Below are 57,671 nucleotides of genomic sequence, written 5' to 3'. Positions count from 1 at the left end.
AAATAGCCTAATCATTACCCTATCTCAAAATTCCAAATCTTATCCCCAATATAGTGAAGAGTCTTTACTGCCTTACCTTTATTATTTTTCACCATTTCTTCTCCTGATATCATGGCTATACCCATAGCCAAGGGTTTATGGTGATTTTCATCAACAATTATAACTGTGTCTCCCTCTGCTATATTTATGTCAGCTTTCACAACCCCTGGAGACATTACATCTGCTCCATTGGCCATGAATTTCACTGCACCCATGTCCACAACCACAACATGATCCTCCATAGGTCGTTTGAGGGCTCCTTTAAGTGTAGGAAATGGTTCACCATTGAGGATCATTAAAAGGGGTTCATCATCAATCAAGATCAAGTCAGGAAGTTCGGTTTCCAATATTTCAACTTTGGACTTGGGGGGGATTAAGAAACTATAATGTCCAAGATTAGCTTTGATTTCCTTTAATTTTCTTTTCTTGAGATAATATCTCTTTTTAATTTTCAATTAAAAATCACCCAATTCTAGTTTCCATTTTGTTTTTAATATTTATGATGGCGGTACATTTAAATATAAATCTTAACTACATTGATGGTATAGGAAAGGTGATAATAGTGAGTGTACAGAAGAATGTGAATACATCACGACCATTAGATGTATTAGGTAAAGCTCTTAACTCTCAAGTGCTAATTAAACTTAAAGGTGGCAGAGAATTCCGTGGAGTTCTTGAAAGCTTTGATATGCATATGAATTTAGTTCTAAATGATGCCGAAGAATTAGAAAGCGGTGAATCATCAAGAAGGTTAGGTGTAGTCCTCATACGCGGGGATAACATCGTCTACATATCACCAGGATAGACAAATACCAGTAAAATAGCTGGGATATTTTTTTAGGAGGATAAAAATTGAAAGGTACACCTTCATTTGGTAAACGTAACAAAAAAACCCATATCCGTTGCAGAAGATGTGGGAAAAACTCATACAATGCCAGGAAGCGCTACTGCGCTGCTTGTGGATTCGGAAGATCTAAAAGAATCCGAAGCTACAACTGGCAGAACAAGAAGCTTAACGGCTACAGGTTGAAGTAAATGGAAATGAGAAATCCCATCGATGTGCGTATCATTGTGGAAGGAGCATCTGATGTAGAAAATGTTTCCAGGGCTCTGCAGAACATTGCCCTTGGAGCTGAGTACCATATAACCATCTCCTCCATCATACCCACCACTAATACTGAAATCGCGAAAAAAGCAGTACGTGGTGCGGATATCATTTTGATCGCCACCGATGTGGATGCTCCTGGAAGAGAACTAGCGGACAAATTTCAGACGGTTTTAAAAAAAGAAGTAGGCCATATAGAAAGGATGAAACTCCCTTTCGGTCACGACGTGGAATACATCGACCCTGCTCTTATCCGAAAGGAAATTAAGAATGCGATTATTCGTTCTGGTTTGATATCTATAGGTAATATCGGACGCATCCAGGAACTCAGAGACCAACTAAAACAATCTGAAAATCAAATAACAGACTTGAAAGAAGATATTGACAATTTATCTTCAGAAAAGGAAAAAACAGCAAAAGAAAACAAAGAATTAACATCTTCCCTTGAAAGACTTGAATTTAAACAAAAATCACTCCAGGAAGATTTGAAAACCATTAAAAACAAGTATGCTGATATTAAAAATAAACACAGAATTATATTGAAGAAAAATCTGTATGAAACATTTCTTCTGAATGAACTGTGGAAAGAAAACTTTAATGAAACCTTAGAAGAAGAAGAACTTATTACTTTTATAACTAGCGAATTTAAACCTGATAACATTATTTTAGGACAGGGATTCATTGCTGCTCCTTCAAAAAAAGATGCTGTAGACTGGTTAAAAGTTATTCGCACGGTACTTATTTTTTACGATTCAAAAATAGAAGATCTTAAGGAAGAAATAGGTGATGAGAAATTCATTCCTAGTTTACTCAAAGAGTAATGTTAAAGGTCATGTTATGAATTATTTTTCATCTCTTTTTTTAGAAAGATCACCCTCAAATATAACTTTATGGAGAATTCCAAGTGCAGGATAAATGCGGTATCGTAGGTGCTTACTCTAAGAATAAGTCCCACAACATATCAAGAGAAATATATTATGGATTATACGCTTTGCAACATCGAGGACAAGAGTCCGCAGGCATATCTGCCCATAATGGTTCGGAAATGCGTACTTACAGAGGTATGGGGCTTGTGTGTGATGTTTTCAACAATGGGAACTTGATCGGATTAGATGGAAATGTTGGCATAGGCCATGTGCGTTACTCAACAACAGGCAAATCCCAAATTCAAAACTCCCAACCATTTATTGGAAAATTTGACTTGGGAACAATAGCTATAGCTCATAATGGAGATATTATTAATTCCATGGAGCTTCGTCAGAAACTGGAAAAAGAAGGAATAATATTTCAATCCTCAACTGACTCCGAAGTTATCTGCCATATGTTAACCCGAGAGTACTCCCAAACACAAAACATGGTCGAATCCATAAAAAAAGTTTCAAAAAAACTTATAGGCTCATATTCACTGGCTTTGTTAGTTAATGATGATTTAATGGTGGTAAGGGATCCCATTGGCATCAAACCTCTAGCTTTAGGCCAACGTGAAGGAACCACCATTGTAGCATCGGAAACTGTTGCTTTTGATGTGGTGGGAGCTGAATACGTTCGTGATGTGGAACCCGGGGAGATACTGGTTATCAACGATGAAATAAATAGTTTCAAAATACCACAAAACCCTGGCACATCAAAAGCTCATTGTATGTTTGAATATGTTTATTTTGCCCGTCCAGATAGTATCTTGGATGGGAGAATTGTCTATAATGTGCGACTTAATATTGGACATGCACTTTATAGAGAGCACCCTGTTGATGCGGATGTTGTGATGCCTGTGCCTGACTCAGCAATCACCGCAGCTATAGGCTATTCTCGCGCATCAGGGATTTCTTACGGTGAAGGGTTAATCAAAAATCGTTACATCGGCAGGACCTTTATTATGCCCACCCAAGAAGAGCGTGAAACATCAGTCAAGTTGAAGATGAATCCCATCAAGTCAGAACTTGAGGGTAAACGCATCGTACTTGTGGATGACAGCATTGTACGAGGAACCACATCTAAAGCATTGGTTAATGTGCTCCGTGATACGGGTGTAGAAGAAATTCACCTACGTATTGGATCACCACCCATTATTTCTCCATGTTATTATGGCATTGCCATGGCCACTCGTAAAGAGCTCATAGCTTCTGATAAAGAAGTGGAAAAAATCAGACAAACCATAGGGGTTGACTCACTAGGATATCTAAGTACAAAATCCCTAGTGGAATGTATTGGAATTAAGAAGAATGAATTATGTCTTGGATGCATCACCGGAGAGTATCCAACCCAACTTCCCAGTGATATTGATGAATATGAGTCTTGCAAGTGTTAATCAAATTTTTTTCCATTTCGAATTGTTTAAACTGATTAATTTTATAAAAAGTTTAATCATGCTATTTTCTAAGGATTAAAAGTGATTTCATGGTAGAATTACTAGCTCCAGCCCGAGATTTTACTGCACTAGAGGCAGCATTGAAGAATGGTGCTAATGCAGTATATATAGGGGTTGAAAATTACAATATGCGATCACACGCACCTAATTTCACCATGAAAAAACTCAAAGAAGCGTCTGATCGTTGTCACAGTCAAAATGCTCGTCTTTATGTGTGCACCAACACGGTGATGAATAATAGGGATATTGAACACCTCAATACTATTTTACCTGATATCGTATCTGCAGGAGCCGATGCTATAATTGCATCGGATCTGGGGGTTCTCAACATTGCACAGGATGAAGATATTGATGTTCATTTCAGTGTTCAGGGAAATATATCTAATTCTGAATCCGTGAAAGTTCTGGCAGATTTGGGTGTTAAACGAGTTATACTTTCCCGTGAATTATCCCTAGAGGAAATAAAAAGAATAATCAGGAAAAGTCCCTTGGAAGTAGAGGTTTTTGTGCACGGAGCCATGTGTCTGGCTATCTCCGGGAGATGTTTTTTAAGCTCATACCTCTACCAGAAGAATGCTAACTGTGGAGAATGTCTGCAACCTTGCAGAAAGGAGTGGAAACTGATTAGCAATGAGAATGATGATGATTTGCTTAGTTTAAAAGGAGATAATATTTTAAAAGGATGTGATGGGGGATTCAAAGGCCATATTCTAAGTCCCCGAGATCTTTGTATGATTGAACACATTCCCAAGCTTATTGAAGCAGGAATTTCTTCTTTTAAGATTGAAGGAAGGGCCAGACCAGCAGATTATGTTGCTACTGTTACTCGAGTTTACAGACAAGCAATTGACTCCTATAAAAGTGATAATTGGAAATTTAATGATGAATGGATGGATGAATTAAAAAAGGTTTATAATCGTGGATTTGACACTGGTTTTTATTTTAAACCCCCATTTGAAACTAGCAGCTACAACCAAGCTACTTTATCAAAAAAAGATGTTGGCGAAGTGGTTAATTATTATTCTAAAGTTAAAGCAGCAGAAATACGCCTATGGAATCACTTGACAGTTGGGGATGAAATTGTTGTAGAAGGACCCAGCACCGGATCTATAACCCAAACAATTGAATCAATCCAAATAGAACATGAAAATGTGTTTGAAGGTAGGAAAGGACAAAATATAGGTATTTCAATTAAAAATAAAGTCAGACCTGGGGATCTGGTTTATCGTCGTGTGAAAAGACGCTAAAAATGATAGAAATATTATACTTAGAAGTTTATTGTATTTTTCCTGATATTTTTTCAAATTCCATTTGAAGTGGTAAAGTTCCAACAAGCTATTTGATCATCCACAATAGACTAGAAGAAACTACAAACAATACCATCTTAAAACTATACATTCTCGTGTGACTGTGAAATCATAAAGCATTACTGATAGTATTAGCACCATGCTTGGTGATCACATACAAATAGCAATAGACCATACACATCGAAAGTTGGCGTATTTATCAAGCTACAGATTACTTGGATGGTAGTGAACATTCTGGAATTATCCAGACCACCCACAAAAAGTATGATATGATGTAAGTGATGGTCATTTCCACTATTTCCAGTTCAAATTGTCAATTAATCTCAAATTAATAACCGTATTTTGCTGAATTTCTTTAAATCGATTTAATTTGATGAACTATTTTTATAGCCTTAAAAATGTCTTCAAACTCCTTTGAACTTAGTAAAGTTAAATCTTCGAGATATTTTCTCCAACTATAACACGTGACTTTTTATGAACAAAAACCCACTATATAGCTAGTTTTTAGAATTATTATCCAGTCTTTTTCCAGTGAACGTTTTACCAATCCCTCTTCTACCCGCTTATCAAAGCTAAAAAAAGTATTTTTAAGTCTTAAACTTTATAAAATACCTTCAACAATAATTAAATAATGATTTATGGTACGTAAAACTCTCAAAATCTGATAATGGGCCGATGAAATTTGCCTACTGTGAAAAAATTTCAACAAACATTACTTTGATAAAAAATTAACATTGTAATTAAAAAAAATCACCTAACAATTTTTCAATGCTTTTTTTTGCCTATTAATTCATTAAATCAATTGTTCGTGAATTAAAAGTTTGATAGATTAGTATAATAGTTCATTAAGGTAAAATTTGTATTATAAACTATTTGTAAATGAATTTTAAACTATTAACTTGTCATTTTTAGTTCTACTTGACCATATAGAAAACTAAAATAATGGCTAACTTACCATTACAATAATAAAGGAAAACTCCTAAATTTGGATGTAATAAAAATATTTGAAAAATAGATATTGAATTTATATACGCCCTTAAAAAAGAGTAGGATATGAAAAATTTCAAAATACCCGATTTAAAAAATTAGTGAAAATTACTGAGGTAACTTTTACATGAAATTTTTAAATTAAATGATAAAAAGGCCATTGTTAGCGAATTAATAGTGGAGAGTTGATACAATGAAAATTCAGGACGCTATGGAAAAAGAAATAATTAAATTCAATGTAGATGACCGGATTATTGATGTTGCAGGAAGTTTGCGTGAAAACAAGATCAGTGGAGCGCCGGTGGTAGATAAAGAAGGAAAACTCGCAGGAATCATCAGTGAAGGTGATATCATGCGACTCATAGAAGTTCACTCCCCCCATATAAACCTGATCTTACCAGCCCCACTTGATTTAATTGAATTACCAGTACGAATGAAATACGAGATAGATGAAATTGCTGAAGACATGAACAAAGCCGCATCACTCCTAATTGGAGAAATAATGACTAAAAAAGTTGTCACCATCGACCCAGACTCCGATATATCTGATGCAGCGCAGTTAATGGATACTCATGATGTAAAACGACTGCCCGTAGTTGACAGTGCTGGGAAAATGGTGGGCATCATAACCAGAGGAGATATTATTGGAGCCATGGTGAGGGGATGAGTAAAACCAAACACATTGCCATTTATGGTAAGGGAGGTATTGGCAAATCCACCATTGTCTCCAACTTGGCTGCAGCCTACTCCAAAAATAAAGATGTGTTGGTAATTGGCTGTGACCCTAAAGCAGACACCACCCGTACCCTTGTAGGGCGCAGGATTCCCACTATCTTGGACATTTTAAAAGAAAAAAGAGATATAACTCAAGAAGATGTTCTATTCCCTGGGTATGGGAATGTGAAGTGTGTGGAAAGTGGTGGTCCTGAACCGGGTGTTGGATGTGCAGGCAGAGGAGTAATTGTTGCCATGAAACTACTGGAAAAGTTGGAAGTCTTCTCACAAGAACCGGAAGTTATAATTTATGATGTGCTGGGAGATGTGGTCTGCGGAGGTTTTGCAGTACCTTTAAGGGAAGATTTCGCTGATGAAGTTTACATCGTGACTTCCGGAGAATACATGGCACTATATGCTGCCAATAATATTTCTAAGGGTATAAAAAAGCTTAATGGTAATCTTGGCGGGATAATTTGTAACTGTAGAGGCATTCCTCGTGAAACAGAGATTGTTGGAGAATTTGCCCGGCGGATTGGAAGTCAAGTTATAGGAGTGATTCCCCGGAGTGAATTAGTTCAGGAAAGCGAAATTGATGCTAAAACCGTTGTAGAGAAATTCCCAGACTCTGAACAAGCCAAAAAATATTTTGAAATTTCGAAAACAATCACTAATAACCAGGAATTCGTGGTTCCAGAACCCATGGATGCGGAAAAATTTGAAGAGTTCTTCAGAACTTTTTAATTAACCTTCATTTTTCAAATGAGTCACTTAAATCTCCAAATTTTTAATTCTAATCCCATTTTTTTAAAAGCATTTAAGCATGCAGATTCAGCATCAACAATATTAGAAAAATAAACAAGATGAGAATTACATTTACAATCCGAACATCCGAAACCTTGAACTTCTTTTCCTGCACATGCAATATAGTTGGCCAGTTCACATTCATGTTTAACTCCATCGTCTGATAAATATACATCAAATACCGAGGATTTTTGGTTATCCAGAAGATAATCAACATGCCAGTGCAGTTTCTTATTATTCCTTAAATGTCTTCTGATCCTACCATCTAGGGAGTTCATGGCAGATCCAACATAAACATAGCATCCCTTATCAAAATTCATTTTTCCTTTTTTACCAATTTTAATTGGTAGATCAGCTTCGAGATTTATTAAAAGACAGTAAGTTCCCTTTCGAATGTTTTTAGAATTCATATAAATGATTATTCCCTATTTATTACCATTAATTAATCAAAATTTAAGAATATTTAAACCCCCCTCCAGTTCAGTTAATCATTCAAATCCCATAATTTCTGACCAGACTCCAGAGGGATGAATATATCGTTAAATTCTTTATTAAATATACATAATGCATCAAATCCAGTGCAGTGCCCTAAAGCTATAAGGCCAGGGTCTATTTTTTTAAATTCATCCACAGTCTTTTCTATTCGCTGCAAAGTTGCGCCAAATAAGTGTGACCCCCCAATAACTCCAAATATCTCGTCCTGAAAATATTCAATGGCAGAATATAATATGTTCACAATACCACGGTGAGCGCAACCAGACAAAACCAACAATCCCTTATCTGTTTTCAAAACCAAATTCAATTCATCAATGAAATTATCTTTTAAATATTTGCCATTTTTTTTAATAGATAGATATCCTGGAATCGTTTCAAAATCGCAATACTTATCTACGTGGTTGAAAATCCACAGATTACTTCCTATCTTGATGGTTTCAGTAATAAACTCCATTTTTATGCCTGATTTATTAGGATCAGCTGATTTTGGAAACCCAATGTAACGTGAGTTTTCATCCGATACAGCATATTTAGGGGTTAACGCATCAGGATGTAAGAAAAATTTGGTTCCAGTGTTAAAAAGAGCTGGAATCCCACCAGTGTGGTCATAGTGCCCGTGACTGAGCACAACCTTATCCACAGAACTTAAACCCATCAGATTAAGGTTATGTTTGAAAACTGTGGGAGTCTTTCCAGTGTCCATTAAAATTTTTTCATTCCCATCATCCAAAAATAAGGAAAGCCCATGCTCAGCATAAAAATCTGAAGCAAAAATGGCCCGATTATCTACAACACAACTTATATTCATGATAAAACTCCTGGAAGATATAGAATACTCTATCTATTTTAGTATCCTAACTATATTAATTACATTACACTAATTCATTATTTAATTAATCAATAAAATCATTGAGTTATAGATTTTTTTTTATCTGATTAATTCATCAAAACAGAGCTTGATTATTATGAAATTTAGCTTCGAAGCCAAAGGACATCCCAATGTGACATCTCAACATCGCAGCACATTTGAAGTGACCCAAGAGAAGGAAATAAGACTTGCAGCAGATTGCATTGTTGGAGTGGCCTCAAAAGTGTCATTAAATGACATGCCTTCTCAGATGAAGGAGGCTATTCGTGATGAAAAAACTCATATCAAAGTTATATTGGAAACAGAAAATTCAGAAGATGAGATCACAGGATATGGTCACCCTTCACTTACACTGGATCATCCCACCGACATGGTTTGTCGTAAAAGTAGTTATACATGCAACCGTACCCTAATGATAAATGCAAATAAGGCTGCAGTAGATTTAAACCAACAACTCGTGGATGATCTTAAATCAGGAAAAAAATTAACTGTTAAGATAATAGTTGATTAATTATGTTCGATTAAAAATGGAATTAATCGCATATATCAATGAAAAAGAGTGCAGGGGACGGGATTCGAACCCGCGAAGGGACTCACCCACTAGGCCCTCAACCTAGCGCCTTTGACCGCTCGACCACCCCTGCTGTGCTGATTCTCACACAAGAGAGTAAAGCATACCATCATCTCTCACTTTCACTATTTAAAGGTTACCTCTAATGACAAAAGGGATTTAAATAGTAAATAATATCATTAGTTGATGAAAAAACAGCTAATAGATTTTAAATCTCAGTATAGATTAAAATAAATCAAATAACAACTTAAACATACATTTAAATTAATGGTTGGGATGTTTTTAAAGTGCATGCGGTTCGGATCAGTCCTGATGGGATAACAGTGAAGATAGAAGTATCCCCTAAATCAGATAAATTCAAGATCACCGGTTATAATGAGTGGAGGCAAACTCTGGAAGTTAAAATCAAGTCAGTTCCTACTAAGGGAAAGGCAAATAAAGAACTGATAACTGAATTTTCAAAATTAACTAATCGACCAGTGGAGATCATATCCGGACAAAAAAGCCGGATAAAAACTATTAAAATTAGTTCAATTGATGATGAAAGTTTTTTAAAAATTCTAAAACAATTAAATGTGGATTTTGAGTGAATTTAAATATAAAAAAATGATAAAAAGGTTATTTAAACCTTGAAAAGTTCTTTTTATACCATTCTACAGTTTCCTGCATTGCATCCTCAAAAGTAGTTTCTGGTTTCCAGCCTAGCTTCATAATTTTAGCCGAATCAAGAGAATAACGCCTATCATGACCTAACCTGTCTTCAACAAAGGTTATCAGGCTTTCTGGTTTCCCAAGAAGTTCCAGTATTAGTTTTGTTATTTCCAGATTATTTCGTTCGTTACCCCCGCCGATGTTGTAAACTTCTCCCAGTTCACCTTTGAGTAAAGCTACTTCTATTCCTTTACAGTTATCCATAACATATATCCAGTCCCTGACATTCTTACCATCACCATAAACCGGCAACGGTTTGTCTTGCATGGCATTCATAATGAATAAGGGTATTAATTTTTCTGGATACTGGCGAGGCCCAAAATTGTTACTACTCCGGGTTGTAATAACAGGAGTATCGTAAGTCTTCCAGTAAGCACTTACCAAGAGGTCGCCACCCGCTTTACTAGCTGAATACGGGCTTGAAGGATCAAGATTGCTTTTTTCTGTGAATGAACCCGCTTCTATACTCCCATAAACTTCATCAGTAGATATTTGCAAGTAACGTTCAACATCGTGTTTGCGAACATTTTCTAAGAGGTTATAGGTGCCTATGACATCTGTTTTCACGAATACGCCCGGATCCTGTATGGATCTATCTACATGGGTTTCAGCAGCAAAATTTACCACCATGTCACAGTCTTTCATAGTACTGAAAACTATCTCATCATCAGCTATATCCCCTTTAACAAATTCAACTTTGTCACTGACTTCTTTGATGTTTTCCATGTCCCCGGCATAGGTTAACTTGTCCAGGATCACTAATTCATAATCATTATTCTCATACAAGTAGTGTACAAAGTTGGATCCAATAAATCCCGCCCCTCCAGTAATCATTATTCTCACAAAAATCACCAGTTATAAGTTCTATCCGTGTTTTTTACTTTTATCCAGTATCCAGTCATATGGAATTTCATCAGTATCTGGTTCAAGACGGAACTCATCAGGCTCATCATAGTTAAATGGTAATGTGGGTACACTTACAAAGTAGGCAGTTTCGTCACCAACTGCTTTAAAACCATGATAAACATATGGGGGGACACTGATTAACATTGGGTTTTTTTCTCCAATGAAAAACTCGTTGATTTCCCCATAAGTAGGAGAATCCTCCCTACTATCATATAAGGCTACCTTCATCAGACCACGGATGCATGTAAAATTATCAGTCTGCTTCTTATGCAGATGCCATGCTTTCACTACTCCCGGATACGCTGTGGTCATGTAAACTTGGCCAAATTTCTGAAATATATCATCGTCGCACCTTAAAATTTCCATTAACCATCCTCTCTCATCAGGGATGACTTTAAGTTTCTTTAGTTTCACGCCGTCTATCATAAATACACCGTTTAATTCGTCTTGGAAAGTTTTATATATCTCGCTCCTATTAACCATTACCATGGATTGAGTTTGATAGTAAAGACTTATCAAAATCATATTGTCAAAAAAAATTTTTATAGATTCATAAATAATTCACATATTTTGAATCATGTTAATCATATATTGGAGCGAAAAGAATGAAAGCTGTTATACCTGCTGCAGGCCTCGGAACCCGATTTTTACCTGCCACCAAAGCTCAGCCAAAAGAAATGTTACCGGTTTATAACAAACCAACCATTCAATACGTGGTTGAAGAGGCAGTTGCCTCAGGAATCGATGATATATTGATTATAACTGGTAAGGGAAAACGATCAATTGAAGATCATTTTGACCGTTCTTTTGAACTGGAGTATTCCCTCCGTAACTGTGGAAAAATGGATTACTTGGTAGAAGTAGAAGCTATATCTGAAATGGCAGATATTTATTACGTTAGACAGAAGCAACAGAAAGGACTGGGAGATGCTATACTCTGTGCCGAAAAACACGTCGACGGACAACCATTTGCCGTGCTTTTAGGAGATACAATTACTCAGTCTTCAACTCCTTGCACCAAACAACTCTTGGATGTTCATGAAAAATATGATGCATCCGCTATTGCAATAGAAAGGGTTCCACATGATAAAATTGAACGTTATGGAATTATTGAGGGGCAACAAGTTGAAGATGCTGTTTACAAAATTGAGGACATGGTGGAAAAACCCCGGCCAGAGGATGCACCATCTGATTTGGCCATTACCGGACGTTACGTTCTGGATTCTGAGATATTTGACCATCTTGAAAATATCCCTCCAGGTGTTGGTGGGGAAATACAACTCACCGATGCTATGCGGCGTTTAGGCAAGGTATACGGTTATGTATTCGACGGCAAAATGTATGACATAGGAAACAATGTAGAATGGCTTAAAAGCTCTCTTGAGATAGCTTTACAAGACCCTGAGGTTAATGACGAGCTAAAAGAGTATTTAAAGAATATTCTTAAATAAAATAAATAAATGTTTCCCTAAAAATTTCTTTTTTCTTTTAAAAATTATGCAAAATAACTGTCAAATGAAATAATTGTAAATATTTTCCCCTAAAAGGATTATACTAACTATAATCCTCAATGATGGTTTTTTCCATGATATTAATATTTTTAAATATTATAACCATATAATTATATCATGAAAAAAATATTATTTATTAATATGAGAGGAGGAGGGTAAAAATGATGAAAAAAATTGAAATAGGGCTAATAGTAGCAATTCTTTGTATTATTGTGGCTTTAGCAGGGTGTACTACAAATAATAACTCTAATACAAGCCCATCAGATGCAAATACAAGCACTTCTAACGCATCAGATTCAAATTCCAACAATCCAAATGATGTCATTCTTGAAATAGATTATCCTGGTAATTGGGGTGGTTCAGCAAGTGGTACGTTTGGGTATCGTGGATTATCCGGTCAAGGAAAACAAACAGTTAATTTAGGTAGTGTATCTGGTGTTTTATCTGTGAGTACTTGGAAAAATGATGCTAGCTCGGGGACTATGAGTCTTACTATAAAAAGAGATGGCAAAATTTTAGGATCACAATCTAACTCTTATGGATCAGCTTCTATAACTGTGACCCTTTAATCACCATAAAAAAAGGATATTATAAATCCTTTTTCCCTATTTTGTTATCTTTTTTATACCATTCCCATGCAGTTTTGATGATTTGAGTTAAGTCACCATATTTTGGCTGCCATTTCAGGATTTTATGTGCTTTTTCTGAACTTCCAACTAGGATGGGCGGATCACCAGGCCGTCTTTCTGTTTCAGTGGCTTTGATCGTTCTACCTGTGACTTTTCTGGCTTCTTCTATTACTTCTTTAACTGAAAATCCATTACCATTTCCTAAATTGAAAATTTCACTCATTTTGCCACTTTCCAGATATTTAAGGGATTTTATATGGGCGGCAGCAAGATCGGTCACATGTATATAATCTCTAATACAAGTGCCATCAGCAGTTGGGTAATCTGTTCCGAAAATTTTTATATCTTCTCTTTTCCCAGATGCAGCATCTAAAATGAGGGGTATCAAATGAGTTTCTGGGTTGTGTCTTTCTCCAACATCACCTTCGGGATCAGCCCCAGCAGCGTTGAAATAACGTAGAGAAACATATCGGAGACCATAAGCAGTGCTATAATCTTCTAAAATTTTTTCCACCATAAACTTCCCTTTACCATAGGGATTTATAGGGTTTTGAGGATGGGATTCGGTGATCGGGATTTTTTGTGGGTTTCCATAAGTAGCACATGTAGAAGAGAAGATCAACTTCTTTACTTCAAATTCATTCATGACTTGGAGAAGGTTAAGTGTGTTTCGCAAGTTGTTGAGGTAATATTTCTGGGGATCTTCCACTGATTCCCCTACGTAGGTGAATGCTGCAAAATGCATAACTGCATCTATCTCGTATTTTGAAAAAACGTTCCTTAATAATTTTAAATCACCTAAATCTACGTTTTCATATTCTCCCCATTTTAAGAAATCTTCGTGACCGTAGCTCATATTATCCAGTACCACGGTTTCATATTCCGCAAGGTTTAGTTCCTTATTGGCGTGGGAACCTATGTATCCTGCCCCTCCAGTTACCAGTATCATGTTTTTATCTGTTGTATTTTATTGCATTTAACCCCATCGTGTGTAGTGATTAAATACTTAAATTACAATTAATACATATAATTCAAAGGAAAATCTTTTATTAAACAAACCGAATGATTAACACAACAAAATCAAGATGATAAAAATGCGTTTCCCATATTTAGTTATAATAATTTTAATCTTAATCCTTGGGATTTCTGGTTGTGCCCAAAAAAAGTTAGATCAGTCTGATGACTCACTATACCCCTTAAACAATACCAACAATTCCCTTGAAGTTCCTGAAAACTCAACAACAAATAATGAAACTGTTAACAATAGCAAAGATAGTGATCGTTCCAATATTGAGGTTCGTGGCAAATGTTACAAAGTGGTGGATGGAGACACTATAGACGTGGAAGGGGTTGGAAGAGTGCGTTTTGTTGGCGTGAACACACCAGAAAGGGGAGAACCTGGATATAAATCTGCTAAAGACTTTGTAAAAAAGAGATGTCTGGGTAAAACCGTTGGTTTGGACATTGATGATTATAAAAATAGAGATAAATACCATCGAACCTTAGCTGTGGTTTATGTGGATGGTATCAACTTGAACCAAGAACTCCTGAAGAAGGGTTATGCTGAGGTGATGTATATCCCACCATCCGAGTTTAATCCTTACAGTTGGACCTAAACTTAGGGACTTAATAATTAATGCAGTTTTGTGGAATTTGAGGTAGTTATTTAGGGTGTGAACTTGTAGTACTCCCCATCAGAGAGTTGGATCTTCTTTAAAATTTGTTTATTCTCCAGTGAGGTTATTAGATTATACATTCTGATGCTGCTTAGCATCAACTCACCATAGAGGAGGTTACCTTCCAGTAAAGTACGGGAAAGATAACCCTCATCATCCACTAGTTTTCTGATTATTTCCAGGGACTGTTGTTCAGTGTCCGACAATTGATTTTTTACTTCCAAATCCCCATTATCACTTTTTTCTACCCTATCACCAACATTTACGTCCTCTTCAACTTTTTGATCTATTTCGTGTTCTTTTCTAATAAGAAGGATACCATCTTGTCGGGAAATGTAATCTTCTTTTTCCAAAAAAACTAAAACTGGATCAATATCTTCTTCAGGAAGGTCCAGATCAATTTTAAGGATGTTGTAGGGAACTCCATTAGGGTATTCTGTTTGAAAGAATTTAATGCCATTTAAAACCCTTTTTTGTAGATGTGTGAGATTTGTCATAGTTATACGTTTTAGCTTGGCCATATTAATAAATAAAGTTTTAAATTAAGATGATTAAAATATATTATTTAGTTAAGATTTCTAGTGCTTATTTATCCTGAAAACTTATTTAATAATATTTACATTAATTTTGGAGGATCACATGCTTGATTCACTTTATGAAAAGGCTTTAAAAAAGAGAAAACTTGTAAAACATAAATTAGACCAAATGGGATATTTCGAAGTAGACGCTTCCCATGATTGGGTTAAATATCACATAGGGGAAAGCTCTTTAAATACCAATATCGCTGCTGGTGATGGTAGTATAAATAAACGCAAGTTTTTGCCATTTATATTCTATGCCATAGGCGCAGAATGCATATTGAACACAGATAATGGCCTTAAACGGATTGAAAGTTCTGAAATTGATATTATAGCCCATCACAAATACGTGGAAGATCGTTTGAGAAGTTATATGGGTATATTTGAAATAAAAAATGCCCTGAGAATGTTTGATAAACACGAAGTTGACTTATTCCTATTCGATGGATCAATCTTAGGGAACCTTATACGACCGTTCCCCATTGAAAAAGAAGTTAAAGAACAAGTTAAAGAAAACATAAGAGGAAAATATTTAACCCTCCTTGAAGAAGAATTAAAGAATTCTAATGTGGAAATAACATCTACTAAATTTTATGAAAAAATTTCCAATGAATTTGAGGACAGCACTGAAGCAATGATATACTTGGAAAACTTAGAAAATATCTTGGTTATCAGCAAATTGATGAAAGAAAATAGGAAAATAGTGGCTATCTCCAAAACATCTTCCAGTACGGAATATTTTAATTCAAAAATACCAGACATGGCTATATTTGATATGTGCAGTAAAAAACAAGGATATTCCAAACCCCGATATTCTGATGTTTCAAAGGTTAAAAGAGATTTTCCTGTTAAAAATAACTTTCTTAAGAGTTTAGAATTTACTATTTTTTACGCTAGATTAGAAGATCATAAAAACATTTTGAAGTTTGAATTACCGTATCATGCAACAGAGGAAGATATAAAAAAACTGTTGAAACAGGTCAAGAAGATCAGTGCAGAAGGATATCCCTTACTATTAAAAAAGGCCCATAATGATGTTGTTATACGTAAAAATGATCTGGAAAACCTTTCTAATATAATTGGATTTCAAGAGAAGAGTGGGAGGGAAATGTTAAATGAGTAAAGTAATTGGAAGATGTGTTGGCGAAACATCCTTGGTTAGCGTCAGTTTCATCTCAAAAGAAATGCCTAGAGTTGGAGAATATGTTTCCCTGAAATATGATGGAAAAAATGTTTTGGGAATGATCGAATCTCTGGTAAGGGGTAGTGTTTCCATTAATGATCAAATATACGACCCACTTACAATTGAAAAAATCAAAGCAATTGAAGGTGATGACCATTACGTTAAAGGGACTGTTAAGATATTGGGTGATATCGACGACGAACTTCGTATTCCACGAACACCAGTGCCTCCAGGGACCGAGATAATGGTTGCTGATTCAAAGATATTGAAGAAAATATTCAATGTAGGCAAGTATGGTTTGAAGCTTGGGAATCTCATAACTCAAGAGGATGTTACTGTAGAAGTTGATATAAACAAAATGGTGTCAAGACACTTGGCAGTTCTGGCTATGACTGGTGCAGGTAAATCAAATACCGTTTCGGTTATTGTAGATGGCCTTTTAAATGTTAATGGTAGTGTTTTGATATTTGACATGCACTCGGAATATGTTAACACCGATTTCGGGAAAGATAGGGTCAAAGTTCTGAAACCACAAATCAACCCCCTTTACTTGTCATTTTCTGAAATCAAAAAATTATCAAACATCCCTTCCAATGCCTATGTTCAGGAAAGATATTTCCTAAAAGCATTTAAATTGGCACGTAAAAGTATTATTCAAGGTTCTACGATGGGTAAAAACTTTATTGCAGTGATACAGAGTAAATTAGAAGGTTGGTTAAAAGAAGCAGAAGATCCCGAATCTAAGTCCCCTTATTCTTCAGATAAAAAATCTATTGCAGATATTTTAAACAAGTTGGACCATATGCAGGATAAATACGGGAATATATTAAGTTTAGAAGCAAAAGATGCCATTGATAATCTTGAAGTTGGAAAAGCAAATATTCTAGATTTGGGTTCTGTGGATGAATTTGCATCTGATGTTGTTGTTAGTCACATTCTTCGGAATGTTTTACGCAGCAGAAAAGAGTTTTTGAGAAGTGGTGATGGGCTTGAATTTCCAATTTTTTTGGTACTAGAAGAAGCACATATTCTCGCACCCCAAAACAGGAAAACTGAGTCAAAAATATGGATTAGTAGAATAGCCCGAGAGGGACGGAAGTTTTCAGTAGGCTTATGTTTGGTTAGTCAAAGTCCCAAATCATTAGACTCTGATGCCCTTTCACAAGCAAACAATATGATAATTCTACGTCTAGTGGAGCCAACAGACCAAAATCATGTTCAACGTGCCAGTGAAAGCTTAAGTGATGATTTGATCACACAATTACCTTCTCTGAATATAGGTGAAGCCATTTTATTGGGTTTAATGACCAGAATACCCACCCTAGTTAGAATCAATGAATTTAAGGGCAAAATTTCTGGAGGAGACCTTAATATTGTTGATGAATGGTCAAAATCGCATGAAAACTATATCAAAACCTTAGACCAACAAAAAAAGGAGTATGAAGACCTTGGAGGAGATTATTAATGCAGTTTGCCCATTTAGCAGACACTCATATGGGTTATCGTCAGTATGGACTTGTTGAACGGGAAAATGATTTTTTTCAAGTATTTGAACAAGCCATTGATGAGATTATTAATGAAAGACCAGATTTTGTTATTCACTCCGGAGATCTATTTGAATACTCAAGACCGCCCACCCGAGCATTATTAACAGCACAAAAAGGTATTCTAAGATTAAAAGAGGCAAACATTCCGATTTATGCCATAGCCGGGAATCATGATGTTGTCATGCGTAAAAATGCTCTTCCCCCCCAAACTTTATATAAAAATTTTGGTTTGAAACTTATAAGTCCAAAAAAACCTTTTTACATAGAAAAAAATGTTTTTATAGGCGGAGCACCCTATGCATCTAAATATCATTCGAAACAATTAATTGAAAGACTTGAAAACATAACAAAATCATCACTGAACTATAAAAAAAGAATTTTAGTTCTTCATCAAGGTATTGACCGTTATATCCCTTATGAATATGAAATTAAAATTGGTGACGTTCCTCAAAGTTTTAATTACTGTGCTTTTGGCCATATTCATGAGAGAGTGATCGACGATTTTGGAGAGGGAAAACTAGCATACCCGGGTTCCACAGAAATTTGGCGTTCAAATGAACTTGAAGGATATAAAAAGAAAGGTAAAGGATTTTATTTAGTTGATCTTAGTACTGAAATGCCTGAAATTGAAAATATTGACCTTGAACTTCCCAGAAAATTCATAAAAGAAATAATACCTTACATTAAACTCCAAGAAGAGTTATTTCGAATTAATCAATATATTCATACCCTTGATAAGAAACCAATACTCATGGTAACAGTGGAAGGAGGAAATTTCAGTCGTTCTGAGGTTTATGAAACCTTAAATCGTTCTTTATCAGATTTGTGCCTTGCAATAAGATCTAATTACAAACCAACTACAATGAACGGTGAAGATCATATTTTTGAGAAATCAAATGAAGTATTGGATATTAAACGTGTGATTGAATACAATCTAAAGGATTTTGACAATACAAAAATTAATGAACTTGCAATAGGTCTTTTGAAAGAACTTTCCGATGGTGATCTTAAAACTGCCGAAAATAGGGCTCAAAACTTTTATGAGGAGTTATATGATCATTGAAAAAATCCATATGGAAAACTTCAAATCCCATAAGAATACTCAAATCGAATTTGGCACAGGAATTTCTCTAATAATAGGGGGAAATGGTGCGGGTAAGTCCAGCATCCTTGAAGCAGTGAGTTTCGCACTTTTTAAACAGCACACCAGTAAAAGAATTGACCAACTGATCACAATTGGTAAAAAAAGGATGTCAGTTGAAATCCAGTTTAATGCCAATGGCCGAACCTACCGAGTTTTAAGAGAGCGCACAAAAACGTCATCCAAAGCTATTATGAGTATTCAAGAACAAGGTAGATTTCAACCATTAGTTTCCGGTGATAAACAAGTTTCAACAGAGATTCAAAATATTTTAGAGATGGATGGAGATCTGTTCCTTAATGCAGTGTATGTGCGCCAAGGAGAAATAGCGGATCTCATAGAAAAAACATCTTCAGAAAAAAAACAAATGATTGGAAGATTATTAGGTATTGATTCTCTGGAAAAAGCTTGGAAAAATATGAAAATTTTATTAGATAAATATAATGAAAATAAATTAAGATTAGATGGTAAATTAGAATCTTTTAATGAATTAAAGGAAGAATTAAGCTCTAAAAAAGAACAAAAAACCAAATTTAACACCAAAATCAAGAAACTTAACCATGAAATAGAAGAAAAAATTATTGATTCCAATATGCTTAAAGAGAAGAAAGAAATCCTTGATAAAAGGTATTTCCAATATGAAAAAAGTACAACCCTTTTAAATTCCCAAAAACATTTCCTTTCACAACTTGAAAAAACAAAAAATGACTTAAATACACAATTAAACGAAATAGAAAATAAAGAAGAAGAAATTAATAAAATAAAACCAAAATTAAGTAAATTAAAAGTTTTACAGAGTTTACAAGAGAAGAATAAAGAATTAATCAATGTAAATAAAGAGAAAAACAAATTGATAAAAATTTTAGATGACATAGAAAAATTTAAAAAAATATTAAATGACAACGAACAATTTTACAATGATTATTCCCTTCTAAACAGTGCCATCCATGATTTACAGTATGCTAAGGAACAATTTGAGGGAAGCAGAGTACTCTTTCAACAATATTCAGCAAGAAAATCTGAAACCACAACAAAAATCAACCAATCCACTGAAAAGACAAAAAATATCCTCGAAAAATATAATTCAATATTAAATCAGAGTTTTAACTCCATTGAAGAATTTGAAACATATTTATCAAAGTTTAAACCCAAATTGGAGATAAAAATTCAAGAAACAACAGAGACTATCCAGAAAATGCAAAGAGAATTATCCAATATACAAGTAAAAAATCGAGAACTTAAAAAACCAATACTAGAGTTAAAAAAAGTAAAAAATCTTTGCCCCATCTGTAAATCAACTATAACTCCTGATAAAAGAAATGAATTAATAAATGATTATCAATCCGATATTGAAGTTAATCTTTTAAGATCAAACGAATTAAAGCAAAAATTAATAGAAATAAAAGCTGAAAAAGAAAACTTGGACGTGCAACATTCTAAAATTCAAAAAATAAATCTTGATGTTCTAAAAGAACACCAAAAATCTGTAGAAGAATATAATAAAGAGATGGAAAAAATTAATTCAAACCTTGAGGAACTTAAAGAAAATATAATTCTCCTAGAAGGTATTGAAAAAGACATTGAACATAAAAAATCCCAAATAGACTCAATAAAAGGAAATTACGAGATATATATAGGTGCAAAAGGCTCTATAGAATCTTTAGGAAATATTAAAAAACATTCATCAAATTTAGATGAACTAAACACATCTGTTAGAGACTTAAGAAAGGAAATAAGTGCCCTGATGGAACTTGCTGGAGATAGTGTGGAAAATCTCCCAGAAGAAATAGCATATCTTGAAGGAATGAATCAAAAATACCAGCGTTTGCTGGGGGAAGTCAGCCAGAAAGAGGCGTTACTTCAGAAAAATGATGAAAATCAAAATGACATCCAAAAAACCACCACAGAAATAAATAAATTGAACAAAAAAATTGAAGAGTTGAAATACAATAAAAAATCACATAAAAAGGTTGAAAATGAATGGAACTTGAAAAAAGAAGAATTAAATGATCTTAAAGGAAAAAAACAATCATTTTTAGGTCAGATAAAACAATTATCAGCTTCTGTGGAAGAGTTGGGAGGAAAGATTAGATCATATGAAAAATATGAAAAAGAGTTATTAAACCTTAAAGATTTTTTAAAGCTTTTAAGTCTGATTAGAGACATTTATGGCAAAGATGGTGCTCAGAAAGAATTGAGAAACATCTCCAGACCATTAATTGAAGAAAAAACTCGGGATTTATTTGAAAGATTTAATTTTGAATACAGTGACATAAAACTAGATGATGATTATGATGTAACTATTTACGGACCGACTGGTAAAAGCAGCCTAGATATGATAAGTGGTGGTGAAAAAATCGCAGTAGCACTTGCTTTAAGGTTAGGAATCACCCAAGTACTTTCTGGAGGGAGTTTGGAATTAATTATGTTGGATGAACCCACTATTCACCTTGATGCCTATCGTCGGCAGGAATTGATTGATTTACTCAAGAAAATGTCCATAATACCCCAAATGATAATTGTTACTCATGATACAGATCTGGAAGATGCTGCAGATAACATTCTAAGGATTGAAAAAGAAGAGGGTAATTCTTTTATAATTGAATCATGAGTTTTCATGGACTTTTTCAACAAATTTGATATTATTGTCTATTTTTTTCTGGCTAACCCTTATTATTTCCCCTGTACCATGATACAAAGACCCCTACAAAGCACAGTATGGTGAATACCACAAAGCAAAGCTGTATACTATTTAACAATTCAGGGTACTGGTTTGGAGTTATCTGCACCCTTCCAATGAATAATGCAAAGACAAGAGTGGCTATTCCAATGCTCATGGTCTGTCCTATGAGTCTCATGGTACTCACAGTGGCTGAAGCCACTCCATAGAATTTACGTTCCACTGAACCCATAATCACATTGGTGTTAGGTGAGGAAAAAAGTCCAAATCCGAATCCTAAAACCATCAATCCAATAATAATATCAGTGAGGGGTGTGTTTACATTTAAGAAGGTTAATGTAAACAGGGCAATGGTAACAGTGGCCATCCCAGCAGTGGCAATGATTCTAGCATCAAATCGATCTGACATCCTGCCAGCAACTGGGGCAGTTACAGCCATCAGTATGGGTTGGAAAACTAGTATTAATCCTGCAGTATGTGGTTCGAATCCTTTAATGTACTGAAGATAATAACTTAACAAAAGAGAAACTGCAAATGTAGCGCTGTAATTAATAAGAGCAGCCATACTTGAAAAAGTAAATGCGGTATTTTTAAATAGTCGGATATTGAAAACAGGATTTTTAATGCGGAGTTCCCATTTAATGAATGCTAAAAAGCCAATAACTCCCATTATTAACATAATCGAGCCATCAATTTTTGGCAGACTTGAAAATCCGTACATTACCAAAAAAAGCATGAGACTGTAAATTACAGAACCTATAAAGTCGAATTTTTCTCCTCTGGAAGCAGCCCATTCATCATGGAGCTTCCAAAATACAATGCCTACCACCAAGAACCCAAAAGGTAACATAAATAAGAATAAACTCCTCCAACCAAAATACTGGGTCATTAGTCCACTAATCACAGGCCCTAAAGAGAGTCCAACATAAACTGCTGCAACATTAATTCCTATGGCCTTTCCCCTGTGTTGTGGTGGATACACTGCGGTGATTATGGCCAATCCAGTGACAAAGATCATTGCTGACCCAATTCCCTGCATGACCCTGGAAGCTATAAGAATGAATGGTGAAGGTGCTAATGCACAAAAAAGTGATGCCACTGTGAATATAATAATTCCATAAGTGAAAATCTTTTTCATCCCATGTATATCCGCCAATCGGCCGAATGGAACTGCAAAGATGGCTGCTGCCAGAAGAAATCCATTGGTAATCCAATTCAAAACAATAGCATCTGCCCCAAAATCCAATCCTATGGTAGGCAGCGCAATATTAACTGATGTTCCCATAAATGGTGTGAAAAAAGAGGCTATGGTCGCCACTAAAAGTGCAGCTATTTTAACATCGTTATTAACTTTAAAAGAATTATCAGCGGAGTTCATTCATTCACCAATTAAAGATTTCAAAATAAATAAGAAAAAATAAAAAAGGGAGGAATAGGCCAATTTTGGCCATTAAACAATATTGTGTTTCTGTAATAGCATTAACTCTTCGGTAGAAACCTTTTTACCTTCTCTGAATTTTCGGTAAATCTCTTCTGCTTTTTCTTTTTCTTCAGAGTTTTTCTTACGCACAATTTCGTCTTCAATACTTCGTTCTTTGGCTTTAACCCGATCCATGCCCTTGTTAGCTTTTCTAATCTTACCAAATGTGGCTTTAACTTCTTCATGAACCTTATTGGCTTTTTCTTTAGTTTTGATATAGTTTTGGTGGGCTTCATCTGCCTGGCTACGGATATCATCGATCTTGCGGAAGTACTCTAACATTTTCTCATGAGTCTCCTGTGCCTGGTCAGACAACTCCACCACTTTAGCATGGTGAGTTTCAGAAACTTCTTTAAGTTTCAAGGCTTCACTCCTGCTTTCTTCATCTTCTTGCATACCTTGAAGTTTTTTACGAAGGTCTGTGACTTTTTTAACAAGTTCATTCTCTTTCCGAATATCTAATACTCTGGTTTCAATTGTTTTTTCCAGACGTTTTATCTCGTCTTCAACTTGAACAGCTTCCCTTCTTCCAGACGTCCATTCCATCTTCTTATATGCCTGATGTGCTTCATCACGAAGTTTTTTATATTTTTTAACTTCCTTGTTTACTTGGTCACGTTCGTCCCTATATTTGAGGGCATTGTCCAAGTTTCCCCTAATTTGAGCGTTGAAATCATCCCTTATCTGGCGTAATTTTTTGGCCTCATCATTTAACTGGTCTCTTTCAGCAGTTAGCGCTTTAAGGGTCTTTTCTAGGTTCTTTTTCTTAGACAAAAGATCGGTGAAGCTTTCTTCCTTTTCATGTTCTTTTTCCTTTGAAGAATTTGGATCATCGAATATTTCCAGTAACTCTTTTAAATCTTTCTTCTCAACGATTACATCTGCCATTTCTTTTAGTATGGGTTTGGCATTGAAAGCAATTCCTAAGTTTGCTTCTTCTAACATTGAAATATCATTGGCACCATCTCCAACCGCAGCACATTCTTCGGCTGAAATATTTTCTAATGCCATAATCTCGTTAAGAACATCTTTTTTGGATCCGCGTACAAGGGGCCCTGTGACTTTTCCGGTTAGAACACCATCTTTTTCTGAAAGTGAGTTAGAATATGTGTAGTCCAAATCCAGTTCATCCTTCATGCGCTGGGCAATAACATCAAAACTACCAGTTATGGTGGCTATTTTATATCCTCTCTTCTTTAACTGGCTAACACTTTCTTTTGCCCCTTTCATCAGAGGGATTTCCATCATTACCTTGTTGATTTCTTCAACTGATGCTCCTTTCAAGAGTGCAACCCTTTCTTTTAGGGCTGTTTCAAAATCTAGGTCTCCTTCCATGGCTTTGCTGGTTATTTTGGAAATTTCTTCCTCTACACCTGTTACTTTAGCCATTTCGTCTATGACTTCACCGTCAATTAAGACGTTATCAAGATCAAATGCGATAAGTTTAATCAAAAGATCACCAAATATATTTAAAAAGATAGAATTATAATAAATCTAATTCAGCTAATCTTTCTTTAGTTTTTTCAACACCAAGTTGAGCGTCTGCGATAGTTTTTGCACCAGTACATACTACTTTTCCAGATCCGAATAGCAATAGTACTACTTTTGGTTCACCCAATCGATAAACCAAACCAGGAAATTGTTCTGGTTCGTATTCAGTGTTTTCTAGATCCAATGCCACTGCCTCTAAGTTAAGAGTTTTTTCAAGATTGGCAGAAGCTACAATGTTCTGGACTTTCATTTCGTATTCGTGAGGTATCTCAGGGTCTAATGCGCGCATCTTATCCACAGCAATATGGATAGCCCTTTTAGAGTCTTCAATTGATTTTGCACCGGTGCACACAAGTTTACCCGATCCAAAGATAAGTGCAGCTGTTTTAGGTTCTTTAATTTTGTAAACTAATCCTGGAAATTGTTCAAGGTTATATTCTACACCTTCCAATGCTGGGGCTACTTGTGGAAGGTCTAAATCTTTCCCAATCGTTGCGGAAGTCACTATGTTCTCCACTTTGATTTCAGTTTTTGTCATCTAATATCCTCCCATGGTTTTCCAATTAACCATGTACTCTTTATATCTTTTATAAAAGGCTTTATATATACTATATAAACGACCGTGAATTGGACATAAAAATAGTGAGTTTTATACTACCAATTTTTTATAAAAAGACTAATTTATCTAACTTTTCCCTAACTTTGTTCTTTGCTATATATATTAGTTTCCTGATATTCATTCCATGATGGCGCCATGAAAAGATCGAATCTGAGGTGGAAAGTGCACCCCTTAACAAAATATGTAGGCAGTTAATGATTTGTTAATCTTCTAGATCAAATTGTAATTAAATTTATTTTTACTTAAAACAATTTAATAATACATCAATAATGCACAATTAATATTTAATAACCATGAGTTAATATGAATAAGACATAACAACAGGTGAAACCATGTTTGGTCCAAAAATTTACCAACAACAATTGGATGAACTGGAAATTGACGGGATGGAAATCGATGTTTCAAACATTCAAAAGGCAATGGAAACGATGAATGAGTTGGAAGAGTTGGAAAACGTTTTAAAAAAAATTAGACATAACATCCGAACCGATATTCGAAGTATTAGAAAAGAGTATATACAAATTTTAAATGAATTAAATCTCTCTCCAGAAGAAAGTCGTAAATTATCTGCTCGAAAAGTTCAAAAAAGAATCAAAAAAAAGAAAGAAATAATAAAAAAGCGAAATACTAAAATCAAATCATATGAACTCATTGAAAACATGGTTGATAATTATTTAACCCAAATATCTGATGCTCAAATTTACATAAAAAATTCAATAGAAAGACGAGTCGGGTAAAAAACCGTTTTATCTGTGTAACCCCCTCAAAAAATGATTTAGGAGTTTTTATGATAGAAGTTGAAGTGAAGGCTCATGCCACAAACCTTGATGATATTGAAGAAAAAGTAATTGAAATTGGTGCTTCAAGGGTGAAAGAAGAATATCAGGAGGATCTGTATTTTAATGCACCTCACAGAGATTTTGCGCAAACTGATGAAGCTCTCAGAATAAGAAAAACTAAAAGTGAAAATTCTGAAGAAACATACATCACATACAAAGGACCAAAAATGGATAAAATTAGTAAAACAAGGAAAGAAATTGAAGTTGCAGTAGAAGATCCGTCAAATATGGCAGAAATTCTTGAAAATCTCAGTTTCCGTGCAGTGGCAATGGTTCGTAAGAACCGAACTATTTACACTTTAGGTGAATTAATTATAACCCTTGATCAAGTTCATGGAGTAGGTGATTTTGTGGAGATCGAAAAAGAAACACTTGAAGGTGAAGACACCAAAAAAGCGCTTAAAGAGATATTTAGCACATATTCCAAAATAGGAATTGAAAGTGGCTTTGAAAGAAGTTCATACTTGGAATTGATGGGGATTCACCGAAAAAAATGAGAATTTTAAAAAAGAAAACTTTAATTATCCTATAACTTCTTCTATATCTTTATTGTCGCTATTTTTTCCAAAAATCCATTATTTGATTTAATATTTACAGTAAAAATGGTTTTTCACCGGCAACCGGAATTAGCCTACCGATAAATTGGAAATGTAAAACGAAAAATACATTTATATCTAAATAATATCCAAGATAGTTCAATAAACTATCATCTAAAATTAATAATTGTTTTCAAGGATTATCCTTTTAAAATCTTCATAAATCAAGTTTAATCAGCTTGAATGCATCAAAATTGTTAAATTTCAATTTTATCAAAAAAAAAACAGGTGGTAATATTTTGAAACATTTTGTAAGCCCATATAATCAATCTATTGATCTGAAATTTCCTGAAAAGATCACTGTATACGACACCACACTCAGAGACGGCGAACAAACACCCGGAGTCTGTCTTCAAACTCCTGAAAAGCTAAAAATAGCCCGAAAATTAGATGAATTAGGGTTACATCAAATAGAAGCAGGTTTCCCCGTTGTTTCAAAAGAAGAGAATCGTTCCGTAAAAGCAATCGTAAGAGAAAATTTAGATGCAGAAATCCTGGTTTTATCTCGTACAAAAAAAGAAGACATTGACATGGCTTTAGACTGTGATGTGGATGGTATTATCACGTTTTTAGGCACTTCATCACTCCATCTCAAACATAAATTAAAATTCAGCCAGGAAGACGCTTTAAATATTTGCATGAGTTCCATTGAACATGCAAAGGATCACGATTTATTTGTGGCTTTTTCTGCAGAAGATGCGACTCGTACTGATCTAGACTTTTTGAAGAAAATATACAACCGTGCAGAACTCTACGGAGCTGATCGGGTGCATATTGCAGACACAGTAGGAGCAATAAGTCCCCAGGGAATGGATTACTTAGTTACCGAATTAAAAAATGAAATAAATATTGAAATTGCACTACACTGCCATAATGACTTTGGAATGGCACTATCTAATTGTATTTCTGGTTTACTTGCTGGTGCCACAGCAATTTCAACAACAGTAAATGGGATAGGGGAAAGGGCTGGTAATACATCTCTAGAGGAGTTAGTGATGACTCTGCTTCTAATCTATGGAGTTGATCTAGAATTTAACATTAAAAAATTCTATGAACTTTCCCAACTAGTAGAAGAGCTTACCAATATGAAAGTGCCTGATAACAAGCCAATTGTGGGTAGAAATGTGTTCAGACACGAATCAGGCATACATGTAGATGCAGTGTTGGAAGAACCCTTAACATATGAACCTTTTGTACCGGAACTCATCGGCCATCAAAGACAAATAGTTTTGGGGAAACATTCAGGATGCAGGGCAGTTAGAGCCAAGTTAGGTGAATATGGAATTGATGTTTCCCGTGATGAACTATGTAAAATTGTTGAAATGGTAAAAGAAAAACGTGAAAAGGGAAAATACATCAATGACGAACTTTTCAACGATATCGTGCGCTCTGTTAGAGGGCCGTTTAATTTTTAAATTTAAAAATAAAAAAATTATGTTTAGCAAATCAAATCCCCATGGACTGTGTTAAATAATAATTAATCCATTAATTAATATTGTAATGGTGCATATCAATGAATATTACTGAAAAAATACTAGCAAAAGCTTCTGGAGTAAAAGAAGTTCAGCCAGGAGAGATTATCGAAGCCAGGGTAGATCTGGCCATGTCCCATGATGGTACCTCAACCCCGACCATCAATACTTTCAATAAGATCTCCCGAGAAGTATGGGATCCAGATAAAATTATCATTGTATTCGATCATAATGTACCAGCAAATATTATTGGCTCAGCAGAATTTCAAAGGATTACTCGTGATTTTGCGAAAAAACATGGGATCAGAAATATTTTCACCCACGGAGAAGGCATATGTCATCAAGTACTTCCGGAAGAAGGATTTGTTAAGCCAGGTACTGTTATAGTAGGTGCAGATTCCCATACATGCACATACGGCGCTTTTGGAACTTTTGCCACAGGTATGGGCGCTACCGACATGGCAATGGTTTTTGCAACTGGAAAAACATGGTTCATGGTCCCTGAAGCATTTAAAATCGAAGTTGAAGGAGTTCTGAGAGATTATGTAACAGCTAAGGACCTTATTCTCCATATTATAGGCAACATAGGATCTTATGGTGCTACTTACAAGACTTTAGAATTTACAGGAAACACGATACAAGATATGGATGTTTCAAGTCGAATGACCATTTGCAACATGGCAGTGGAATCCGGGGCAAAAAACGGCATAATGGAAACTAATCATGCCACTATACAATATTTAAATAAACGTAATGTTCGCAACTATCAAACATTCACCTCAGACAAGGATTCAGAATATGAAGAATTTTATCATTTCCAAGTGGATGATCTCCAACCTCAAATAGCGTGTCCTCACAATGTGGATAACGTTTATCCTGTTTCCCGCGTTTCTGGAAAAACCATTGACCAAGCCTTTATTGGTTCATGCACTAATGGAAGATTGGAAGATCTGCGCCAAGCTGCTCGTACGTTAAATAAATCAAAAGTTCATCCAGATGTAAGACTCATCGTGTCACCTGCCTCTCGACGTGTCTACCAAGAGGCAATAAATGAAGGAATCATAGATACATTCCTCGATGCTGGGGCAATAATTATCAATCCCGGGTGTGGACCTTGTTTAGGAGCCCATATGGGTGTTTTAACTTCAGGAGAGGTGTGCGTGTCCACCACCAATCGAAACTTTGTGGGTCGAATGGGAGACCCCCAATCAGAAGTGTATCTGGCTAATCCTGCAGTTGTGGCTTATTCTGCCATTCACGGTGAAATAAGAGACCCCAGTGAATAAAAATGGACCCTAAAATTTTTGAAGGAATAAAAGATATTGAAAAAAAGTTAGGAAACCTTTCAAGTGCTCAGAAGATACTTTTAGCCACCGACGGCTCTGTAACCACCATCTTAGACGTGCTTAAAGGTCATGTGAATATTAGAACCCTGACACAAGAATTCAGGGAAGCTGATAAGGAAACTGCATCTTTATTGGAGATCAATGAAGGAGACACCATTAATTATAGAGTAGTGGTTATAGAAGGAAAAGAACCTCTGATATATGCCATCTCCCTAATACCCTTGGACAGATTAAACAATAATTTTAAAGAAGATCTTATCCAGGCAGATATTCCTATTGGCCGCATACTTCGCAAACATAATATTGAGTCCCGACGAGAGATAAAATCGGTTTCAATAGATGAATCGAGCCCTGAAATGGCTGAAATCTTCAAATCAGATAGTCCAATGCTCACCAGGACTTATAATATAATACACAAAAACCAGATTCTAATATGGTTAATGGAAACATTTCCCCACAGTTTGTTTCAAGATTAAAATATGATGTTTTTATTCGGACATGTTCAATAAATAAAATGGGAAAATAAGTTAAAAGGCGGCACATATTCATGGGTGTGAAATTTAAAGACATTATATCTCCAGAAGAGATAAAATTTGACGATCTAGATGGTAAAGTAGTGGCTATTGATGCGGCTAATGTTATTTATCAGTTTCTTTCCAGCATCCGCCAGTATGATGGCACCCCACTCAAAGACCAAAATGGAAGAATAACCTCTCATTTTAGTGGAATTCTCTATCGAACCTCTTCACTTATAGAAAAAGGAATAAAACCAGTATATGTTTTTGATGGAAAATCAAGTGCACTTAAAAAAGAAACTCAAGAAAAACGGAAGGAGATTAAAGAAGAATCTGAAAAAAAATGGAAAGAAGCCCTTGAAGATGGTAGAGTTGAAGATGCACGCAAATTTGCAGTTAGATCATCCCGAATGTCCCCTGAAATAGTTGAAGGATCAAAAAAACTTATCGAACTCATGGGAATTCCCTACATTCAAGCCAAAGGTGAAGGTGAAGCTCAAGCGTCACATATGGTGTCTCTTGGTGATGCTTGGTGTGTTGTCTCACAGGATTATGATTGCATGCTCTTCGGAGCTCCTAGAATGGTGAAAAACCTCACAATCAGCGGTAGTCAGAACAAACCTGAGCTCATTGAATTGGAAAAAGTCCTAAAAAACCTTAATATAACTCGTGAGCAACTCGTGGACATGGCAATAATGGTGGGTACGGATTTTAACCAGGGCATTAAAGGCATTGGGGCTAAAAAGGGTCTTAAACTCATCAAAAAATACGGCGATATATATCATATATTAGATAGTTTGAATATCCAGTTAGATGTGGATGCCCAGATTCTACGCGAAATGTTCCTAAACCATGAGGTTGATTCAAACTATCAATTGAAATGGGAAAAAGCAGATAAACAAGGTATTATTGATTTTCTCTGTGGTGAACATGATTTTTCAGAAGATCGAGTGCTTAATGCTGTTGATAAACTGAAAAAACTAGAAATTACCCAGAGTAGTTTGGAACAGTGGTTTTAAAAAGGAGGATATTTTCCAAAAAATTCTTTGGCATACTTAATTGCTGTTTGGAGTTGCTTGGGATATGATGCTTTTATGGCATTTTCAAGTTCTTCACGCGTTCTAGAAGCTGCAAAAATACGTAATACATCTAAATAAACATTTAAACTTTCTTGAGTTGGATTACATGGCATTTCCAAGGTAATACAAACATCTTCTTTTCTGAAAATATTTGTCCGGATTGAAGGAGATGCAGATCCAACCAAAACACCTTTTTCAAGTTCAATAAGTGGAGGAACCCCTTTTTCGCTCATTCGATTGGTGGATGTGAGTTTTGGAAAATTTTTTTTATTATAACAGTGGGCTTCAACATAAAATGTAGGTTTATAATATTTGATAAGAGAAAGAACTTCTTTCCCCACTTCAGACTGATAATAACCAGGGTCAAGGGTGCTTAAGTAGGGACTTTCATCACAATTGTGGATTACGAGTTTACCATAAGATACATCCTCATCTTTAATTTGTTTAAGGGCTTTGATGGTGCTTAAACCTTCTTTTCCATGTACTCCCCCAATGAAAAGCCTGTTAACTCCTTTTCCCTTATCAATTATCTTTAAGTAAGCCACGAAAACCACCTTATATAGAAACATTCAAATTTTTGATTTGTTTTTAATCAACATGTTTATAGGGATTGGATTCACATCAAACCATTAACGCCAATGGCATCTCTAAGATAAATAGGCAATTGTTGAGATCAGAAAATACAGAAGGGATCAAGGAAGATGTGTAGCCGATCGAAAACACCTTTTTCTATTTACAAGTTCAGGAACTCCTAAAAGATCATTTTGATCATTAGAATGAGTTTGTCCTTCCGTTTCAGGATGATTACATTGTATTTCAAGGTATATTGTCGGATTATAATTCTGGATGAGTTCAATTGCTTTCATGCCTACAATTGACAAGTTATATGATGATCCAGTGTGCTAATATTGGTGAATGAGAGTTAAATTACATTAAACCAATTCCTTCCTCTACATCCATGTTTTCAATGGCTTTGAATGAATAAATGTCTTTAAATCTCGATTATTATGCAAACCACTAATGAACAGCTGGATAAGATTTTATCTCATTTTATGCTCTTAAAATATCCACTTCCATTGAAAAACCCTTATCAGGTCCCTTCTTCCCATCCTTCCAGATATTCTTTCTGTCGCTCAGTTAGATCATCAATTTCAATACCCATTGCTTCTAGTTTCAGTCGAGCTACATACATATCTGCTTCATCAGGGGTTTTGTGAACTCCTACTTCCATCTGAGTTTCTATTAGTTGTTGGGCAGATAATGCTTGCATTGCAAAACTTAAATCCATTATCTCAGCCGGATGTCCCTGTCCTCTTTCACCTGCGAGGTTAACCAATCTTCCCTCAGCTAGAAGGTATACTTTCCTGCCATCGGCTAATACAAATTCTTCAATATCTGGTTTCACTTTTTTCTGACTTGTTGCCATCTGATCCAAGTCTTCCCGATTAATTTCTACGTTGAAATGACCGGAATTGGCCATTATGCAGCCATCCTTCATTACTTTGTAGTCATCCCCAGAAACAATATCAATATTGCCAGTAGCTGTTATCAAAATATCAGCATGTTTAACAGCCTCTCTAACCGTCATAACCCTGAAACCATCCATGCGCGCTTCTAATGCTCTGATTGGATCTATTTCGGTGACTATAACATTGGCACCCAAGCCATTGGCACGCATTGATATTCCTCTGCCACACCATCCATAACCACACACCACTACTGTTTTACCTGCAATCAGGATGTTGGTAGAACCCATTATGGAGTCAAATGTTGATTGTCCTGTGCCATAACGATTATCAAAAAGATATTTAGTGTATGCATCATTAACTGCTATCACCGGAAATTTAAGAGCACCATCAGCATGCATGGATTTTAAACGATGAATTCCAGTAGTGGTTTCCTCACATGCACCTTTTATATTTTCTAAAACGTCTTTACGGTCTTTGTGGAGTAGAAATATCATGTCTGCCCCGTCATCTATGATTATGTCCGGTTTATGATCCAAGACCATGTTGATGGTCTGATAGTATTCTTCGTTGGTTTGCTCTCTCCAACCGTACATGTTAAGGCCTAAACTGGCCCCAGCCGCAGTAGCATCATCTTGTGTTGAAAGAGGGTTGCAACCAGTCATTGCCACTTCTGCCCCTCCTGCTTGAAGTGTTAAGCCCAAATTAATTGTTTTAGGCTCCAAGTGTAGGCAAGATCCAATGGTGATTCCTTCAAAGGGTTTTTCTTTCTTGAAACGTTTTTTTATGGTTTCCAGAACGGGCATGTGTTTTTGGACCCATTCAATCTTTTTTACACCCTGAGGGGCTAATTTTATGTCTTTTACTTTATAAGGCATTTTATCACATACAACAATATATAAATCGGATATGAAAGTGTAGGATTATAATTAGTTAATCTTATTTAATTATATTTTTCTTTTTTAAAGAAGAAAGAAAAATTTTGAAAAAATGATACTTAATGTAGCAAGTAAAATAAAAAAAAAGGAGAAAATTCCATAAAAATAGGAATCTTCTCCTAAGGGTTTCTAGCATATAGGGGATTTATTTGTGATCTTTTTTTTTAGTGATACTGTACCATGTTTACTTGTTCTTCTGTTTTGACTTTTTTCATTGCTTTTTTAAATTGTTCCATCTTCACATTTTCAGCTTGGATGTCATTTCTCAGAGTTAACATAACTGCTTCCCGGCAAACTGCTTCAATATCTGCGCCCACATATTTGTCGGTGTTTTTTGCTAAGTAATCAAGATCTACATCATCTGCCAGTGGCATGTTTTTTGTGTGTACTTTGAAGATTTCTAGCCTGGCGTTTTCATCAGGATCGTCTACCTTAACATGACGGTCAAAACGGCCCGGCCTTAGAAGTGCTGGATCCATTATGTCTACCCTGTTGGTGGCGGCAATTACTGCCACATCTTGCAGTTCTTCTAATCCGTCTATTTCTGTTAAAAGTTGGTTGACAACTCTTTGGGTGACACCTGAGTCAGTGCTACCTCCGGCCCTGGTGGATGCTATGGAATCGATTTCATCAAAGAAAATTACAGTGGGAGCTGTCTGCCTTGCTTTGCGGAAAACTTCTCTCACACCTTTTTCTGATTCGCCTACCCACTTAGAAAGTAGTTCAGGTCCTTTAACTGCTATGAAATTGGCTTTGCTTTCATTAGCCACTGCCTTTGCAAGTAATGTTTTACCTGTACCTGGAGGTCCGTATATTAAAACACCACGTGGTGGAGTGACTCCGAACTTATCGAAGCTTTCTGGATATTTAAGAGGCCATTCTACTGCCTCTATTAATTCTTGTTTGGCGTTTTCTAAGCCCCCTATATCATCCCATTTGACATTGGGAACTTGAACTAAGACTTCACGGAGTGCTGATGGTTGGATTTCTTTCAATGCTTCTTTAAAGTCGGATTTATTGATGATCATTTTTTTGAGGGTTTCTTTAGGTATCTCCTCATCAGATTTAATATCCGGAAGTACTCTACGAAGTACTCTCATGGCAGCTTCTTTACATAGCATTTCGAGATCTGCGCCTACAAAACCATGGGTTGTGTCGGCGATTTCATTCAGATCCACTTTCTCATCCAGGGGCATTCCCCTTGTATGTATTTCAAGAACTTCCAAACGGCCATCTTTGTCTGGTACTCCAATTTCTATTTCTCGGTCAAATCTTCCGGGTCGCCGTATAGCCGGATCCAATGCATCTGGCCTGTTAGTGGCGCCAATGACTACCACTTGCCCCCTTGTTTTAAGACCATCCATGAGTGTTAATAGTTGTGCTACAACGCGTCTTTCTGTTTCACCAGATACTTCCTCCCGTTTTGGTGCTATGGCATCAATTTCGTCTATGAACACTATGGATGGGGCGTTTTCTTCCGCTTCTTCGAAGAATTCCCTTAGTCTTTCTTCTGATCCACCAACATATTTGCTCATTATTTCTGGGCCCTGAATTGCGATGAAATGGGCTTCACTTTCATTGGCCACTGCCTTTGCAAGTAATGTTTTACCTGTACCTGGAGGTCCATGCATTAATACTCCTTTTGGTGGTGATATTCCCAGTCTTTCGAATAGTTCAGGCCGTTTTAAAGGTATTTCCACCATTTCTCGGACTTTTTTTACCTCTTCCTTAAGGCCACCTATGTCTTCGTAGGTCACATCAACCAAGGTTTTGACACCTTCCAGTTTTGATACGTCAACTGGATCTGTTTGAATTTCGACGTCGGTTATTTCGGTGACTTTGACAACTCCTGCTGGTTTGGTGGCTACAACTGCCAATTTTAATTCTCCCATTGGACTTACATCTGTCATGGTGTCTCGGAAAAATTCATCGAATAAGCTTCCTCGCATGGCAGTTTGTTGTTGTCTTATCCCAGTTACAATTATGTCTCCTTTAGACAAGACCCTTCCCTGGAAAGCTCTTTTTACATCACCCCGAATCATGACCCTCTGGTCTACTGGAGCCATTACGACTTTTTGCGCTTCTTTGACTTGGGCTTTTCGTACTATAACTTCCTCTCCCAAGGATGTTCCTGCATTTTTTCTGATATATCCATCAATTCTTATGATTTCTAACCCAATGTCTGATTGGGACGAGGCCACTGTAGTAGCAGTGAGTTTCTTACCTTCTATTTCGATCATATCGCCATCTACGAGATCAAGCTTTTCCATACAAGATGGGTCTATTCTGGCAATTGATCGGCCGACGTCAGACTGTGAAAACGCTTCTGCGACTTTTAATTTCATATCTTCGGTTTTAATAATTATTCCCCCTATATATTGTTTTATATATTAAATTAATGTAATTATTGGATTAAAAAACAAATATATAACATTCTTATATTTAGTTAATTTAGGTTACTTTAAGATTGTATGTTTTAGTATATAAATGTTACTATAATATTAATGATATGAAATACTAATCAAAAAAAATTAATAATTTACATTCAAACCAATTAATAAATAGTTAAAATCAGATCTTCGATTATGCTAATTGAATTTAAAAAAAATATAGGATTTATCTAATTTTACCGCCTAATCCAACTAATAATTCCTCAACTTTCTTTCTTGAACTTGGATAAATCACTTGATAATTAAAAGTCAAACTTTTAAATCCTTTTGGAATTTGTTCACCCTGATAAACATCTTTAATTTCCACTTTAACCACATCTTCCAATGTATTAATTGTGTGAGATATTATTTCTGGTTGGGAACTATCCGGAAAAATAACAGAAATATCAAATGATTTTAACGGAAAATTAATTTTTTTCCAATCGATTATTTCTTCTGAATTTAAAACCTCAATATTGGAAAGTTTTAATGTAATTTTCTTATTGTTCTCTCTTAAAGTTACAAAATCAGGATTCAATGATTCTAAAACTCCAATGTGAATTTTTCCAGAGTACATGTGACGTAAGCCAACTTCCTTTCCAATAGAATTTTTTAAATTGCTTACTTCAACACTTAACGCGGATATTGCCTTGTCAGATCTGCCCAGAGCAGCTTCGAGATCATCTAGGTGTTTAGCTGCCGAACTCATGGCTTTTACGAATCCATCTTGGTTTTTGTGGTCAACCATTGATTTGAGATCATGAAATGTTTCCATGAATGCATCATGTACCTCAGGTATGTATCGATTCTGAGTCTGGATGGAATAGCATAGATATGGATTTTGAGCAACAATCCTGGCTATCATATCTAACATCAAACTATATATGGGACTTGCAAAATTTCGCGATTGTTTAACATCAATTTTCATCCTTTCAATAGCACTAGCAACTGAAATGTAGGCAAAATGAGTTAATCCCTGTACAATACTCATCATACGGTCATGATCCTCCGGTGTGGTCACCAAAACCCGTGCTTGCTCTGTTTCCAAAAAATCAACCACTTTCTGATACCATTGACCATGGTTTTTCGGAGTTAAAACAACAACTTGGCCATCCAGTGACCTGACTCTGGGCCCAAACATGGGGTGGGTGGGCAGTACTTCCACACCCTCTGGAGCATGTTCGTACATAACTTTGGCAGGCAATTCCTTTACAGAAGTCACATCAAGTAATAAACAACCTTTGCGTATGTGAGGGGCTATTTCTTTGATAGTTTGAGGAGTTACATCTATAGGTACTGCTAAAATAACTACATCAGAATCAGAAGAAGCTTTAATGTTATCAGATGTGTATGAAACCCCAATTTTACTGGCAATGGCTTCACCCATAATGGAATTACGTCCAGTTATGATAACTTTGTATCCTTTTTTTTTAAGAAAATTAGCTATCCACTTTCCCAGTCCACGGGTTCCACCAATAACCGCTACTTGCATAAGGTTATCTATAGCAGGAGAAGGATATATTATTTATCCCTCATCCGAAAACACTAATCTTGATGTAATATGCATCCTACCTCCCTTTAGATCTTCAACATTCCGACATTCTCCCCATTGCTACCGGCCATAGAATCAATAGTATCTAAAAATTCCATCAGACGAGATTCTTGCATAACATCTAAAAATCTTTCTAATTGAATTTTATGCTGCAAAAATATGCCTCTCCTCTTTATAGGGCGTCCAAATTCATCTAAAGGATTAATTTCCACCATTATACTATCTTGATCTCCCCTTGTAGGTGCCTTTATCAAAAACACCCCTTCTAATGAAGTGGGGACTCTTTGCCATGGTTTAACGTTTTCTAGTGTTTCTCTTATCTTACTTTCCATTTCTTTGTTCATTTTTAATCACCAAAAACAAATGTGTAATACCTTTTATATAAAATTTATGATCAGGGTTAAAAATGAACATCAATACAAAAAAAAGATGTTGAAAAAAAAAGTTAAAGATTAATAAGGTAAATACTGTGTAAATAACATCTTAAAAAAAATAAAAATCAAAATCGAAGCAACCAAAAAAAAGTAAACTATCTAATTTCTCATGAAGGTTAAATCATGCGTATCATACACCAAGATGCAAAAAGAGGAATAATAGAATTATTACCAGAAACTCTAGACGATCTATGGCATCTTTCCCATCTTATAGAACCGGGAGATCTGATTTCATCAAAGACTACCCGCCGAATGCAAGACACCAGTGGAGAACGTCTGCGCAGTGACCGGGGAATTAAAAAAACATTTTTTATGGGAATACGAGTGGAAAACATTAATTTTCATAAATACACTGGAAAATTACGGGCAAAAGGTATTATTGAAAAGGGGCCAGAAGATTTAGTTTCCTTTGGATCTCACCATACCATTGATTTGAAACTCAGCAATTCGGTGAGGATAGAAAAGGAAAGATGGTCCAGATGGCATCAAAAAAGAATTAAAGAAGCAATAGATGCATCAAAAATACCACGTGCACTGGTGGTGGTGATTGAAGATGATGTTGCCGATATGGGAATACTTCGCCAGTATGGAGTTGAATATTATGGACCCATTATTGGGGGGGTTACAGGCAAGAGAGTAGTACAAAAAAACCGTCAACAAGTAATAAACAAATTTTATGATGAAATAGCCAGTACCATAAATAATTTTGAAGGAATAGAAGGAATTATCATTGCCGGACCAGGATTTGGTAAAAATGATTTCCACCATTTCATCAGTGAAAAATATCCTTATCTGGCCAAAATTTCTAGATTAGAAAATACTGGGGCAGGAGGCAGAACTGGAATTTATGAAGTGCTGCAGAAAGGGATCTTGGAAGAAATGGCTACTGAAGGAAGAATTGCCCATGAAATCAGGATGATGGCCAGAGTTTTAGAAGAAATTGGGAAAACATCAAACAAGGTTGTTTATGGTAAAAAAGAAACTAAAATTGCAGCTGAAGCAGGTGCAATTGAAAATTTACTGATTATTGATGAACTACTGCGAGAAAGAGATGTTGAGAAAATAATGGATATGACTGAAAATCTGGGAGGGAGTGTCATGGTCTTGAGCAGTGAACATGACGGGGGGAAACAGCTCAGTGCTCTAGGCGGCTTGGCAGCTTTGTTGAGGTATGCCTTAAATTAAATTCATAACAATTGAGTAGATATATTGCAGGAGAGTAATTATATGAATATTTTAGGAATAAACATTACAGAAATCTCAGTACTCATATTGGCTTTTATTTTCTCCTGTATTTTAACCATTTTATTTTACAAATTATTCCCTCGAATTGGAGGAAACCTTTACACTACTATTCGCGGAGGAACACCAAGAGCAGTTGGACTGGCCCCATTTATAGTTCTTGTAATCTTTTTCCCCCCACCTGGAAAATATTTAATAGGTATTATTGGAATATTCGCATTTTTAGATGATTTACTTGGTAGAAAAAGGTATGGAGGACTTCCATTTGAATTAGGTCAACTTTTACGGGGCATAGGAATGTTGCTGGTTATGGTGGTGGGATACTTCTTTTTTGGCCCAGTTTCCATAATCATAGCACTGATGATACAACCATTGAACATCTCAGACATGCAACCAGGAACAGCATCCTCCACTGTAATCGTAATGAGTACAATAATGTCGGTTTTGCTTTATCTAAACACTGGAAATCCATATTCGTTGTCTTTAATACTTCTTGCAGCTTGTGTTGGATATGCTCCCCTTGATTATCAAGGAAAAATAATGATGGGTGAAGTAGGTAACCACTCCTTTGGAGTAGGATTGGGAATATTATACACACTACTGGGGATGAACATAGCAAATTTCTGCAATTGGGGAACTTGTGAAGTGTTTTTGATTGTGATGACTCTTTTTGTCATTACTTCTTTACTTATAGCATTTTTAAGACGTGACAACCTTAAAAATTTCTTAGAAACCAATCTTAATATCCAGAATCCTCAATACGGAGATTTAGTAATGGATGTATTAACTGGTGGTGGTTTAGGAGATTTATTTCGGAGAATTGTCCTAAAAAAACGAAATATTAATGTTAAAAACAAATTTTTAATAGTTTTGGGCTTCCGTAGGTTGTTGTACAGTCCGTATAGTGGCTGAATTGATTTTTTTGAATTTATAAAAAAAAATACTCATTTTATTCTTTTCTTCTTCTTAAAGACCATACAGCCAGAACAAGGAACAGTATAGCAAATATCACTAGCACCAAGAGATCTAACCATATTTTTTCCAATCCCCATCCTTTAAGCATTACGGCGCGGCAAGCATTTGCCGCATATGTTGGAGGCACCAAATATGACAAAGGCCTTAACCATTCAGGTATGGCTTGGATGGGCCAAAAAACACCTGAAAGCAAGAAAGCTGGTAAGACAACAAATGGGAAAAATTGTATAGCTTGTTCTGGCCTTTTAGATAGGCTAGATAATAATATTCCCAATGCTTGGCAAGTTACAGCCAGAATGGCTATTACCCCAAATGCTAAGAATACATTGCCCACCACAATTATGTTGAATACTAAAATGGCTACTGCTAATAATAATGCGACTTGTAATGTTCCTAATGTTCCGAATGTGATTGCGTATCCAGTTACCACCTCTCCTTCAGTTACTGGGCTGGCCAGCACTCTTTCCAATGTTCCATTTGCTCGTTCTCCGACGAAAGTGATTAGGGTGAGAATGGTTGTAAGTAAGTATACTACGAAGGCTAGATTTCCTGGGATAAAGAAATCTACGAATTCAGCATCCCCACCATAAATAGGGTCTGAAACTATTTTAATGGCAGGTTTAACTCCTTCTTCTGCCATTGTGTCAGATAATGCATCACTAACCGTTTTAAGGATGGTATTTTTTATGTTAGTTACGCTATCATCCCCTTCAATAAGTATTTCAGCACTATTGGAATAAAATGAGTTTTTAGTGTTTAAAATTGTGTTTTTACTAAATTCTTTTGGAAATATTATAATTGCTGATGCTTTACCATCTTTCACATCTTGTCTGGCTTCATCTACATTACTCATGTTTTTAATGTTCAAAATCTCGTTATCCAGGTTGGAAATAATTTTTTCTGAAAAAAAAGTGGTTTTACCCAGGGGTTGGGTGAATCCTTGGTCTTGATTAACTATAATAATATCCACATCCTTCACATCACCACTGAATGCTACTCCTAATATGCACATGGCGAAGATTGGTGCTAAAAAAAGCATTGCTAGGCTACGTTTATCATTGGCCACGTCACGGAACACTCGCCGACTAACTGCCATAACTCGGTGAAATTTCATTGTCCCACCCCAATATGAGCAGTGTCTCTTTTAGAAAACTCGAGAAATGCATCATCCAGAGAATCCTTTCCACTCTCTTTAAGTAATTTTTGAGGGGTGTCTTCTGCTATAAGATGACCTTTCTGCACAAAACCTATTCTATCGCATCGCCGTGCTTCATCCATGTAATGGGTGGTTATGAGAATTGTTACTCCTGCTTTCCGCAACTGGTTAAAATAATTCCAAAAAGAAACCCTTAGCTCAGGGTCAACCCCAACTGTTGGTTCGTCAAGAAAAAGAAGTTTTGGCTGATGAATAAGAGTGCAAATAAGTGAAACACGATGTTTCATCCCTCCTGAGAGGTTTTCAACCATTTCATGCTTCCAATCGGTGAGATCCGCAAACTTCAATAATTCATCTTCCCTTTTTTTGATTTCATCTTTTTTTAAGTTGAAAATTCTGCCGTAAAAATTCATATTTTGTTCTACTGTAAGTCCCAAGTAGACACCTGTTTCCTGAGGCATGTAACCTATCTTTGAAGCCACTTTACCACCAGGAATCTTTTCATCCATTACATGTGCGCTTCCTGAGGTCGGATTAATAATACTAGCCAACATTTTGATAACAGTGGTTTTGCCTGCACCATTAGGTCCAAGTAATCCATATATTTCTCCTTTCTCCACTTTTAAGTTGAAATTATCCACTGCCGTGAAATCTTTGAATTTTTTAGTGAGTTTATTGGCTAAAATCGCGTGTTCCTTTTTGATATTCACCTTTTCACCTCTCCAAATTCTAACTTATGATCTCCAAACAAGAACATTTATATATTTTGTCACCAATAGAGTATAAAATGAAAAAATTGGATAAAATACTATGAACGAGATATAGGAAATTGTAATCATGACTATCAGCAGAGAATCAATAGAAGCCTTGAGACTAATGGGCCTCACAGATTATGAAACTCAAAGTTATGTGGCATTAACATCCCTTATATCAGCTAATGCTGCAGAAATTAGTTTAACTGCTAATGTTCCAAGATCTAAAGTATATCAAGTCTTGAAAAAGTTAGAAAGCAAAGGTTTCATTGAAATGAGCCGAGGCAAACCACTACAATTTACTGTAATCCCTCCACATGAAGTGTTCAAAAAATCCAGAGACCACATTAAAGACACTATGGAACAAGCCGAAGCCGAACTAAACTTGATTTATGAAAGCCAGATCCCACAAGTCCCTGCACCTATCTGGTTATTACATGGTCCCGAGAAAATTGTTAACAAAGAAATTGAAATCATATCACGTGCAAAAGAATCTTTGTTTATAATGGGAGGTTTAATGTTCCCAGAAGAACCAGATATGATTAAAACTGCCCTTGAAAAACCAATAAATAAAGGTGTTAGTATAAAAATGCTCACTGCACCCTCATGCCATATAGACAATGTTGAAGTTCTCACCCAAAAGATACTAAAAGATTTACCCATAGAAATAAAGTTTTTCCCTGTTCCTTTCATAAAACTAATTGTAAGGGATAAAAAAGAGATGATGATAGCATTCTGCAAACTTTCTGGCAACAATGCACTATCCGAAACTGCAATAGCCATATGGAACCAGTATCAGGAATTTGTGGATACGATTTCTGGAATTTATGATTTCATGTGGAATACTAACTACTTCAATCAAGACTTTCAACCAAATTTTTAAGGTTCAATTGATATTTACTAATTATGATAAGTATTAAGGATTAAAAATGAAAGCATTGCTCACAGTAACCGGAAGGGGAATGGGAGGGGACGCAGTTATAGCCCTTAATATAGCCAAGGCCCTTGAAAAAAAAGGCATGAAATGTGAATTCGCACTGGATCACCAAGCTCCAGGATTGTTATTTAAGAAAAGAGGAATCAGTTGGCATAAGATCAGTATCCCTCAAGCTGGAGGACATGCTGCCAACAAATACACCCTACTGAAAGCCAGTGCAAAATCCCTTTTAGCAGCCAAAGAAGGAGCTAAACTAATTCGTACACTAAATCCAGATATTGTGGTTGGCGTAATTGGAGGCGGAGCAATTATTGGTGCTTTATCAGCAAGACTTGCCAATATTCCTTCAATTGGAGTGGTTGCCACCCCTACGGATTCTAAAATCCTCATCAAAATTACTGAAATTATAGCATTACCTGAATCACCTTTGTTTCGACAAGGCGAAGTAGAAGAAACACAATTAAAATCTAAAAATAAAGTTCATTCTTCTTATCTCCCTATAAATCATGATATTGTAAGGGGCAGTCGTGAAAATATCATGAAATCCATGCCCTCAAGTTTTAAAAAGGATTGGCCCACCATATTATTCTCTTCGGGATCCTCCTTATTTGAAAAAATGGCCCAAGCTGCTGGGAAAATAGGCGATCAAAAATTAGACGCCAACATCCTTGTAGTTGGTGAACCACTTAAAGAGGAACTCAATGACTATTTAAAATCAACATTGAACTTAGGATATGTTGACAACCTTCCTGACCTTTATAGGCTGGCTGACTTGGTTGTACTTTCTGATGATGGGCTGATGATTCATGAAGCTCTGGCATGTGAATTACCCATCATCGCTCTTCTCAGAGTTAAATATGGCCGATACCATAACATGGAAGGAATATTCCCGGGTGCAGTAGTAGAATGTGATTTGGATGAACTAGAAGATAATATAAAACATGTTTTAGAAATAAAAGATGAAATTAAGGATAAAAGTAAAATTTATGCTGAATTGATTAAGGATGCTTCACCAAAAATAGCAGAAATAATTATGGGAAAAATCCCAAAAAAATAAGTTAATTTATATTTATCTATACTTTCATTGTGTTCGTAATAGTATCTGATGAGTACTTAAAAAAGATCTATTTTTATCAAAAAAATTGTATCATCTATGAGATCTATTTAACCATATTTAGCTAAAAAATGCAATAATTTGTAGATGGCATCCGTTGAAGGATGGGATTCAATAAAATCATCAAAATCAAAGGTTTTATAACCATCTTTAATCATTTTTGCCAAGTATGGCATGCTAGTTCGGGAAGACGGTGATATTGAGTATGCTCCAGTGATTTCACCATTTTCTATGTTTGTTGACAGTTTGGTTAGACCAGTATTACCATCTAAGACATTCCAAAACGATCCTGGACCCGCCGAACCACGAATCCGCACATCAAATTCATTTGAAGCCTTTTTGGATTCAGTTTTTAAAAAACTCACCGGATAATAAAGTGTTAAAGACTGAGGTATGATATTATAATCCATAGTTGAAGATATACCACATGCATTCCTGGCAGCAACCAAACCTTCCATGCGGGCCACTGGAGTGTTGTTTACCGTGCCTACCACATCACCTGCAGCATAAATAGAAGAATTACTCGTTTGCATTTGCCCATTTACTTCTATATATCCCTTATATCCTAACTTAACCATGTCTTTTATTATTTCAGTGTTAGGGGTCATCCCTGTTGCCAAGAAAGACAATCCCCTCATCTTTCCATTGGATGTGATGATATTTTCACGAGTGATTTCATTAACTTTCACATTTTCATGGACATTTACACCATTAAGAAGATTTTTAAGGACATATTCTTTAATTTCATCATCTAAATTCCTTAAAAACTGCCTTCTGCACAGTATATTAACATTACTGCCTAACCAAGAGAATATTCCTGCAAATTCACAGGCTATTACTCCACTACCCACTATATTAAGATTTTCAGGAATGTTTTTTAGGTCCAGAACATCCTTGTAGGTGAGGGCATTCTCTGCACCAGGTATGGGAGGTATGAATGGCTTGGCACCAGTCGCAATTATGAGTCTATCGTAGTTATGTTCCTTTCCATCAGCCACCACATTCTCTTGAGTAACCCTTGATACTTCACCAGTAACTATTTTTACTCCGGATTCTCTGGTTTCATGTTTCAATACATTTTCTATTTTGTGGATGACCTTTTTAATACCATTCGCAACTTGTGTATAATTAATTGAGTGTTTTTGAGGGATAATTCCCATTTTTTGAAATTTTTCTGAGTCTTGATAAAATTTAACCACATCATTAAAACCACAAATAACCATACAACCCTCATGAAGACAAGTTCCACCAATATGCTCTTTTTCGATCAATGTGACATCTGCTTCAAGCTGTGCTGCTCCCATGGCTGCTGACCGCCCTGCTGGACCTCCTCCAATAATTACTATTTTCATTTTTTAAATCCCCAAAATCTGATGATTAATTTTTTGGGAGGGTTCTGATATGATCCGTCCCCAAGATATTTATATGGTGATGATCATCTATTAAAATAACTAAATTGTTCTGTGATAATCAAGCAGGGCTTTTTTTTAATACCGAAATGAATTAAATTCTTATTTACGTTAAATTAAACATACTTCAGTCTTATAAAATAGTATAAAAGGTGATAATCTTGTGTATAGCAGCACCCGCACAAATTATAGAAATTAAGGATAACGTGGCCACTGTTGATTTTGGTGGAGTAAGGCAACAAGCTAAACTGGATTTAGTTGAGGATGCGAATGTCGGTCGCTATGTTCTGGTTCATTCAGGATACGCAATCGAGGTCCTATCTGATGAAGAAGCTCAAGAATCCCTTGAAGCATGGGATGAACTTCTTAAGATTATGGAAGAGGATGCTGAAGAATTCGAAAGTTAAAAATTATTTTCGGTTTTAATATCATAATATGAATTTAAACACGTGATTTTTTTTATTTATTTAATTTTTTTTTATTTTTTTAAATTTATTTTATTTTTTATGGCCCAACAGGATATGACAATTAATCCTTTAATGATAAACTAATAAATTGAAACCTTTTTTATTCCAGGGATTTTGAGGAATTTATTAAACATTTCTCCTTTGACTGGTTTTTCAGTGATTATTGTGAGTTTAGGATGTTCTTCAAGTTCAGGGTCTCCAGCATGGGCTTGGCGAATGCTTATATTTTGTTCTGAAATTAGATGAGTAGCAGTTGCCAGTATTCCGGGAGTGCCTGCTTGGGCTTCTATTTCCACAACTCCAAACCCCAGATCACTGGCTACGTTTTTAAGAAGGGCTCCAGCGGGGAATATATTGCCAAATATTGCTGCCAATTCTGGGTCGTCCATAATCACGTCTACTGTAGCCCGGATGGATCTACGGTCTACATTTGCTCCTCTGGCTAGTGCTACGTCATTTATCTCCACATCACCACAGTAAATCTTTCCGTTTTCACCTACTCTAAGCCCTAATTCAATTATTTTACGTGCCACTCCCATTCTTGCCGGAAATTTTTCAAATTTGTGTTTTACACGATCCCACATCTTGTATTCTCCCTGATAATTTTCATATATTAATTTTTAATGAATTTTTTAATTTTACAATTTTCTTTAATCTTCCATTTGGCATTGGCCATATATTTAGTTTTATGTACATTTATGTACTCTAAAGATTTAAATAATACTATAAAGTATAGGAGTGTCAGTGACTAAATATGGTGAAACAATGCAATGTAGTGAATGCTTTTGGCGAGTTTGAATTTAAAAACAAAAAAGTAAAAAAAACCCAAATAGATTTTAACTCCCCATTTAACCTTTTTAAAAAAATATACTCTAAATATTCCCGTTGTTTCCTTTTGGAATCCATGGAAAGCGATAGTGGATTAGCAAGATATTCAGTTCTGGGATTCAAACCAGCTGCAACTCTCAAAGCCCAAAATGGAATTCTTGAAATCAAAAAAGAAGATGAAAAAGAGGAAATTGAAACCCCAAATCCATTTAATGAAATAAAAAGCCTCATTGGAAATGGGAGCAATGAAAAAGGATTCAGAGGAGGTCTGGTGGGATACGTCTCTTACGAATCAGTACGATACTTCGAACCGATCCCCATGCAATTGGGGGAAACGCCAGATTTTGAATTTGGGCTCTTCTTGGACGCTATAATATTTGACAGACTTCAAAATAAGTGCGAATACGTAACTCTAGGAGAAAATCGGCTGGAAGAAATCAAATCAATCTCCCAAGAAGAATCCAAAAAAGATATTCTGACTTTTGAGGAACGAAAACATCACTTTTCACAAGATAAATTTCAAAAAATGGTTCTCGAAGCTAAAGAAAAAATAAATGCCGGTGAAATATTCCAGAGTGTTATTTCCAATGCTAGAGAATATAAAATTCAAGGTAACAGACTCTCTTTTTACGAAACTCTCCGTAGAATCAACCCCTCACCCTATATGTATCATTTGAAGCTGGGAGAAAGGGAAGTAATAGGTTCCAGTCCAGAAATGCTGGTCAGGGTGGAAGGAAGAGAAATTGAAACATATCCCATAGCTGGGACAAGGAAACGTGGAACTACTCCCCATGAGGATATGAAACTTGAAAGAGAACTTCTAACCGATGAAAAAGAAAGAGCCGAGCATTTAATGCTGGTAGACCTAGCCCGCAATGACATTGGGAAAGTGAGTAAATTTGGAACCGTCCATGTTCCTGAATACATGAACATCAAAAAATTCTCCCATGTACAACACATTGTGTCCGCGGTTCGGGGAAAATTACAGAATGATAAAAACGCGGTGGATGCGTTTGCTTCCATCTTTCCAGCAGGTACGGTGAGTGGAGCCCCTAAGATCAGGGCCATGGAAATAATAAACGAACTGGAACAGATCCCCCGTGGTCCCTATGCTGGGGCAGTGGGATATTTTGGTTTGAATGGAAATGCTGATTTTGCCATAACCATAAGAACCATGGTCTGCGATGGAGACAAAGCAAAGATACAGGCTGGAGCAGGAATAGTCCATGACTCTGTTCCAACCAATGAATATCATGAATGTGAAAATAAAGCTGAAGCCCTTTTAAGCGCACTCAAGATGTCAGGTGAAGCAAAATGATACTCATAATAGATAACTACGACTCTTTCACTTATAACCTCTATCAACTGGTGGGAGAGTTTGAAACCAATATTAAAGTCTTTAGAAATGACGAAATAACTGTAAATGAAATTAAGAAACTCCAACCTTCCAAGATAATCATATCGCCAGGACCTGGAAATCCTCTTAACAATAGAGATTTCGGAGTTTCACGTGACACCATACTAGAGATAGGTAAAGAAATACCAGTTTTAGGTGTTTGTTTAGGACATCAAGGAATTTTCACAGCTTTTGGTGGTGAAATAATACGAACTGAACCAGTTCATGGAAAACAATGTTATATCCACCATAAAAATAAGGGCATGTTCCAGGGAGTTAGCATGCCTCTCGTAGCAGCAAGATATCATTCATTAGTATGTAAAAGAGACACAACTCCACCCTCTATGGATATAATGGCTGAAACAGATGATGGAATGATAATGGCCATTAAACACCATGATTATCCAATATACGGTCTCCAGTTCCACCCGGAATCCATTGGGACAGATGATGGTAGAAAAATTATGAAAAATTTCCTGGAGATGGAAGTATCATGAAATTCACTGATATCTTAAAAGAGAGGAGAAGGGCCCTAGAAATCAGAATGAAATATCAACCCCTGGATGAGTTGAAAGAGAATATAAAGCGGGAAAAAATAAGAACCAATTTTAAAAAATCATTAAATAAAGATGATGATGTTTCCATTATTTGTGAATATAAACCAGCCTCCCCCTCTCTTGGGAAAATTAGCCAACTCATGATAGGTGATGTACTTCCACAGTTCGAGAAAGGAGGGGCCAGTGCAGTGTCAGTCTTAACCGAAGAGTCATTTTTCAATAGTAATATCGATAACTTGAAACTGGCTTGCAGAATAACGACACTACCTCTACTTCGTAAGGATTTCATTCTTGATCCCTACCAGATCTATGAAGCTCGTGCCTGTGGGGCTAGTGCAGTTCTTTTAATAGCAGATATACTTCCAGATCTTAGAGAAGGAATTGAATTATGTAAATATCTTGATATGGATGCACTGGTAGAGTGTAAAACCATAGAAGAAATACAAATGGCAGCCAAAGCAGGAGCAGAGATAATTGGTATAAACAATCGTGATTTTGATGATTTCACAATTAACCTTAATAGAACAGAGAAACTGGCCAAATATGTTCCTTCAAACATCACTCTGGTGTCTGAAAGTGGAGCTAAAACTTCAAAAGACATTACATTACTCGCAAGTTTTGGTGCGGATGCAATTCTAGTGGGAACCAGTGTAATGTCTGCCTGGAACATCCAGAAAAAAGTGAAAAAATTGGTGTCTGCCTCCGGGCAAAAAAGAGTTGAAAGGTTAGTCAATCAGATTGGGGTAGTCACATGAAAATTAAAATCTGTGGAATACGATCCCAGGATGATCTGAAAGTCTGTGAAGAGGAAGGTGCAGATCTCATCGGATTCATTAACATAGAAAGATCAAAGAGAATGGTGGAAATAGGGGAAATAAATACCCTAATATCTTCCATGAAAGATGTAACTAAGGCTGTGCTTGTAATTGAACCCCTTGATATTACGGATGCCGAAGAAAAAATAATAAAATCAAGAATAACCAATATACAACTTCATTCCCTCTCCCCAGAGGAAATAAGCGAATTGAAAGAAAAATTTCATAGAAAAAGCGCGGAAAATAAAACTCAAACATCCCCTAACTTGACTATTACCAGAGCCGTTGGAATATCTAAAGTAATTAATAGGGATAAAAGAAGAGAGATTGAAAATTTTGCAGACATCTGTGATTTTCTCCTTTTTGACTATGAAATCCAAGGCAAAACTGGGGGAACTGGAAGGCAAATACCTGCAGAAACTGCAATAAAAGCCGCTAAAATTGCAAAACATCGTAACAAAGATGTTAAACTGACACTTGCTGGTGGAATGAACACTGCACGAATCAAAAATGAAGGAAAAAAGTTGGAAAGAGTATTTGATGTCTTTGATATTAATTCAGGAGTAGAAATCAAGCCTGGAGTAAAAAATATTAATAAAATAAGTGAATTAATGGAAATTAAACAGAATAACTAGAGATACATCAGTAAGATTTATAGATTGCATTAATGGTGATTTAATGATAACTAATGGAAAATTTGGTAAATACGGAGGAATTTTTGTTCCAGAACTCCTTATACCTGCGCTCGAAGAACTTGAAAGAGCGTTTTTAAAATATAAAGATGATAAAAAGTTCAATCAGGAGCTTGATTATTATCTGAAGGAATTCGCCGGACGACCAACTGGATTATATTATGCTCAGAATCTCTCTGAAAAATTAGGATGCAAAATATACCTCAAACGGGAGGACATGCTGCACACTGGAGCCCATAAAATTAATAATACATTAGGACAGGGGCTTCTCGCTAAATATATGGGTAAAACGAGAATAATTGCCGAAACTGGCGCCGGACAGCATGGTATAGCCACAGCAGTTATTGGGTCACTGTTTGAGATTCCAGTTGACGTTTACATGGGACTTGAAGATGTGGAAAGACAAAAATTAAATGTTTTCAGAATGGAACTTTCCGGAGCCCGAGTTTTACCAGTTAAAACCGGTTCACGCACCCTTAAAGATGCCATAAACGATGCATTCAGAGATTGGGTGGCCACTGTCGACTCCACGCATTACCTTATAGGTTCAACAATGGGGCCTCACCCTTATCCCACCATGGTTAAACACTTCCAGAGTGTTATAGGCAGGGAAACCCGAAAAGAAATTCTCGAAAAAGAGGGTAAACTTCCTGATGCAGTTATTGCTTGTGTTGGAGGGGGAAGTAACTCCATGGGAATATTTTCAGGATTTATAGACGATGATGAAGTGGAACTCATTGGTGTTGAGGGAGGTGGGGATGGTGTAGATACCAACAGAACTGGAGCAACCCTTTGTAAAGGTACCGAAGGAATATTGCATGGTTCCTTCTCATTTGTTCTTCAAAACTATGATGGGCAGATTTCTGAAGCGCATTCTGTTTCTGCTGGTCTTGATTATCCCGGAGTGGGTCCAGAACACGCCCATCTTAAAGTGATTGGAAGAGCAAACTACGAGGCCATCACCAATACCGAAGCCCTAAAAGGCTTTGAATTATTATCTAAATATGAAGGGATAATTCCTGCTCTGGAAAGCTCCCATGCAGTTGCATATGCTTTTAAATACGCTAAAAAACCGGAAAATAAGGGTAAAACCATCGTGATAAACCTTTCAGGTCGTGGGGATAAAGATATGTTTCTGGCTGCCCGTGAAATGAGGGTGGAAGTATGAGTGTCGTGAATGGGAAGTTAGAGACCTATGCTGAAATGTTTAAACGGGTGAAAGGTAGAGATGAAGGAGCTTTTATTCCTTTCATAGTTGCGGGGGATCCTGATTTTGAAACTTCCCTGGATATTGTGAAAACCTATGTTGAAAACGGGGCAGATGCTTTGGAGATTGGATTTGCATTCAGTGATCCGGTTGCAGATGGACCAACAGTTCAGGAAGCTGATATCAGAGCCCTTAACTCAGGGATAACTACTGCTAAAGGTTTTGAATTTATCAAGAAAATCCGAAAATTCACTTCAATTCCTATAGGAGTTTTAGTATACTATAATTTAATTTATCAAATGGGAATAGATACATTCTATGAAACTGCCCATGAATGTGGTGTTAATGCCATTCTTGCCGCGGATTTACCTCCTGAAGAAGCTAAAGAGGCAGTCGATGCTTCAAAAAAATATGGGGTTGAACAGATTTTCATGGTAGCTCAAACTACCAGCAACGAAAGGCTTCGAAAAATATCTAAGATGTGTGAAGGGTTTCAATATGTGGTGGCAGTTATGGGAGTAACCGGCGCCCGAAAGGAACTTGAAATCAGCACAGTTGAACTGGTGGAACGGGTCAAAAATCATAGCAACCTACCAATAGTAGTGGGTTTTGGGATTTCCAAACCAGAACATGTTAAGAATGTGATTAACAGTGGAGCTGATGGTGTGATTGTTGCTAGTGCCCTTTTAAATATTATAACTGAGAATCTGAAGGATAAAAGGATGATGCTAGATAAAATCAGCATTTTCTGCAGCGGTCTCAAGGCAGCAACTCGAAATAAATACAAGTAAATACGTGGTTAAATGATTACAGAAGGCTTAAAAAAAGTGGTTTCTGGACAAGGACTGAGTGAAAAAGAAGCTTATGAGTGTATGATGGATATGGTGAATGGTAATGCCAGTCATATCCACATATCTGCATTTTTGGCTGCACTTGCCACTAAAGGTGAATCAATATCAGAGATAACTGGTTTTGTGAAGGCCATGCGCCAAGTTTCAATAAAAGTTAATCCCCAAGTGGACGAGCCATTAGTAGACACGTGTGGAACTGGGGGAGACAGTTTTAAAACATTTAATGTTAGCACTATTTCCGCTATTATTGCAGCATCTTGCGGAGTTACCATCGCAAAACATGGTAATAGAGCTATCAGCAGTAAATGTGGTGGAGCGGACATATTAGAAGCAATGGGAGTTAATATTCAAGGAGATGCACGCAAAGTTGAATTTTGTCTGGAAAAAGCAGGGATTGGATTCATGTTTGCCCCTAAATACCACCCTGCCATGGGCTATGTTATGCCTATTCGGAAAAAACTTGGAATGCGTACAGTTTTCAACATTTTGGGTCCTCTATCTTCTCCTGCAAATACAGATATACATTTAATGGGTGTTTTCGACCCCGATTATGTGGAAATATTGGCCAATGTTCAAAGAAATCTGGGTGTTAAAAGAGCAATGGTAGTTCACGGCTTTGATGAGAATGGTGAACCGGCTATGGATGAAATATCCACTATAGGTAAAACTCGTGCAGCATTTCTAGATAACGGAGAAATAAAAATCTTTGAACTATATCCCAAGGATTTTGGATTGAAAACAACTACTAAAAAACTTATAAAGGCACCAGATACCTTTGATGAAAACCTTCAAATTGCAATGGATGTATTAGAAGGGAAACGTAAAAAGAAAGAAGAAGAAGCCAGAATGGATCTGAGTCTGGCGAATGCTGGAGCTATTCTATTCCTGGCAAGGAAGGCAGAAACATTTGAAGAAGGAGTTGAAATAGCCAAAAAAAGTGTTGAAAATGGTGATGCATATAATAAGTTACAAGAATTTGTAAATGCTAGTATGGATTCCTAATGTTTGTAGTAAGTTACAAATTTCAGTTTTTGTAACGTTTAAAGCCCCTTTGAATATATCAAACACTACCCCTACCACAACTACTAAATAATAATTTCAGCAATTCCTGCTTGGTTAAAAAATTTAAGATACAATGCCACTGCAAAAAATTGCAGCCGATGTAATAATAATTGTAATCAGTTTTTGTTTCCACAAAGGTTGTTTTTCTCCAAACATGTTACCCCCGCAACATCACAAGTAGATGGAACATCAGGTTCTTCAGTGCAATGATGATCTTCTTCTGGCATTTTTATTTCCTTATTATCAGTCTTGAGGTACATATGGTTAATACCAATTATAACCTATGAATGAATGCTCAATTGAACAAATATAAATATTGTTTGTTGAGGAACCTTACCAAAAAATTGTAGAAAAAATTACACATTTTCAATAAATAGTAAACATTGCAATAAAAACAATCATAGAATGTTAATATTATTAAATTCCCTATTCTAATTAATATAATGCTTAAACCAAAAATATTAATGCATGTTTTGTGTAACTTCTATAAATGCCGGGATAGTCTAGTCAGGTAAGGCGTAGGATTCGAAATCCTATGAGCGTTGCTCACCCTGGGTTCAAATCCCAGTCCCGGCGCTGAATTTAAGAAAAATCAAATAATTAAGTTCTTTTATAAATTTTGGAACCACCAAATTATAAAATCAGTTAAAATAAAGTTTATAAAATTATTAATAAACATCATCATTATTTTAATATAAATAAGATATTTCCATCAGGCAGATACCATGCACCAAAAAGAGTTTTTAGACAATGTAGATTATGGCAAAAATGATTGGTGGAGATATGTCGTGACTATCTTAGCCTCATGGGTGGGTCCATTAATTTTAATTATAATGGTTTTAATTCCTTTATTTATATTTCCCAACCATTTTAAACAAGTGATAATGGCACCTGATTCATTTGAAAATTTAAATTCAATGTTTTTACTGGTATTTTTTGGAATTTATTACATATTATCTTTCATACTTTTCTGTTTCTGCACACGATTTATTCATCGTAAAAAACTTATCTTGTTTGTAAACACATTTAACAAAGTTAAATGGCTGAAAATTTTGAAAGGAGCTGGATTATGGTTTGGCATCTTGGGACTTGCAATGTTAATTGAACTAATTATTGATCCTTCTCTGGTTGAATTCTCTTTGAACCCTTCCTTTTTTATTTTATTAATTTTAAGCTTGGTTATTTATTCTATCCAAGCATCCTTTGAGGAAATTTTTTTTAGAGGATATTTAATACAGGGAATTGGAATTATAACACGAAAACCAGTAATCCCCCTCCTCATAACTTCCGCACTGTTTGCAGTTGGACATTTTTTCAATGGTTCTGATGTTTTTTCGGGTTTAGGTATTGTACTTAACATGTTCATGTTCGGATTAACATTGGGGATTATCACATTAGCAGAAAATGGTTTGGAAACTGCAATTGGCGTTCATATTGCCAATAACATATTTGTAACCATTATGATAAACAATACAAGTGTTTTTGAAAATTTACCTTCCTTATTTACCGCTGGGGCAGATTCTTCCCTAATTATTCCGTCTTTGATTTTAATGCCACTTCTCATATTTTTTGTATTCCGGAAAAATTGGGATAAATTAAAAATATTATCAAAAAAAAGGTATGTTTCCAATGAAATATCTGAATCAAACCAATTATTATGCTTGAAATGTGAAACAATCAATCCTAGTTTTGCAAATTTCTGCAAGGAGTGTGGAACAAATATTAAGGCCAAATATGCTTCAACCAGTTCCAAAACCTTGGCGTTCATAATTGATTTGATTTTTTTGTTATTTTTATTTGGAATTCTACTGATTCTCATTATATCATTAAATATCATTAATCCGGGAATGTCTGTGGAATTATTGGCCATAATATGGGTGTTGTTGGATATTTTAGTCTTTTTCCTTTATTTTATGTTTCTGGATATGAAATGGCAAACTATAGGTAAAATATTCATGAAAATCAGGGTTGTTAATGAATTAGATTATCAACCAATAACATACCAACAAAGTTTTATAAGAAGTGTTTTATTATTATTAGACCTGATTCCTTACCCCCTACCAGGAGGATTAGCCATTATTTTCAGTGCCAAATCCCCAAAAAAACAAAGAATTGGGGATATGGCAGCTGGAACTTTAGTGGTTGAAAAATAATCATTAGTCGAAATGTGATGATTAATTCATAATGGATTTGCAACGAATGTACTATACCATTGTTAATATAAATTAAATCTTATTTCCCAGAGGTAAAGAATTGTTTATTACCTATATGCAAATATTTCAAAACATACCTAAATTTAATGATTTTTACATTATTATTTTCTAAAATGTTAGATAAACAGTTTTGTTAGGCTTATCGTTTTATTATTACTATCGATTTTTAGTGGGTTTTTTATTTACTGATCAAATACTAAATAAGTAAAATTTTACTGTCATTCAAATTAGTTTTAAATTTTGTTAATCCGTAGAAATTTTGAATTAACAGCTACGATAATAGTACTGGCAGACATTAACACAGCACCCATTGCCGGAGTTAATATTATGCCATATGCTGAAAGAATCCCTGCGGCAAGAGGTATGGCAATGATATTGTATCCGGCTCCCCATGCCAGATTTTCAAGCATTTTATGATAAGTCAATCGGGCTAACATTATAATTTGAAGTACATCCAGTGGATTGCTTCGGACCAAGATAATATCAGCAGTTTCCAAGGCAATATCTGTCCCGGCACCAATAGCAATTCCAACATCGGCTTGAGCCAGAGCCGGAGAATCATTGATCCCATCACCAGTCATTGCGACAATACCCCCTTCTTTTTGTATTTTTTTAATTTTTTCTGCTTTTTCCGAGGGTAAAACCTCAGCAAAGTACTGATCCAGCCCTACGTCTTTTGAAACCCATTCGGCTACCTCTTTCTTGTCTCCAGTGATCATTAAACATTTGATGTCCATCTCTTTCAATCGGGAAATAGTTTCTTTTGACTCATGTCGGATGATATCTGCCAATGCCACCGCAATACTCAAAATTCCATCAACCAAAACAAAAACAATGGTCTTACCTTGTCTAGATAGTTTATCTAATTCATTATTATCAATGGAATATCCCCTTATCTCAAGATAACTTGGACTCATAACTTCAATTTCACGTCCCTGAACTGTTCCTTTAACCCCTTTACCTGGAATTGCTAGGAAATTTTCAACTGGATAGTGTTCTTCCACTTCTTGGGCAATTCCCAGGGCAATTGGATGTTCAGAGTAAGCTTCAAGAGATGCAGCATATTTTATAATTAAGGTAGGATCTATTTTTTCATCCAATGGGATTACATCAGTGACTCCAAACTTCCCATGGGTTAAAGTACCGGTCTTGTCAAAGACCACAGTATTTATATCACGAGCATTCTCGAAGGACGTTCTATTACGTATAAAAAAACCATTTTTTGCCGCTATCGCAGTTGAAACAGCTACCACCAGAGGTATGGCAAGTCCAAGGGCATGAGGACAAGTTGTTACCATTACAGTAACTGCTCTTTCCAAAGAAAATGCCATGTTTTGTTCAGTGAGGATCAACCAGACTATTAATGTTATAAAACCACCAGTAAGTGCTATTAAAGTCAACCACATAGCAAAACGGTCTGCAAGATTCTGAGTTGCTGACTTGCTCTTCTGAGCTGCACCTACTAACTTTATAACTTGTGATAGAAAAGAATCCTCCCCAGTTTTCTGTATTTCAACTTGAATAGCACCGTCACCATTAATAGAACCACCTATAACCTCCTGACCTTCACTTCGATTAACTGGATTTGACTCTCCAGTTAACATTGCCTCGTTGATACTGGTCTGGCCCTTTATTATTTTTCCATCTACCGGGACTTTCTCCCCCGGTTTGACCATGACCAAATCACCTACCTCCAAATGTTCAAGTCGTACATCAATAACTTCCCCATCAGGCATTAATTTATGAGCATGACTAGGCAATAATTTTACTAACTCTTCCAAAGCTTTAGATGCGCCCATGACTGATTTCATTTCTAACCAATGTCCTAATAACATTATATCAATTAGTGTAGCCAATTCCCAGAAAAATAACTCTCCTTCTAATCCAAAAACTACTGTAACGCTATAAAAATAAGCAGTAGTAAT

The 57,671-nt window shown here is 35.9% G+C and carries 57 protein-coding genes and 2 tRNA genes; 36 read left to right on the top strand and 23 right to left on the bottom strand.

All coding sequences use genetic code 11. The annotated features are described in order from the left end of the window. Positions 1-14: 14 nt before the first annotated feature. The gene (locus tag GXZ72_07255; protein HHT19340.1) at positions 15-494 is read right to left on the bottom strand and encodes a DUF1947 domain-containing protein; all 480 of its coding nucleotides are present in this window, start codon (positions 492-494) and stop codon (positions 15-17) included. A gap of 107 nt (positions 495-601) precedes the next feature. On the opposite strand from GXZ72_07255, the gene GXZ72_07250 reads away from it, so the two are divergent. The 7 genes from GXZ72_07250 to cfbC all read left to right on the top strand — a co-directional run bounded on the left by GXZ72_07250 (position 602) and on the right by cfbC (position 7,261). Further along, on the top strand, positions 602-844 hold the full coding sequence (locus tag GXZ72_07250) for an RNA-binding protein (GenBank protein HHT19339.1): 243 nt from the start codon (positions 602-604) through the stop codon (positions 842-844). Positions 845-891: 47 nt separating this feature from the next. Further along, complete coding sequence (locus GXZ72_07245; GenBank protein ID HHT19338.1) at positions 892-1,074, top strand: 50S ribosomal protein L37e; 183 nt, start codon at positions 892-894, stop codon at positions 1,072-1,074. Continuing rightward, positions 1,075-1,965, top strand: a complete 891-nt coding sequence (locus GXZ72_07240; protein HHT19337.1) for a topoisomerase — start codon at positions 1,075-1,077, stop codon at positions 1,963-1,965. It abuts the gene before it with no gap. Between the two features lie 83 nt (positions 1,966-2,048). Continuing rightward, the gene (gene purF / locus GXZ72_07235) at positions 2,049-3,449 is read left to right on the top strand and encodes an amidophosphoribosyltransferase (GenBank protein ID HHT19336.1); all 1,401 of its coding nucleotides are present in this window, start codon (positions 2,049-2,051) and stop codon (positions 3,447-3,449) included. A gap of 89 nt (positions 3,450-3,538) precedes the next feature. After that, a complete protein-coding gene (locus tag GXZ72_07230) occupies positions 3,539-4,756 on the top strand; it encodes a U32 family peptidase (protein HHT19335.1) in 1,218 nt (405 codons plus the stop codon). 1,240 nt (positions 4,757-5,996) lie between these two features. After that, positions 5,997-6,470: a CBS domain-containing protein gene (locus GXZ72_07225; GenBank protein HHT19334.1), complete on the top strand. Its 474-nt coding sequence runs from the start codon at positions 5,997-5,999 to the stop codon at positions 6,468-6,470. After that, positions 6,467-7,261, top strand: coding sequence for a Ni-sirohydrochlorin a,c-diamide reductive cyclase ATP-dependent reductase subunit (cfbC, locus tag GXZ72_07220; GenBank protein HHT19333.1), 795 nt, complete (start codon positions 6,467-6,469; stop codon positions 7,259-7,261). The genes GXZ72_07225 and cfbC overlap by 4 nt, the downstream gene beginning before the upstream one ends. Before the next feature lie 23 nt (positions 7,262-7,284). On the opposite strand, the gene GXZ72_07215 is transcribed toward cfbC, so the two are convergent. After that, a complete protein-coding gene (locus tag GXZ72_07215; protein ID HHT19332.1) occupies positions 7,285-7,731 on the bottom strand; it encodes a GIY-YIG nuclease family protein in 447 nt (148 codons plus the stop codon). Between the two features lie 74 nt (positions 7,732-7,805). Next, complete coding sequence (locus GXZ72_07210; GenBank protein ID HHT19331.1) at positions 7,806-8,624, bottom strand: MBL fold metallo-hydrolase; 819 nt, start codon at positions 8,622-8,624, stop codon at positions 7,806-7,808. 157 nt (positions 8,625-8,781) lie between these two features. Here GXZ72_07210 and GXZ72_07205 point away from each other — a divergent pair, with 157 nt between their 5' ends. Then, positions 8,782-9,195 (top strand): DUF371 domain-containing protein, encoded by a 414-nt coding sequence (locus GXZ72_07205; protein HHT19330.1) that lies wholly within the window; start codon positions 8,782-8,784, stop codon positions 9,193-9,195. 49 nt (positions 9,196-9,244) lie between these two features. Here GXZ72_07205 and GXZ72_07200 read toward each other — a convergent pair. After that, a tRNA-Leu gene (locus GXZ72_07200) sits at positions 9,245-9,328 on the bottom strand. 214 nt (positions 9,329-9,542) lie between these two features. On the opposite strand from GXZ72_07200, the gene GXZ72_07195 reads away from it, so the two are divergent. Further along, the gene (locus GXZ72_07195; protein HHT19329.1) at positions 9,543-9,845 is read left to right on the top strand and encodes a YggU family protein; all 303 of its coding nucleotides are present in this window, start codon (positions 9,543-9,545) and stop codon (positions 9,843-9,845) included. Positions 9,846-9,873: 28 nt separating this feature from the next. Here the strand turns inward: GXZ72_07195 and rfbB are convergent, their stop codons facing one another. Together rfbB and GXZ72_07185 are read right to left on the bottom strand one after the other, a co-directional pair. Continuing rightward, positions 9,874-10,809: a dTDP-glucose 4,6-dehydratase gene (gene rfbB, locus GXZ72_07190; protein HHT19328.1), complete on the bottom strand. Its 936-nt coding sequence runs from the start codon at positions 10,807-10,809 to the stop codon at positions 9,874-9,876. Positions 10,810-10,830: 21 nt separating this feature from the next. Further along, positions 10,831-11,298, bottom strand: a complete 468-nt coding sequence (locus tag GXZ72_07185) for a dTDP-4-dehydrorhamnose 3,5-epimerase (GenBank protein HHT19327.1) — start codon at positions 11,296-11,298, stop codon at positions 10,831-10,833. A 179-nt stretch (positions 11,299-11,477) separates the two neighbouring features. Here GXZ72_07185 and galU point away from each other — a divergent pair, with 179 nt between their 5' ends. After that, complete coding sequence (galU, locus tag GXZ72_07180) at positions 11,478-12,323, top strand: UTP--glucose-1-phosphate uridylyltransferase GalU (GenBank protein ID HHT19326.1); 846 nt, start codon at positions 11,478-11,480, stop codon at positions 12,321-12,323. 224 nt (positions 12,324-12,547) lie between these two features. Then, entirely contained in the window at positions 12,548-12,952 is a 405-nt protein-coding gene (locus GXZ72_07175) for a hypothetical protein (GenBank protein HHT19325.1), read from the top strand. Between the two features lie 19 nt (positions 12,953-12,971). Here GXZ72_07175 and galE read toward each other — a convergent pair whose 3' ends face one another. Next, positions 12,972-13,961: a UDP-glucose 4-epimerase GalE gene (galE, locus tag GXZ72_07170; GenBank protein ID HHT19324.1), complete on the bottom strand. Its 990-nt coding sequence runs from the start codon at positions 13,959-13,961 to the stop codon at positions 12,972-12,974. Positions 13,962-14,106: 145 nt separating this feature from the next. On the opposite strand from galE, the gene GXZ72_07165 reads away from it, so the two are divergent. Then, the gene (locus GXZ72_07165) at positions 14,107-14,628 is read left to right on the top strand and encodes a thermonuclease family protein (GenBank protein HHT19323.1); all 522 of its coding nucleotides are present in this window, start codon (positions 14,107-14,109) and stop codon (positions 14,626-14,628) included. 50 nt (positions 14,629-14,678) lie between these two features. Here GXZ72_07165 and GXZ72_07160 read toward each other — a convergent pair whose 3' ends face one another. Beyond that, positions 14,679-15,185, bottom strand: coding sequence for a hypothetical protein (locus tag GXZ72_07160; protein HHT19322.1), 507 nt, complete (start codon positions 15,183-15,185; stop codon positions 14,679-14,681). 142 nt (positions 15,186-15,327) lie between these two features. On the opposite strand from GXZ72_07160, the gene GXZ72_07155 reads away from it, so the two are divergent. From GXZ72_07155 to GXZ72_07140, 4 genes are read left to right on the top strand one after another with little or no spacing between them, the layout of a single operon-like run. Beyond that, positions 15,328-16,389, top strand: coding sequence for a DNA double-strand break repair nuclease NurA (locus GXZ72_07155; GenBank protein HHT19321.1), 1,062 nt, complete (start codon positions 15,328-15,330; stop codon positions 16,387-16,389). Beyond that, positions 16,382-17,914 carry an ATP-binding protein gene (locus GXZ72_07150; GenBank protein HHT19320.1) on the top strand — a complete coding sequence of 511 codons (1,533 nt, stop codon included), beginning with the start codon at positions 16,382-16,384 and terminating at the stop codon, positions 17,912-17,914. The genes GXZ72_07155 and GXZ72_07150 overlap by 8 nt, the downstream gene beginning before the upstream one ends. Next, positions 17,914-19,059, top strand: coding sequence for a DNA repair exonuclease (locus tag GXZ72_07145; GenBank protein HHT19319.1), 1,146 nt, complete (start codon positions 17,914-17,916; stop codon positions 19,057-19,059). Before GXZ72_07150 ends, GXZ72_07145 begins: the two co-directional genes overlap by 1 nt. Further along, entirely contained in the window at positions 19,049-21,748 is a 2,700-nt protein-coding gene (locus GXZ72_07140) for an AAA family ATPase (protein ID HHT19318.1), read from the top strand. Before GXZ72_07145 ends, GXZ72_07140 begins: the two co-directional genes overlap by 11 nt. Before the next feature lie 52 nt (positions 21,749-21,800). Here the strand turns inward: GXZ72_07140 and GXZ72_07135 are convergent, their stop codons facing one another. The 3 genes from GXZ72_07135 to GXZ72_07125 form a co-directional block, all read right to left on the bottom strand. Then, positions 21,801-23,195: an MFS transporter gene (locus GXZ72_07135; GenBank protein ID HHT19317.1), complete on the bottom strand. Its 1,395-nt coding sequence runs from the start codon at positions 23,193-23,195 to the stop codon at positions 21,801-21,803. A 72-nt stretch (positions 23,196-23,267) separates the two neighbouring features. Beyond that, complete coding sequence (gene serB, locus GXZ72_07130; GenBank protein ID HHT19316.1) at positions 23,268-24,749, bottom strand: phosphoserine phosphatase SerB; 1,482 nt, start codon at positions 24,747-24,749, stop codon at positions 23,268-23,270. A gap of 31 nt (positions 24,750-24,780) precedes the next feature. Continuing rightward, positions 24,781-25,326, bottom strand: a complete 546-nt coding sequence (locus tag GXZ72_07125; GenBank protein HHT19315.1) for a TATA-box-binding protein — start codon at positions 25,324-25,326, stop codon at positions 24,781-24,783. Positions 25,327-25,739: 413 nt separating this feature from the next. On the opposite strand from GXZ72_07125, the gene GXZ72_07120 reads away from it, so the two are divergent. From GXZ72_07120 to fen, 6 genes are all read left to right on the top strand, one after another. Beyond that, entirely contained in the window at positions 25,740-26,144 is a 405-nt protein-coding gene (locus tag GXZ72_07120; protein ID HHT19314.1) for a hypothetical protein, read from the top strand. A 50-nt stretch (positions 26,145-26,194) separates the two neighbouring features. Next, the gene (gene cyaB / locus GXZ72_07115; protein HHT19313.1) at positions 26,195-26,743 is read left to right on the top strand and encodes a class IV adenylate cyclase; all 549 of its coding nucleotides are present in this window, start codon (positions 26,195-26,197) and stop codon (positions 26,741-26,743) included. Positions 26,744-27,081: 338 nt separating this feature from the next. Beyond that, positions 27,082-28,257 carry a homoaconitate hydratase gene (aksA, locus tag GXZ72_07110; GenBank protein ID HHT19312.1) on the top strand — a complete coding sequence of 392 codons (1,176 nt, stop codon included), beginning with the start codon at positions 27,082-27,084 and terminating at the stop codon, positions 28,255-28,257. Positions 28,258-28,355: 98 nt separating this feature from the next. Beyond that, the gene (locus GXZ72_07105; protein HHT19311.1) at positions 28,356-29,600 is read left to right on the top strand and encodes a 3-isopropylmalate dehydratase large subunit; all 1,245 of its coding nucleotides are present in this window, start codon (positions 28,356-28,358) and stop codon (positions 29,598-29,600) included. A gap of 2 nt (positions 29,601-29,602) precedes the next feature. Further along, positions 29,603-30,136, top strand: coding sequence for a chorismate lyase (locus GXZ72_07100; protein HHT19310.1), 534 nt, complete (start codon positions 29,603-29,605; stop codon positions 30,134-30,136). Positions 30,137-30,207: 71 nt separating this feature from the next. Next, positions 30,208-31,194: a flap endonuclease-1 gene (gene fen / locus GXZ72_07095; GenBank protein ID HHT19309.1), complete on the top strand. Its 987-nt coding sequence runs from the start codon at positions 30,208-30,210 to the stop codon at positions 31,192-31,194. On the opposite strand, the gene GXZ72_07090 is transcribed toward fen, so the two are convergent. The 6 genes from GXZ72_07090 to GXZ72_07065 form a co-directional block, all read right to left on the bottom strand. Further along, positions 31,191-31,799 (bottom strand): DUF2119 domain-containing protein, encoded by a 609-nt coding sequence (locus GXZ72_07090; protein ID HHT19308.1) that lies wholly within the window; start codon positions 31,797-31,799, stop codon positions 31,191-31,193. The genes fen and GXZ72_07090 overlap by 4 nt on opposite strands. Positions 31,800-31,946: 147 nt before the next feature. Further along, entirely contained in the window at positions 31,947-32,120 is a 174-nt protein-coding gene (locus GXZ72_07085) for a hypothetical protein (protein ID HHT19307.1), read from the bottom strand. Between the two features lie 224 nt (positions 32,121-32,344). Further along, positions 32,345-33,598 (bottom strand): adenosylhomocysteinase, encoded by a 1,254-nt coding sequence (locus GXZ72_07080; protein HHT19306.1) that lies wholly within the window; start codon positions 33,596-33,598, stop codon positions 32,345-32,347. 224 nt (positions 33,599-33,822) lie between these two features. After that, entirely contained in the window at positions 33,823-36,018 is a 2,196-nt protein-coding gene (locus tag GXZ72_07075; protein HHT19305.1) for a CDC48 family AAA ATPase, read from the bottom strand. Between the two features lie 256 nt (positions 36,019-36,274). Further along, positions 36,275-37,579 (bottom strand): prephenate dehydrogenase, encoded by a 1,305-nt coding sequence (locus GXZ72_07070; GenBank protein HHT19304.1) that lies wholly within the window; start codon positions 37,577-37,579, stop codon positions 36,275-36,277. Between the two features lie 86 nt (positions 37,580-37,665). After that, positions 37,666-37,983, bottom strand: coding sequence for a hypothetical protein (locus tag GXZ72_07065; GenBank protein ID HHT19303.1), 318 nt, complete (start codon positions 37,981-37,983; stop codon positions 37,666-37,668). Between the two features lie 213 nt (positions 37,984-38,196). Between GXZ72_07065 and GXZ72_07060 the strand changes: the two genes are divergently transcribed. Beyond that, positions 38,197-39,258 (top strand): mRNA surveillance protein pelota, encoded by a 1,062-nt coding sequence (locus GXZ72_07060; GenBank protein ID HHT19302.1) that lies wholly within the window; start codon positions 38,197-38,199, stop codon positions 39,256-39,258. A 42-nt stretch (positions 39,259-39,300) separates the two neighbouring features. Then, entirely contained in the window at positions 39,301-40,227 is a 927-nt protein-coding gene (locus GXZ72_07055) for a cell wall biosynthesis protein (protein HHT19301.1), read from the top strand. 37 nt (positions 40,228-40,264) lie between these two features. On the opposite strand, the gene GXZ72_07050 is transcribed toward GXZ72_07055, so the two are convergent. Together GXZ72_07050 and GXZ72_07045 are read right to left on the bottom strand one after the other, a co-directional pair. After that, positions 40,265-41,404, bottom strand: coding sequence for an ABC transporter permease (locus GXZ72_07050; GenBank protein ID HHT19300.1), 1,140 nt, complete (start codon positions 41,402-41,404; stop codon positions 40,265-40,267). Next, positions 41,401-42,156 carry an ABC transporter ATP-binding protein gene (locus GXZ72_07045; protein ID HHT19299.1) on the bottom strand — a complete coding sequence of 252 codons (756 nt, stop codon included), beginning with the start codon at positions 42,154-42,156 and terminating at the stop codon, positions 41,401-41,403. The genes GXZ72_07050 and GXZ72_07045 overlap by 4 nt, the downstream gene beginning before the upstream one ends. Positions 42,157-42,283: 127 nt before the next feature. Between GXZ72_07045 and GXZ72_07040 the strand changes: the two genes are divergently transcribed. Both GXZ72_07040 and GXZ72_07035 read left to right on the top strand, forming a co-directional pair. Then, positions 42,284-43,081, top strand: coding sequence for a TrmB family transcriptional regulator (locus tag GXZ72_07040; GenBank protein ID HHT19298.1), 798 nt, complete (start codon positions 42,284-42,286; stop codon positions 43,079-43,081). A gap of 46 nt (positions 43,082-43,127) precedes the next feature. Further along, a complete protein-coding gene (locus GXZ72_07035; GenBank protein HHT19297.1) occupies positions 43,128-44,192 on the top strand; it encodes a glycosyltransferase in 1,065 nt (354 codons plus the stop codon). 107 nt (positions 44,193-44,299) lie between these two features. On the opposite strand, the gene GXZ72_07030 is transcribed toward GXZ72_07035, so the two are convergent. Further along, complete coding sequence (locus GXZ72_07030) at positions 44,300-45,601, bottom strand: NAD(P)/FAD-dependent oxidoreductase (protein HHT19296.1); 1,302 nt, start codon at positions 45,599-45,601, stop codon at positions 44,300-44,302. Positions 45,602-45,819: 218 nt separating this feature from the next. Between GXZ72_07030 and GXZ72_07025 the strand changes: the two genes are divergently transcribed. Continuing rightward, a complete protein-coding gene (locus GXZ72_07025) occupies positions 45,820-46,065 on the top strand; it encodes a HypC/HybG/HupF family hydrogenase formation chaperone (protein ID HHT19295.1) in 246 nt (81 codons plus the stop codon). A 140-nt stretch (positions 46,066-46,205) separates the two neighbouring features. On the opposite strand, the gene GXZ72_07020 is transcribed toward GXZ72_07025, so the two are convergent. Further along, complete coding sequence (locus GXZ72_07020) at positions 46,206-46,709, bottom strand: amino acid-binding protein (protein HHT19294.1); 504 nt, start codon at positions 46,707-46,709, stop codon at positions 46,206-46,208. Between the two features lie 170 nt (positions 46,710-46,879). On the opposite strand from GXZ72_07020, the gene trpE reads away from it, so the two are divergent. The 7 genes from trpE to trpD are packed head-to-tail and all read left to right on the top strand — an operon-like array spanning position 46,880 to position 53,473. Next, the gene (gene trpE, locus GXZ72_07015) at positions 46,880-48,271 is read left to right on the top strand and encodes an anthranilate synthase component I (protein ID HHT19293.1); all 1,392 of its coding nucleotides are present in this window, start codon (positions 46,880-46,882) and stop codon (positions 48,269-48,271) included. Further along, complete coding sequence (locus GXZ72_07010; protein HHT19292.1) at positions 48,268-48,846, top strand: aminodeoxychorismate/anthranilate synthase component II; 579 nt, start codon at positions 48,268-48,270, stop codon at positions 48,844-48,846. Before trpE ends, GXZ72_07010 begins: the two co-directional genes overlap by 4 nt. Then, positions 48,843-49,661 carry an indole-3-glycerol-phosphate synthase gene (locus GXZ72_07005; protein HHT19291.1) on the top strand — a complete coding sequence of 273 codons (819 nt, stop codon included), beginning with the start codon at positions 48,843-48,845 and terminating at the stop codon, positions 49,659-49,661. Before GXZ72_07010 ends, GXZ72_07005 begins: the two co-directional genes overlap by 4 nt. After that, the gene (locus GXZ72_07000; protein HHT19290.1) at positions 49,658-50,356 is read left to right on the top strand and encodes a phosphoribosylanthranilate isomerase; all 699 of its coding nucleotides are present in this window, start codon (positions 49,658-49,660) and stop codon (positions 50,354-50,356) included. Before GXZ72_07005 ends, GXZ72_07000 begins: the two co-directional genes overlap by 4 nt. 43 nt (positions 50,357-50,399) lie before the next feature. After that, on the top strand, positions 50,400-51,581 hold the full coding sequence (gene trpB, locus GXZ72_06995) for a tryptophan synthase subunit beta (protein ID HHT19289.1): 1,182 nt from the start codon (positions 50,400-50,402) through the stop codon (positions 51,579-51,581). Then, on the top strand, positions 51,578-52,411 hold the full coding sequence (gene trpA, locus GXZ72_06990; protein HHT19288.1) for a tryptophan synthase subunit alpha: 834 nt from the start codon (positions 51,578-51,580) through the stop codon (positions 52,409-52,411). Before trpB ends, trpA begins: the two co-directional genes overlap by 4 nt. Before the next feature lie 12 nt (positions 52,412-52,423). Then, positions 52,424-53,473 (top strand): anthranilate phosphoribosyltransferase, encoded by a 1,050-nt coding sequence (trpD, locus tag GXZ72_06985; GenBank protein ID HHT19287.1) that lies wholly within the window; start codon positions 52,424-52,426, stop codon positions 53,471-53,473. A 176-nt stretch (positions 53,474-53,649) separates the two neighbouring features. Here the strand turns inward: trpD and GXZ72_06980 are convergent, their stop codons facing one another. After that, positions 53,650-53,793 (bottom strand): hypothetical protein, encoded by a 144-nt coding sequence (locus tag GXZ72_06980; protein ID HHT19286.1) that lies wholly within the window; start codon positions 53,791-53,793, stop codon positions 53,650-53,652. Between the two features lie 232 nt (positions 53,794-54,025). Here GXZ72_06980 and GXZ72_06975 point away from each other — a divergent pair. Together GXZ72_06975 and GXZ72_06970 are read left to right on the top strand one after the other, a co-directional pair. Then, positions 54,026-54,109: transfer RNA gene (locus GXZ72_06975), tRNA-Ser, on the top strand. A gap of 149 nt (positions 54,110-54,258) precedes the next feature. Then, positions 54,259-55,686 (top strand): CPBP family intramembrane metalloprotease, encoded by a 1,428-nt coding sequence (locus tag GXZ72_06970; protein HHT19285.1) that lies wholly within the window; start codon positions 54,259-54,261, stop codon positions 55,684-55,686. Positions 55,687-55,979: 293 nt separating this feature from the next. Here GXZ72_06970 and GXZ72_06965 read toward each other — a convergent pair. Beyond that, the coding region (locus tag GXZ72_06965; protein HHT19284.1) for a heavy metal translocating P-type ATPase at positions 55,980-57,671 on the bottom strand (1,692 nt) is incomplete at its 5' end.

Source organism: Methanobacterium sp., assembly GCA_012838205.1.
GTDB lineage: Archaea > Methanobacteriota > Methanobacteria > Methanobacteriales > Methanobacteriaceae > Methanobacterium.
The sequence above is the reverse complement of the archived record's forward strand: the minus strand, read 5'-3'. Positions and strand labels throughout refer to the sequence as shown.

Excerpts from the sequence above, each read along its gene's own strand:
- GXZ72_07055 (HHT19301.1), top strand. The coding sequence starts at position 39,301 with ATGAATATTTTAGGAATAAACATTACAGAAATCTCAGTACTCATATTG.
- GXZ72_07230 (HHT19335.1), top strand. The coding sequence starts at position 3,539 with ATGGTAGAATTACTAGCTCCAGCCCGAGATTTTACTGCACTAGAGGCA.
- galE (HHT19324.1), bottom strand. The coding sequence starts at position 13,961 with ATGATACTGGTAACTGGAGGGGCAGGATACATAGGTTCCCACGCCAAT.
- GXZ72_07085 (HHT19307.1), bottom strand. The coding sequence starts at position 32,120 with ATGAAAGCAATTGAACTCATCCAGAATTATAATCCGACAATATACCTT.
- GXZ72_07155 (HHT19321.1), top strand. The coding sequence starts at position 15,328 with ATGCTTGATTCACTTTATGAAAAGGCTTTAAAAAAGAGAAAACTTGTA.
- trpB (HHT19289.1), top strand. The coding sequence starts at position 50,400 with ATGATAACTAATGGAAAATTTGGTAAATACGGAGGAATTTTTGTTCCA.
- fen (HHT19309.1), top strand. The coding sequence starts at position 30,208 with ATGGGTGTGAAATTTAAAGACATTATATCTCCAGAAGAGATAAAATTT.
- cfbC (HHT19333.1), top strand. The coding sequence starts at position 6,467 with ATGAGTAAAACCAAACACATTGCCATTTATGGTAAGGGAGGTATTGGC.
- GXZ72_07030 (HHT19296.1), bottom strand. The coding sequence starts at position 45,601 with ATGAAAATAGTAATTATTGGAGGAGGTCCAGCAGGGCGGTCAGCAGCC.
- trpD (HHT19287.1), top strand. The coding sequence starts at position 52,424 with ATGATTACAGAAGGCTTAAAAAAAGTGGTTTCTGGACAAGGACTGAGT.
- GXZ72_07215 (HHT19332.1), bottom strand. The coding sequence starts at position 7,731 with ATGAATTCTAAAAACATTCGAAAGGGAACTTACTGTCTTTTAATAAAT.
- GXZ72_07010 (HHT19292.1), top strand. The coding sequence starts at position 48,268 with ATGATACTCATAATAGATAACTACGACTCTTTCACTTATAACCTCTAT.
- GXZ72_07000 (HHT19290.1), top strand. The coding sequence starts at position 49,658 with ATGAAAATTAAAATCTGTGGAATACGATCCCAGGATGATCTGAAAGTC.
- GXZ72_07105 (HHT19311.1), top strand. The coding sequence starts at position 28,356 with ATGAATATTACTGAAAAAATACTAGCAAAAGCTTCTGGAGTAAAAGAA.
- GXZ72_07070 (HHT19304.1), bottom strand. The coding sequence starts at position 37,579 with ATGCAAGTAGCGGTTATTGGTGGAACCCGTGGACTGGGAAAGTGGATA.
- GXZ72_07145 (HHT19319.1), top strand. The coding sequence starts at position 17,914 with ATGCAGTTTGCCCATTTAGCAGACACTCATATGGGTTATCGTCAGTAT.
- GXZ72_07240 (HHT19337.1), top strand. The coding sequence starts at position 1,075 with ATGGAAATGAGAAATCCCATCGATGTGCGTATCATTGTGGAAGGAGCA.
- GXZ72_07020 (HHT19294.1), bottom strand. The coding sequence starts at position 46,709 with ATGTGGGATCGTGTAAAACACAAATTTGAAAAATTTCCGGCAAGAATG.
- GXZ72_07040 (HHT19298.1), top strand. The coding sequence starts at position 42,284 with ATGACTATCAGCAGAGAATCAATAGAAGCCTTGAGACTAATGGGCCTC.
- GXZ72_07210 (HHT19331.1), bottom strand. The coding sequence starts at position 8,624 with ATGAATATAAGTTGTGTTGTAGATAATCGGGCCATTTTTGCTTCAGAT.
- GXZ72_07160 (HHT19322.1), bottom strand. The coding sequence starts at position 15,185 with ATGACAAATCTCACACATCTACAAAAAAGGGTTTTAAATGGCATTAAA.
- GXZ72_07050 (HHT19300.1), bottom strand. The coding sequence starts at position 41,404 with ATGAAATTTCACCGAGTTATGGCAGTTAGTCGGCGAGTGTTCCGTGAC.
- GXZ72_07060 (HHT19302.1), top strand. The coding sequence starts at position 38,197 with ATGCGTATCATACACCAAGATGCAAAAAGAGGAATAATAGAATTATTA.
- galU (HHT19326.1), top strand. The coding sequence starts at position 11,478 with ATGAAAGCTGTTATACCTGCTGCAGGCCTCGGAACCCGATTTTTACCT.
- trpA (HHT19288.1), top strand. The coding sequence starts at position 51,578 with ATGAGTGTCGTGAATGGGAAGTTAGAGACCTATGCTGAAATGTTTAAA.
- GXZ72_07175 (HHT19325.1), top strand. The coding sequence starts at position 12,548 with ATGAAAAAAATTGAAATAGGGCTAATAGTAGCAATTCTTTGTATTATT.
- GXZ72_06970 (HHT19285.1), top strand. The coding sequence starts at position 54,259 with ATGCACCAAAAAGAGTTTTTAGACAATGTAGATTATGGCAAAAATGAT.
- GXZ72_07165 (HHT19323.1), top strand. The coding sequence starts at position 14,107 with ATGCGTTTCCCATATTTAGTTATAATAATTTTAATCTTAATCCTTGGG.
- GXZ72_07185 (HHT19327.1), bottom strand. The coding sequence starts at position 11,298 with ATGATAGACGGCGTGAAACTAAAGAAACTTAAAGTCATCCCTGATGAG.
- GXZ72_07125 (HHT19315.1), bottom strand. The coding sequence starts at position 25,326 with ATGACAAAAACTGAAATCAAAGTGGAGAACATAGTGACTTCCGCAACG.
- GXZ72_07080 (HHT19306.1), bottom strand. The coding sequence starts at position 33,598 with ATGCCTTATAAAGTAAAAGACATAAAATTAGCCCCTCAGGGTGTAAAA.
- GXZ72_07035 (HHT19297.1), top strand. The coding sequence starts at position 43,128 with ATGAAAGCATTGCTCACAGTAACCGGAAGGGGAATGGGAGGGGACGCA.
- GXZ72_07135 (HHT19317.1), bottom strand. The coding sequence starts at position 23,195 with ATGAACTCCGCTGATAATTCTTTTAAAGTTAATAACGATGTTAAAATA.
- trpE (HHT19293.1), top strand. The coding sequence starts at position 46,880 with ATGGTGAAACAATGCAATGTAGTGAATGCTTTTGGCGAGTTTGAATTT.
- GXZ72_07205 (HHT19330.1), top strand. The coding sequence starts at position 8,782 with ATGAAATTTAGCTTCGAAGCCAAAGGACATCCCAATGTGACATCTCAA.
- GXZ72_07140 (HHT19318.1), top strand. The coding sequence starts at position 19,049 with ATGATCATTGAAAAAATCCATATGGAAAACTTCAAATCCCATAAGAAT.
- GXZ72_07120 (HHT19314.1), top strand. The coding sequence starts at position 25,740 with ATGTTTGGTCCAAAAATTTACCAACAACAATTGGATGAACTGGAAATT.
- GXZ72_06980 (HHT19286.1), bottom strand. The coding sequence starts at position 53,793 with ATGTACCTCAAGACTGATAATAAGGAAATAAAAATGCCAGAAGAAGAT.
- GXZ72_07005 (HHT19291.1), top strand. The coding sequence starts at position 48,843 with ATGAAATTCACTGATATCTTAAAAGAGAGGAGAAGGGCCCTAGAAATC.
- GXZ72_07100 (HHT19310.1), top strand. The coding sequence starts at position 29,603 with ATGGACCCTAAAATTTTTGAAGGAATAAAAGATATTGAAAAAAAGTTA.
- GXZ72_07065 (HHT19303.1), bottom strand. The coding sequence starts at position 37,983 with ATGAACAAAGAAATGGAAAGTAAGATAAGAGAAACACTAGAAAACGTT.
- GXZ72_07150 (HHT19320.1), top strand. The coding sequence starts at position 16,382 with ATGAGTAAAGTAATTGGAAGATGTGTTGGCGAAACATCCTTGGTTAGC.
- cyaB (HHT19313.1), top strand. The coding sequence starts at position 26,195 with ATGATAGAAGTTGAAGTGAAGGCTCATGCCACAAACCTTGATGATATT.
- GXZ72_07225 (HHT19334.1), top strand. The coding sequence starts at position 5,997 with ATGAAAATTCAGGACGCTATGGAAAAAGAAATAATTAAATTCAATGTA.